Source organism: Terrabacter sp. P2_E3, assembly GCF_056403915.1.
Genome location: NZ_JBFUEN010000001.1, coordinates 227,007 through 282,777, shown reverse-complemented (window position 1 = coordinate 282,777; position 55,771 = coordinate 227,007). Strand labels below are relative to the sequence as shown.

Annotated in this window: 57 protein-coding genes and 1 tRNA gene (2 of these 58 only partly in view); 26 read left to right on the top strand and 32 right to left on the bottom strand. The window is 71.4% G+C overall.

Features of this window, described 5'->3' with window-relative positions; genetic code table 11:
- Positions 1–471, top strand: partial view of a type I methionyl aminopeptidase gene (map, locus tag AC1DW8_RS01335; protein ID WP_478091318.1) — the 3' portion only. The gene continues 312 nt to the left of window position 1, outside the view; 471 of the gene's 783 nt are visible here — the last part of the coding sequence; its start codon lies beyond the left edge, outside the window; it ends in the stop codon at positions 469–471.
- Between the two features lie 73 nt (positions 472–544).
- Here the strand turns inward: map and AC1DW8_RS01330 are convergent, their stop codons facing one another.
- From AC1DW8_RS01330 to AC1DW8_RS01315, 4 genes are all read right to left on the bottom strand, one after another.
- On the bottom strand, positions 545–1,561 hold the full coding sequence (locus AC1DW8_RS01330; protein WP_478091313.1) for an alanine racemase: 1,017 nt from the start codon (positions 1,559–1,561) through the stop codon (positions 545–547).
- Between the two features lie 6 nt (positions 1,562–1,567).
- Positions 1,568–2,686, bottom strand: coding sequence for a lipid II:glycine glycyltransferase FemX (locus AC1DW8_RS01325; protein ID WP_056776803.1), 1,119 nt, complete (start codon positions 2,684–2,686; stop codon positions 1,568–1,570).
- Positions 2,687–2,805: 119 nt separating this feature from the next.
- Positions 2,806–5,499, bottom strand: a complete 2,694-nt coding sequence (locus tag AC1DW8_RS01320; RefSeq protein ID WP_478091308.1) for an MGH1-like glycoside hydrolase domain-containing protein — start codon at positions 5,497–5,499, stop codon at positions 2,806–2,808.
- Positions 5,500–5,544: 45 nt separating this feature from the next.
- Positions 5,545–6,060, bottom strand: coding sequence for a winged helix-turn-helix transcriptional regulator (locus AC1DW8_RS01315; RefSeq protein WP_478091306.1), 516 nt, complete (start codon positions 6,058–6,060; stop codon positions 5,545–5,547).
- Positions 6,061–6,117: 57 nt separating this feature from the next.
- Between AC1DW8_RS01315 and AC1DW8_RS01310 the strand changes: the two genes are divergently transcribed.
- The 8 genes from AC1DW8_RS01310 to AC1DW8_RS01275 all read left to right on the top strand — a co-directional run bounded on the left by AC1DW8_RS01310 (position 6,118) and on the right by AC1DW8_RS01275 (position 14,647).
- Positions 6,118–7,593 carry an MFS transporter gene (locus AC1DW8_RS01310; protein WP_478091304.1) on the top strand — a complete coding sequence of 492 codons (1,476 nt, stop codon included), beginning with the start codon at positions 6,118–6,120 and terminating at the stop codon, positions 7,591–7,593.
- A 42-nt stretch (positions 7,594–7,635) separates the two neighbouring features.
- On the top strand, positions 7,636–8,808 hold the full coding sequence (locus tag AC1DW8_RS01305; RefSeq protein ID WP_478091302.1) for a DNA polymerase III subunit beta family protein: 1,173 nt from the start codon (positions 7,636–7,638) through the stop codon (positions 8,806–8,808).
- Positions 8,805–9,125 carry a hypothetical protein gene (locus AC1DW8_RS01300; protein WP_056776814.1) on the top strand — a complete coding sequence of 107 codons (321 nt, stop codon included), beginning with the start codon at positions 8,805–8,807 and terminating at the stop codon, positions 9,123–9,125. The genes AC1DW8_RS01305 and AC1DW8_RS01300 overlap by 4 nt, the downstream gene beginning before the upstream one ends.
- A 29-nt stretch (positions 9,126–9,154) precedes the next feature.
- A complete protein-coding gene (locus AC1DW8_RS01295; RefSeq protein WP_478091300.1) occupies positions 9,155–10,753 on the top strand; it encodes an ABC-F family ATP-binding cassette domain-containing protein in 1,599 nt (532 codons plus the stop codon).
- A 45-nt stretch (positions 10,754–10,798) separates the two neighbouring features.
- Complete coding sequence (locus AC1DW8_RS01290) at positions 10,799–11,512, top strand: hypothetical protein (protein ID WP_082619836.1); 714 nt, start codon at positions 10,799–10,801, stop codon at positions 11,510–11,512.
- 89 nt (positions 11,513–11,601) lie between these two features.
- The gene (locus AC1DW8_RS01285) at positions 11,602–11,814 is read left to right on the top strand and encodes a hypothetical protein (protein WP_056776819.1); all 213 of its coding nucleotides are present in this window, start codon (positions 11,602–11,604) and stop codon (positions 11,812–11,814) included.
- A gap of 40 nt (positions 11,815–11,854) precedes the next feature.
- Complete coding sequence (locus AC1DW8_RS01280) at positions 11,855–12,628, top strand: enoyl-CoA hydratase/isomerase family protein (protein ID WP_056776821.1); 774 nt, start codon at positions 11,855–11,857, stop codon at positions 12,626–12,628.
- 96 nt (positions 12,629–12,724) lie between these two features.
- Positions 12,725–14,647: an ABC transporter ATP-binding protein gene (locus AC1DW8_RS01275; RefSeq protein WP_056777755.1), complete on the top strand. Its 1,923-nt coding sequence runs from the start codon at positions 12,725–12,727 to the stop codon at positions 14,645–14,647.
- A 13-nt stretch (positions 14,648–14,660) separates the two neighbouring features.
- Here the strand turns inward: AC1DW8_RS01275 and AC1DW8_RS01270 are convergent, their stop codons facing one another.
- The 5 genes from AC1DW8_RS01270 to AC1DW8_RS01250 form a co-directional block, all read right to left on the bottom strand.
- A complete protein-coding gene (locus tag AC1DW8_RS01270; RefSeq protein WP_478091296.1) occupies positions 14,661–15,230 on the bottom strand; it encodes a hypothetical protein in 570 nt (189 codons plus the stop codon).
- Positions 15,231–15,249: 19 nt separating this feature from the next.
- Positions 15,250–15,615 carry a VOC family protein gene (locus AC1DW8_RS01265; RefSeq protein WP_056776826.1) on the bottom strand — a complete coding sequence of 122 codons (366 nt, stop codon included), beginning with the start codon at positions 15,613–15,615 and terminating at the stop codon, positions 15,250–15,252.
- A gap of 82 nt (positions 15,616–15,697) precedes the next feature.
- A complete protein-coding gene (locus AC1DW8_RS01260; protein ID WP_478091290.1) occupies positions 15,698–16,498 on the bottom strand; it encodes an SURF1 family cytochrome oxidase biogenesis protein in 801 nt (266 codons plus the stop codon).
- 155 nt (positions 16,499–16,653) lie between these two features.
- Complete coding sequence (locus AC1DW8_RS01255; RefSeq protein WP_478091287.1) at positions 16,654–17,991, bottom strand: MFS transporter; 1,338 nt, start codon at positions 17,989–17,991, stop codon at positions 16,654–16,656.
- Entirely contained in the window at positions 17,988–18,662 is a 675-nt protein-coding gene (locus tag AC1DW8_RS01250; RefSeq protein WP_478091283.1) for a winged helix-turn-helix domain-containing protein, read from the bottom strand. Before AC1DW8_RS01250 ends, AC1DW8_RS01255 begins: the two co-directional genes overlap by 4 nt.
- 226 nt (positions 18,663–18,888) lie before the next feature.
- On the opposite strand from AC1DW8_RS01250, the gene AC1DW8_RS01245 reads away from it, so the two are divergent.
- The 4 genes from AC1DW8_RS01245 (at position 18,889) to AC1DW8_RS01230 (ending at position 22,263) form a co-directional block, all read left to right on the top strand.
- The gene (locus tag AC1DW8_RS01245; protein WP_056827010.1) at positions 18,889–19,443 is read left to right on the top strand and encodes a hypothetical protein; all 555 of its coding nucleotides are present in this window, start codon (positions 18,889–18,891) and stop codon (positions 19,441–19,443) included.
- Positions 19,444–19,644: 201 nt separating this feature from the next.
- The gene (locus AC1DW8_RS01240; protein ID WP_478091279.1) at positions 19,645–20,001 is read left to right on the top strand and encodes a nuclear transport factor 2 family protein; all 357 of its coding nucleotides are present in this window, start codon (positions 19,645–19,647) and stop codon (positions 19,999–20,001) included.
- Between the two features lie 232 nt (positions 20,002–20,233).
- Complete coding sequence (moaA, locus tag AC1DW8_RS01235; protein WP_056827012.1) at positions 20,234–21,256, top strand: GTP 3',8-cyclase MoaA; 1,023 nt, start codon at positions 20,234–20,236, stop codon at positions 21,254–21,256.
- Between the two features lie 92 nt (positions 21,257–21,348).
- Positions 21,349–22,263 carry a class I SAM-dependent methyltransferase gene (locus AC1DW8_RS01230; protein ID WP_082619839.1) on the top strand — a complete coding sequence of 305 codons (915 nt, stop codon included), beginning with the start codon at positions 21,349–21,351 and terminating at the stop codon, positions 22,261–22,263.
- A 3-nt stretch (positions 22,264–22,266) separates the two neighbouring features.
- Here AC1DW8_RS01230 and AC1DW8_RS01225 read toward each other — a convergent pair whose 3' ends face one another.
- From AC1DW8_RS01225 to AC1DW8_RS01190, 8 genes are all read right to left on the bottom strand, one after another.
- Positions 22,267–22,698: a VOC family protein gene (locus AC1DW8_RS01225; protein ID WP_478091277.1), complete on the bottom strand. Its 432-nt coding sequence runs from the start codon at positions 22,696–22,698 to the stop codon at positions 22,267–22,269.
- Positions 22,698–22,913: a hypothetical protein gene (locus AC1DW8_RS01220; protein WP_478091275.1), complete on the bottom strand. Its 216-nt coding sequence runs from the start codon at positions 22,911–22,913 to the stop codon at positions 22,698–22,700. Before AC1DW8_RS01220 ends, AC1DW8_RS01225 begins: the two co-directional genes overlap by 1 nt.
- Positions 22,910–24,100 (bottom strand): SGNH/GDSL hydrolase family protein, encoded by a 1,191-nt coding sequence (locus tag AC1DW8_RS01215; protein WP_478091273.1) that lies wholly within the window; start codon positions 24,098–24,100, stop codon positions 22,910–22,912. Before AC1DW8_RS01215 ends, AC1DW8_RS01220 begins: the two co-directional genes overlap by 4 nt.
- Positions 24,097–25,311, bottom strand: coding sequence for an MBOAT family O-acyltransferase (locus AC1DW8_RS01210; protein ID WP_478091271.1), 1,215 nt, complete (start codon positions 25,309–25,311; stop codon positions 24,097–24,099). Before AC1DW8_RS01210 ends, AC1DW8_RS01215 begins: the two co-directional genes overlap by 4 nt.
- Entirely contained in the window at positions 25,304–26,962 is a 1,659-nt protein-coding gene (locus AC1DW8_RS01205; protein ID WP_478091269.1) for an HAD-IIIC family phosphatase, read from the bottom strand. The genes AC1DW8_RS01210 and AC1DW8_RS01205 overlap by 8 nt, the downstream gene beginning before the upstream one ends.
- Positions 26,963–26,987: 25 nt before the next feature.
- Positions 26,988–27,224, bottom strand: coding sequence for an acyl carrier protein (locus tag AC1DW8_RS01200; protein ID WP_056776862.1), 237 nt, complete (start codon positions 27,222–27,224; stop codon positions 26,988–26,990).
- 231 nt (positions 27,225–27,455) lie between these two features.
- Positions 27,456–27,704 carry a hypothetical protein gene (locus tag AC1DW8_RS01195; RefSeq protein ID WP_056827018.1) on the bottom strand — a complete coding sequence of 83 codons (249 nt, stop codon included), beginning with the start codon at positions 27,702–27,704 and terminating at the stop codon, positions 27,456–27,458.
- Positions 27,701–27,991 carry a DUF3099 domain-containing protein gene (locus tag AC1DW8_RS01190; RefSeq protein ID WP_020144158.1) on the bottom strand — a complete coding sequence of 97 codons (291 nt, stop codon included), beginning with the start codon at positions 27,989–27,991 and terminating at the stop codon, positions 27,701–27,703. The genes AC1DW8_RS01195 and AC1DW8_RS01190 overlap by 4 nt, the downstream gene beginning before the upstream one ends.
- Positions 27,992–28,110: 119 nt before the next feature.
- On the opposite strand from AC1DW8_RS01190, the gene fabG reads away from it, so the two are divergent.
- The 3 genes from fabG (at position 28,111) to AC1DW8_RS01175 (ending at position 31,974) form a co-directional block, all read left to right on the top strand.
- The gene (gene fabG / locus AC1DW8_RS01185; RefSeq protein ID WP_056776869.1) at positions 28,111–28,830 is read left to right on the top strand and encodes a beta-ketoacyl-ACP reductase; all 720 of its coding nucleotides are present in this window, start codon (positions 28,111–28,113) and stop codon (positions 28,828–28,830) included.
- An 81-nt stretch (positions 28,831–28,911) separates the two neighbouring features.
- Entirely contained in the window at positions 28,912–29,673 is a 762-nt protein-coding gene (gene fabI, locus AC1DW8_RS01180) for an enoyl-ACP reductase FabI (protein WP_056827019.1), read from the top strand.
- Between the two features lie 39 nt (positions 29,674–29,712).
- Positions 29,713–31,974 carry a tetratricopeptide repeat protein gene (locus tag AC1DW8_RS01175; protein WP_478091265.1) on the top strand — a complete coding sequence of 754 codons (2,262 nt, stop codon included), beginning with the start codon at positions 29,713–29,715 and terminating at the stop codon, positions 31,972–31,974.
- Positions 31,975–32,192: 218 nt separating this feature from the next.
- Here the strand turns inward: AC1DW8_RS01175 and cphA are convergent, their stop codons facing one another.
- The 6 genes from cphA to glgC all read right to left on the bottom strand — a co-directional run bounded on the left by cphA (position 32,193) and on the right by glgC (position 40,357).
- The gene (cphA, locus tag AC1DW8_RS01170; RefSeq protein ID WP_478091263.1) at positions 32,193–35,084 is read right to left on the bottom strand and encodes a cyanophycin synthetase; all 2,892 of its coding nucleotides are present in this window, start codon (positions 35,082–35,084) and stop codon (positions 32,193–32,195) included.
- Positions 35,085–35,173: 89 nt separating this feature from the next.
- Positions 35,174–36,094, bottom strand: a complete 921-nt coding sequence (locus AC1DW8_RS01165) for a cyanophycinase (RefSeq protein ID WP_056776878.1) — start codon at positions 36,092–36,094, stop codon at positions 35,174–35,176.
- A 9-nt stretch (positions 36,095–36,103) separates the two neighbouring features.
- Positions 36,104–37,351: a phosphoserine phosphatase SerB gene (serB, locus tag AC1DW8_RS01160; RefSeq protein ID WP_369793512.1), complete on the bottom strand. Its 1,248-nt coding sequence runs from the start codon at positions 37,349–37,351 to the stop codon at positions 36,104–36,106.
- 110 nt (positions 37,352–37,461) lie between these two features.
- On the bottom strand, positions 37,462–38,193 hold the full coding sequence (locus AC1DW8_RS01155) for a ZIP family metal transporter (protein ID WP_056827021.1): 732 nt from the start codon (positions 38,191–38,193) through the stop codon (positions 37,462–37,464).
- A gap of 1 nt (position 38,194) precedes the next feature.
- A complete protein-coding gene (locus AC1DW8_RS01150) occupies positions 38,195–39,052 on the bottom strand; it encodes an LLM class F420-dependent oxidoreductase (protein WP_478091256.1) in 858 nt (285 codons plus the stop codon).
- 45 nt (positions 39,053–39,097) lie between these two features.
- Positions 39,098–40,357, bottom strand: coding sequence for a glucose-1-phosphate adenylyltransferase (gene glgC / locus AC1DW8_RS01145; RefSeq protein WP_056777761.1), 1,260 nt, complete (start codon positions 40,355–40,357; stop codon positions 39,098–39,100).
- Between the two features lie 102 nt (positions 40,358–40,459).
- Here glgC and glgA point away from each other — a divergent pair, with 102 nt between their 5' ends.
- The 3 genes from glgA to AC1DW8_RS01130 all read left to right on the top strand — a co-directional run bounded on the left by glgA (position 40,460) and on the right by AC1DW8_RS01130 (position 44,136).
- Positions 40,460–41,662: a glycogen synthase gene (gene glgA, locus AC1DW8_RS01140; protein WP_478091253.1), complete on the top strand. Its 1,203-nt coding sequence runs from the start codon at positions 40,460–40,462 to the stop codon at positions 41,660–41,662.
- A 62-nt stretch (positions 41,663–41,724) separates the two neighbouring features.
- Complete coding sequence (locus tag AC1DW8_RS01135) at positions 41,725–42,300, top strand: 1-acyl-sn-glycerol-3-phosphate acyltransferase (RefSeq protein WP_478091249.1); 576 nt, start codon at positions 41,725–41,727, stop codon at positions 42,298–42,300.
- A 114-nt stretch (positions 42,301–42,414) separates the two neighbouring features.
- A complete protein-coding gene (locus AC1DW8_RS01130) occupies positions 42,415–44,136 on the top strand; it encodes an alpha/beta hydrolase (RefSeq protein ID WP_478091244.1) in 1,722 nt (573 codons plus the stop codon).
- Positions 44,137–44,156: 20 nt separating this feature from the next.
- Here AC1DW8_RS01130 and AC1DW8_RS01125 read toward each other — a convergent pair whose 3' ends face one another.
- A complete protein-coding gene (locus tag AC1DW8_RS01125; protein ID WP_056776896.1) occupies positions 44,157–44,891 on the bottom strand; it encodes a PIG-L deacetylase family protein in 735 nt (244 codons plus the stop codon).
- A gap of 55 nt (positions 44,892–44,946) precedes the next feature.
- Between AC1DW8_RS01125 and AC1DW8_RS01120 the strand changes: the two genes are divergently transcribed.
- The gene (locus tag AC1DW8_RS01120; RefSeq protein ID WP_478091241.1) at positions 44,947–45,363 is read left to right on the top strand and encodes a pilus assembly protein CpaE; all 417 of its coding nucleotides are present in this window, start codon (positions 44,947–44,949) and stop codon (positions 45,361–45,363) included.
- A gap of 24 nt (positions 45,364–45,387) precedes the next feature.
- On the opposite strand, the gene AC1DW8_RS01115 is transcribed toward AC1DW8_RS01120, so the two are convergent.
- The gene (locus AC1DW8_RS01115) at positions 45,388–46,152 is read right to left on the bottom strand and encodes a hypothetical protein (protein WP_478091238.1); all 765 of its coding nucleotides are present in this window, start codon (positions 46,150–46,152) and stop codon (positions 45,388–45,390) included.
- Between the two features lie 60 nt (positions 46,153–46,212).
- On the opposite strand from AC1DW8_RS01115, the gene AC1DW8_RS01110 reads away from it, so the two are divergent.
- The 5 genes from AC1DW8_RS01110 to AC1DW8_RS01090 all read left to right on the top strand — a co-directional run bounded on the left by AC1DW8_RS01110 (position 46,213) and on the right by AC1DW8_RS01090 (position 50,611).
- Positions 46,213–46,998 (top strand): ABC transporter ATP-binding protein, encoded by a 786-nt coding sequence (locus tag AC1DW8_RS01110; protein ID WP_056776906.1) that lies wholly within the window; start codon positions 46,213–46,215, stop codon positions 46,996–46,998.
- Between the two features lie 151 nt (positions 46,999–47,149).
- Entirely contained in the window at positions 47,150–47,578 is a 429-nt protein-coding gene (locus tag AC1DW8_RS01105) for an NfeD family protein (protein ID WP_056776910.1), read from the top strand.
- 123 nt (positions 47,579–47,701) lie between these two features.
- On the top strand, positions 47,702–48,871 hold the full coding sequence (locus AC1DW8_RS01100) for an SPFH domain-containing protein (protein WP_478091235.1): 1,170 nt from the start codon (positions 47,702–47,704) through the stop codon (positions 48,869–48,871).
- 58 nt (positions 48,872–48,929) lie between these two features.
- Complete coding sequence (locus AC1DW8_RS01095) at positions 48,930–49,700, top strand: sulfite exporter TauE/SafE family protein (protein WP_478091233.1); 771 nt, start codon at positions 48,930–48,932, stop codon at positions 49,698–49,700.
- 92 nt (positions 49,701–49,792) lie between these two features.
- Positions 49,793–50,611 carry a TrmH family RNA methyltransferase gene (locus AC1DW8_RS01090; protein WP_056827026.1) on the top strand — a complete coding sequence of 273 codons (819 nt, stop codon included), beginning with the start codon at positions 49,793–49,795 and terminating at the stop codon, positions 50,609–50,611.
- 27 nt (positions 50,612–50,638) lie between these two features.
- On the opposite strand, the gene AC1DW8_RS01085 is transcribed toward AC1DW8_RS01090, so the two are convergent.
- The 7 genes from AC1DW8_RS01085 to AC1DW8_RS01055 all read right to left on the bottom strand — a co-directional run bounded on the left by AC1DW8_RS01085 (position 50,639) and on the right by AC1DW8_RS01055 (position 55,444).
- Positions 50,639–51,016 (bottom strand): DUF3037 domain-containing protein, encoded by a 378-nt coding sequence (locus AC1DW8_RS01085; RefSeq protein WP_478091231.1) that lies wholly within the window; start codon positions 51,014–51,016, stop codon positions 50,639–50,641.
- Positions 51,013–51,783, bottom strand: a complete 771-nt coding sequence (locus AC1DW8_RS01080; protein WP_056776920.1) for a HipA family kinase — start codon at positions 51,781–51,783, stop codon at positions 51,013–51,015. The genes AC1DW8_RS01085 and AC1DW8_RS01080 overlap by 4 nt, the downstream gene beginning before the upstream one ends.
- Before the next feature lie 4 nt (positions 51,784–51,787).
- Positions 51,788–53,056 (bottom strand): MFS transporter, encoded by a 1,269-nt coding sequence (locus AC1DW8_RS01075; protein WP_478091229.1) that lies wholly within the window; start codon positions 53,054–53,056, stop codon positions 51,788–51,790.
- Between the two features lie 47 nt (positions 53,057–53,103).
- Positions 53,104–53,925: an ABC transporter permease gene (locus AC1DW8_RS01070; protein ID WP_056776926.1), complete on the bottom strand. Its 822-nt coding sequence runs from the start codon at positions 53,923–53,925 to the stop codon at positions 53,104–53,106.
- Complete coding sequence (locus AC1DW8_RS01065; protein ID WP_056776929.1) at positions 53,885–54,694, bottom strand: ABC transporter ATP-binding protein; 810 nt, start codon at positions 54,692–54,694, stop codon at positions 53,885–53,887. Before AC1DW8_RS01065 ends, AC1DW8_RS01070 begins: the two co-directional genes overlap by 41 nt.
- The gene (locus AC1DW8_RS01060) at positions 54,691–55,236 is read right to left on the bottom strand and encodes a MarR family winged helix-turn-helix transcriptional regulator (RefSeq protein WP_056776932.1); all 546 of its coding nucleotides are present in this window, start codon (positions 55,234–55,236) and stop codon (positions 54,691–54,693) included. The genes AC1DW8_RS01065 and AC1DW8_RS01060 overlap by 4 nt, the downstream gene beginning before the upstream one ends.
- A gap of 121 nt (positions 55,237–55,357) precedes the next feature.
- A tRNA-Leu gene (locus AC1DW8_RS01055) sits at positions 55,358–55,444 on the bottom strand.
- 121 nt (positions 55,445–55,565) lie between these two features.
- Here AC1DW8_RS01055 and AC1DW8_RS01050 point away from each other — a divergent pair.
- Positions 55,566–55,771, top strand: partial view of a M20/M25/M40 family metallo-hydrolase gene (locus AC1DW8_RS01050; RefSeq protein WP_478091226.1) — the start only. It continues 1,153 nt past the right edge of the window; only the first 206 of its 1,359 coding nucleotides appear in the window; the start codon lies at positions 55,566–55,568; its stop codon lies beyond the right edge, outside the window.

Sequence of the window (55,771 nt, the reverse complement as noted above, 5' to 3'; positions counted from 1 at the left end):
CTGGGCGGGGTCGTCGCCGACTCCGCGATCAGCTTCGTCGTGGGCGGGTCCCGGCCTCCGGAGAGCGTCGCGATGATCGGGGCCACCGAGCGTGCGCTCGCCGCCGGCATCGCCGCGGCCGGGCCGGGCGCCCGCGTCGGGGACCTCTCGTATGCCATCGGCTCGGTCCTCTCCGACGCGGGCTACCCGATCAACACGCAGTTCGGCGGCCACGGCGTCGGGTCGACGATGCACCAGGACCCGCACGTGTCGAACACCGGCCGCCCGGGCCGCGGCTACACGCTGCGCCCCGGACTCCTGCTCGCCCTCGAGCCCTGGGTCATGGCCGGCACCGCCGAGCTCGTGACCGATGCCGACGGGTGGACGCTCCGGAGCGCCACCGGCAGCCACACGGCCCACAGCGAGCACACGATCGCCATCACGGACGACGGCGCCGAGGTCCTCACGATCCCGACGACGGCGCGGCCCTAGTTCCGACCCGCATGGACGCGTCGGCGTCCGCGGGACGTCCGCGAGACGTCCCTCCTGCCGTCGCTGTGCTGTGTCAGGAGACGACGACGGCGTCCGGGTTCGTCGTCGTCAGGCGCATCCGGACCGGGACGACGTCGCCGATCCGTGGGGGAGCGACGCCGGCCGGCAGCACGAGCAGGCTGCACTGCATGTGCGGCGGCTCGGCGAAGCGCGGCATGACGCCCGACACCGTGAAGGGCGACCGCACCCGGTGCGCTGCCTCGAGCACACCCTCGGTGACGGCGATGGCACGCGACCGTGCCGTGGCGGCCGACGACGGGCTCTCCATGGCGACGCCGTGCGACGTGCCGCCGCTGACGACGACGAGGTGGCCCGCGGCGACCGCTCGCTGTCGGTAACCGACTCGCGTGCCCTTGGTGACGGGGCGCACGTCGAGCACGTGCGCGCGGACCTCGTAGGAGCCGTTGTCGGCGTACCAGAGGTCGGTGCCGATGCGCGGCCGGAACTCGTGCTCGGGGAAACGCGCTGCGAGAGCGGCGAGCTCGGCTGGCGAGACGTGCGACACGAACCACGTGCGCACGCCGGGGACCGCGGCGATGAAGCGCGAGATCTCCTCGACGTGGCCGGTCCCGAGCGGCAGGTGCAGCGTGACCCCGACCGCGTCGGCGGCGCCGGCCAGACCGGCCACGTCGGCGACGGGCGTGCCGTAGCGGTTCATCGACGTCAGGCCCTCGACGACGACCCGTGCGTCCGAAAGCACCTCGCGAAGGCTCCCGAGGTCGGACTCGGTCGTCACGGTGTGCACGACGCGGCGGTTCGCGAGGTCGGGCAGGTCGGCGTGGACGGCTGCACGGTAGGGCTCCATGACGAGCACGTCACCGCCGAACGCGCCCAGCGCAGAAGGCAGCTCGGCGTAGGTGCCGATCGCGATCATCGGCACCCCGAGGCGGGCGGCCTCGGCGCAGAGGAGGTCACGACCGAAGCCGTAGCCGTTGCCCTTGACGACGGGGACGATGCCGGGGTGCTCGGCGACGAAACGGTCGTGGCCGGCACGCCAGCGCTCACCGTCGACGTGGAGGACGAAGGACACGGCCGATCACCGCCGCTTCATGTAGAGGTCGAAAGCCTTGTAGAGCAAGCGGTTCAGCGGCAGGTCCCACTCGCCGGCCAGCCGCACGGCCTCGCCACCGGTGCCGACCTTGAAGCGGATGAGCCCGATGTGCGCGTTGGCCTCGTCGACGGTGTTGGTGATGCCGCGCAGGTCGTACACGCCGGCGCCGGCTGCGATCGAGTCCTGCATCATCCGCCACTGGATGGCCGTCGAGCCCTGCAGCTCTCGCTTGGCCGAGGTCGACGCGCCGTAGGAGTACCAGGCGTGCTCGCCGACCCGGATGAAGATCGTCGCCGCGAGGACGTCGCCCTCGTGCTCGGCGAGGTAGACGCGGATCCGCTCGGGGTCCTCGGCCGACAGTGCGGCGTACATCTGCTCGAAGTAGGCGAGACCACGCGGCGTGAAGCGGTCGCGCTCGGCCGTCTCGACGTAGGTGCGGTGGAAGGCCGGCAGGTCGGAGGCGTCCCCGACCCGGACCGTGACGCCGTTCTTCGCGGTCTTCTTGATGTTGCGGCGCCACAGCTGGTTCATGCCGGCGAGCACGTCGGCCTCGGTGCGGCCCGCGAGCGGCACCTGGAAGACGTACTCCGGCTGACCGGCGGCGAAGCCGTCGTCGGGGCTGAGGTGGCGGAAGCCCAGCCGTTGCAGCTCGGCGACGACCGCTGTGCCCACCGGCTCGACGACGTCGGGCGTCGCGTCGTCGTAGCGGCGGATGTCCGGGTCGCCGATGGCCGCCTTGATCGTGGCCGTGCGCCAGCGGTGCGTCGCCACGGGCGGCCCGAGCCTCAGCGCGAAGGCACCCTTGGCCTTGAGGTGGTCGCGGAGCGCGCGGAGCAGCTCGACGAGACGCGGTGAGGCCCAGTCGATGCACGGACCCTCGGGCACGTAGGCCAGCGACTGCTTCAGGCGTGGGAGCGAGCGGTGCAGCACGAGCGCGGCGCCGACCATCTCCTCGCCCTCGAACCAGCCGACCGACTCGGCGCGCCACTCCTTCTTGACGTCGGCCCAGGCCGGCGTCTGGAGGAAGCTCGCCGAGGGCTGGGACCGCAGCCAGGCGAGGTGCTCGGCTGCGGAGATGTCACGAACGGAGATGGGCGCGTTCACGCTGGCTCACGCTACCCGAGCGCGGCGGGTCACCCGACACGCCTCGCCCGCCGGACGGCATACGCCCTCTGCGACCCGCCGGGCACGCCCGGACCGACCGAGGACGTATGCCGTATCGCTCAGGCCCAGCCCATGGTGCGCGGGTCGGGGGGCAGCCGCGGGTTGAGCAGGTGCGCGACGAGGGCGGTCCACCCGGTCTGGTGCGTCGCGCCGAGGCCCTCGCCGGTGTCGCCGTCGAAGTACTCCGAGAACGTCGGGTGCGCGGACCATAGCGGGTCCGGCGAGGACTCGATGCGCTTGCCGTCGGAGGGGCGGCGGCCGTCGACGGGGCGGAAGAGCGCCGTCAGGCCAACGTCGATGACGTCGGCCGCCTCGTCGAGCGTGCGCCAGTCGCCCGAGCCGGTCGGGATCTCGATCCGGAAGTCGTCGCCGAAGTAGCGGCCGTAGGTGCGCAGCTTGTCCGCGAGCAGGACGTTCGTGGGGAACCAGACCGGCCCGCGCCAGTTGGAGTTGCCGCCGAACATGCCGGTGCGCGACTCGCCCGGCTCGTACTCGATCGAGACGGTCTCGCTGCCGAGCGTCGCCGTCACGGCCTGGCGCGTCGCGGCGGACAGCGACCGGATCCCGTAGGGGGACAAGAACTCCTCCGAGTCGAACATCCGCTCGAGGATGCGGCGCAGGCGCTTCGGCGGCACGAGCGTGAGCAGCATCTTGCCGTCCTCGCGGGCGAGCATCGGCTTGACGAGCTCGGGCCGGCGCTGCTGGAGCCACTGGAAGCGGCTCGTCACGTCGGGGCACTCGTCGACGACCCACGAGGGGATCTCCGTCGCACCGAGGATCGGCAGCAGGCCGACCATCGAGCGCACCCGCATGTGCGGCGCGCGCCCGTCGGGCTGCACGAGGACGTCGTAGTAGAAGCCGTCCTCCTCGTGCCACAGCGACTTGTCGCTGGACCCGAAGTGCCGCATCGCCTGGGCGATCGAGAGGAAGTGCTCGAGGAACTTCGTCGCGACGTCGTCCCACGCCTTGTCGGTGCGCGCGAGCTCGAGGGCGATCTTGAGCATCTGCTGGCAGTAGAAGGCCATCCAGCTCGTCGCGTCGGACTGCTCGAGGCGGAAGCCCGGCGGCAGGGGAGCGGAGCGGTTGAACAGGCCGATGTTGTCCATCCCGAGGAAGCCGCCCTCGAAGAGGTTGGAACCGTTGGCGTCCTTGCGGTTGACCCACCACGCGAAGTTGAGCAGCAGCTTGGTGAAGACGCGGACGAGGAACTCGCGGTCCCGATAGCCGTCGATGCGGTAGACGTGCCAGGCCGCCCACGCGTGGACCGGCGGGTTGACGTCGCCGAACTCCCACTCGTACGCCGGGAGCTGGCCGTTCGGGTGCATGGCCCACTCGCGGCACATGAGGAGCAATTGCTCCTTGGCGAACTCCGGGTCGACGTGGGCGAGCGGGATCGTGTGGAACGCGAGGTCCCACGCCGCGAACCACGGGTACTCCCACTCGTCGGGCATCGAGATGATGTCGGCGAGGGCGAGGTGCTTCCAGTGCTCGTTGCGGCCCTTCCTGCGCGACTCGGCCACCGCCGGGCCGACGGGGTCGCCGTCGACCCACTGGCGCACGTCGTAGCGGTAGAGCTGCTTGCCCCAGAGGAGGCCGGCGTACGCCCGGCGCGCGACGTGGCGGTCGGCCTCGTCGAGAGAGGCGTCGATGACGTGCCCGTAGAACTCGTCGGCCTCGGCCGACCGGGAGCCGAGCACCTCCTCGAACGGCTCGCCGAACCACTCGATCCCGGGGTCGCCGGTCGCGAGGCGCAGGTCGACCGTGACGGTCTCACCCGGCTCGACGGCGTCGAACCGGTACCAGAACGAGCACTTGCTGCCGTAGCCGCCGGGGTTGACGGCCTGGGTGCGGCCGTGGACGACCCGCTCGTTGATCGAGTCCTTCGGGTAGAGCGACTGGTTCGCGAGCGCCCGGTCGCCGAAGACGTGCCGGGCGTTCGTCTCGTTGTCGCAGAAGAGCGTCGTGGGGGAGCCGGACGCGGCAAGGACGTAGCGGCCGAGGAAGCCGTGCGTCACCTCGGCGGCGCGGTAGCCACGCGTCGGGCGTCCGTTGCGGCGGATCTCGCGCAGCTCGGTGACGCGGTCGTCGAGGCCCCAGGACCAGGTGTTGCGCAGCCAGATCGTCGGCAGCACGTGGAGCGGCGCGGCAGCCGGCCCGTGGTTGGTCGCCGAGATCCGGATGCACATGTCGTCGGGCCCGGCCTTGGCATACGTCATCGTGACGTCGAAGAATTCGTGGTCGTCGAGGATGCCCGTGTCGCCGAGCTCGAACTCCCTTTCGTCGCGGGTGCGCTCGCGGTTCTCGCGCCGCAGCTGCTCGTAGGGGAACTCGGCCTGCGGGTAGCGGTAGAGCCACTGCATCCACGAGTGCGTCGGGGTGCCGTCGAGGGCCCACCAGTACTCCTTGGCGTCCTCGCCGTGGTTGCCCTCCTCGTTCGTCAGGCCGAAGAGGCGCTCCTTGAGGATCGGGTCCTTGCCGTTCCACAGGGCGACGGAGAAGTTGAGGAAGCCGAAGCGGTCGCTGATGCCTCCGAGCCCGTCCTCGCCCCAGCGGTAGGCGCGCGACACGGCCTGGTCGAAGGGGAACTCCGACCACGCCTTGCCCTCGGCCGAGTAGTCCTCGCGGACCGTGCCCCACTGCCGGCCGGAGAGGTAGGGGCCCCAGAGGCGCCACGGGGCGTCGTGGCCGGGGGAGTCGATGAGCCGCGCGTGCTCCGCACTGAGCGGTTCACCCGGGGGCAGGGGGCTGTTCATGGGGAACATCGTGCTGCATCGATGTGTCTCCCGCGTTACGCCCCCTCACTCGCGCAGCGGCGCCAGCAGGCGGTGGGGCTCCCGGAGCCTCGCGGACAGCGGGTTGGCGGGCGGGTCCGTGCCGGCTCCCGGTCCGGGCCGGGTCTCGAGCTCGGCCGCGGGTGGTGTCGCTCCGCACACGGGGCAGCGCCCGGACACGTCGACGTCGGCGTCGCAGGGCACGTGGCGGAAGAGCCGTCGCGGCCCCCGCGTGGACGTCGTGGCGTCCCCCCAGCGCATGAGGGCGTGGACGGCCGGCCAGAGTGCCTCGCCGGAGGGGGTGAGGACGTATGCGTCATGTCCGCCGTGCATCCGGCGCTCGAGGACGCCGGCCTCGACGAGCGATCCGAGCCGTTGGCTGAGGACCGCCTTGGAGATGTCGAGGCGGCGCCGGAAGTCGCTGAAACGGGTGACGCCGAGGAAGGCGTCGCGCACGAGCAGCAGCGACCACCGCTCGCCGACGACCTCGAGTGCCTTGGCGAGCGAGCAGTCCTGTCCGCTGTAGTCCGTCCCGAGTGCCATGGAATGAAGGTACGCCTTGGTCTGTTCAACAGACCAATCGAGACTACGGAGGACGTCATGAGCCGCACCCGGCAGGCAGCACCCGATACGACGACGCGCGGGGCGACCGCGCCCCGAACCGGAGAGCAGGCCCGGCGGGCGCTCGCCGTGGCCGCGGTGGGCACCGTCCTGGCCCTCGTCGCGTTCACGGCCCCTCTGGCCACGGTCGGCTCGGTCACCGCGGCGCTCGGGTCGGACGTCGCCGGACGCACGTGGATCCTCAGCTCGATGGGCATCGGGCTCGGGGCGGCACTGCTGACGGCAGGGACCCTGGCCGACGACCGCGGTCGGCGTGGCGTCCTCGTGGGCGGCCTGGTCGTCCTTGCCGGATCGAGCCTCGCCGCCGCCCTCGCCGGAGGCACGCTCGTGTTCGTCCTCGCCCGGGTCGGCCAGGGCGTCGGCGCCGCGGCGGTCATCGCGGCGAGCCTGGGCCTCGTCGCCCACTGGTTCGAGCCCGGGCCGGCCCGGGCGGCCGCGAGCGGGGTGTGGGGTGCGAGTGTCGGAGGCGGCATCGCCCTCGGCCCGCTCGTCGCGAGCGCCTTCGACCGCTGGGCGTCGTGGCGCGACACGTACGTCGTCCTCGCCGTGGCGGCGCTCGGCCTGGCCGCAGTCGCACGACGCCGGCTGGACGAGACCCGGTCGCACGAACGTCGACCGCTCGATGCGTGGGGCGCGACGCTGCTCGCCGTTGCGACCACGGGCTTCCTCGCGGCGCTCGTCGAAGGGCGCAGCGGGTGGGGCCGGCCGGAGGTCCTCGTCCTGCTCGGTCTCGGCGCGGCCTCGGCTGCCGCGTTCGTGGTGGCCGAGCGGCGCACGTCCTGCCCGATGGTCGACCCGTCCCTCTTCCGTGACGGCCGGTTCGTCGCCGCGAGTGCGGCTGCGCTCGCGACCGGTGCCGGCGCGATCGGCCTGCTGTCGTTCCTCCCCGGTTTCCTCGCGCTGGCTCTCGGTCTGCCCCCGACGACCTCCGCCGTCCTCTTCCTCGCCTGGTCCGGGACGAGCGTCGTGTTCGCCCTCGTGGCCCGGCGGCTGCCGGCCGGGTGGTCCGGCAGGGCGCAGCTGGCGGGTGGGCTGGTCGTCGTGGCCGCAGGTCAGCTCGCGCTGTCGGGGATCACGCCCGGGTCCTCCTGGGCCCGGTTCCTGCCCGGGCTGCTCGTCGCCGGGGTGGGTAGTGGGGTCCTCAACGCCGCTCTCGGGCGTGAGGCCGTCGCGAGCGTGCCGCCGGGGCGGGGCGGGATGGGTAGCGGCGCGAACAACACGGCCCGCTACCTCGGCTCGTCCATCGGGGTCACGGTGGTCGCCGTCGTCGTCGCGGCGCACGCGGGGACCGGCTCGGGGGCGTCCGGGCTCGTGGCCGGTTGGAACGTCGCGGCCTGGGTGACCGCCGGCATCTCGCTCGCCGGGGCCATCGTCGTGGGGGCCACGACGGTGACGGATGGACGACGGGCGGACGCGGACGCGGACGCGGACGCCGTCGCCGACTCGACCCACTGACCGCTTGACCTTCGACCCGGTCGAGGGCCCAGTCTTCTCGTCATGCCCGCCGAGCCCGAGCCCGCTGCCGTCGACGACCGCCTCCTGACGATCGGGGAGGTCGCCCGTCGGAGTGGCCTCACCGCCAGCGCGCTGCGCTTCTACGACCGAGAGGGCGTCCTCGTCCCGGCCGACGTGGACGCCCTGACGGGCTACCGGAGGTATGCCGTCGCGCAGGTGCGCGCCGCCCGTCTCCTCGCGTCGCTGCGCCGGGTCGGTATGCCGCTCGCCGAGGTCGCGCTCGTGCTCGACGAGGACGCGCGGGGTGCGTCCGGAGCTGCCGCGGACGTCGTCACCGCCCACGAGCAGCGCCTCGTCGACGGGTTGGCGGATGCCCGGCGCGAGATCGTGCGCACCCTGGCCCTCCTCGCCGAGCGCGACCACGCGGGCTCGGAGGCCCGTCGGGTCACGGTCCGTGCCGGTGATCTCGCCGCGGCCCTGGGCGCGGTCCGGTTCGCCGTGGCGCCGGGGGAGCCGGTGGCGGGCGCCCCCGACGGGGTGGACCTGCGCGTCCTGACGGGGATCCTCGTCGAGGTGTGCGGCGCCGAGGTGCGGTGCGTCGCCACCGACCGCTACCGCCTCGCCGTCGGGTGGGCTCCCGTCGTCCTCCCACCGACGGCCTCGCCGGACCACCCGGTGTCCGCCGTCGTCCCGCTCGGCTGGGCCGACCGGGTCGCCGAGAGGTGCGGCCGCATCGACGCGGACGCCGTGGTCGAGCTCGACGTGCGCCCGGGGCAGGTGGGTGCGCTCGTCGACGGTGAGCTGGCCGCGACCCCGGTGGTCGCCGGCTCGTTCCCCGACTACCGCAGCATCGTGGCCACCGACGCGGGTCGGGATGCCGTCGACGCCGACGGCCTGCAGGCTCGCTTGCCGGTGGAGGCGCAGACGGTCGGCCTCGTCGTGCGTGACGGCTCGGTCCACGTGGCCGAGCCGCGTGGCGTCGGTGCCGGTGACGCAGCCGTCTTCGTCGACCCCGAGTTCCTCCACGAGGCGCTCGCCGTCGCGGGCGCCCGGCCGACGCTCGTGCTCGACGGTCCGCACCGCCCCCTGGCGATCCGCGGTGACGGGGCGGGCCTCTCCGTCCTCATGCCCGTCGCGCCTCTGGTTCGAGGTGATGGCGTCACCGACGTGCCTGACGCGATCACCTCGAACGGAGAGGGTGCCGACCCGGCATGAGCGTCCTCGTCCACCTGTGCCGCGGCTGCGGCCACCAGCAGGCGTGGCACGAGCCCGGGAACGGCGGCTACACGCCGTGCCGGTGCTGCCGGACCGGTTCGGCCGACCCCCACCCGACCCCGACGCTGCTGCCGACCGTGACCTCGCCCGGCGGCATACGCGAGCAGCTCTGGGAGCCCGGCACCCAGCGGAACGTCGGCACGATGCACGCCTCCCGCACGTGCGGGTGCGCGGCCTGCCACGAGGTCGCCGCACGGATAACGCGTCGAGAGCACCCCTTCGCGGCTCCTAGACTGGAGGGGTTGTCCGGCCGCTGACGTAGTGCGGCACCGATAGGAGGAATGCCGTGATCGTCGCCACCGGGATCGAGCTGCGCGCTGGGGCGCGCCTGCTCGTCGAGGACGCCAGCTTCAGGATCGACGCGGGCGACCGCATCGGCCTCGTCGGACGCAACGGTGCCGGCAAGACCACCCTGACCAAGGTGCTCGCCGGGGAGGGCCAGCCGGCCGCGGGCACGGTGACCCGCACGGGCGCCGTCGGCTACCTGCCGCAGGACCCCCGCACCGGCGACCTCGACATGCTCGCCCGCGACCGCATCCTCTCCGCCCGCGGCCTGGACGCCATCGTGCGCCAGCGGGCCGAGGCCGAGGCGCGGATGGGCAGTGACGACGAGAAGGTTCGCGACAAGGCGATGCGGGCCTACACCCGGCTCGAGGTGGAGTTCGAGGCCCAGGGCGGGTATGCCGCCGAGTCCGAGGCCGCGTCCATCGCCAGCGCCCTCAACCTCGAGGAGCGGATCCTCGGCCAACCGCTCGGAACCCTCTCGGGTGGCCAGCGTCGCCGCGTCGAGCTGTCGCGGATCCTCTTCTCCGGCAACGAGACCCTGCTCCTCGACGAGCCGACCAACCACCTCGACGCCGACTCGATCATCTGGCTGAGGGAGTATCTCCGCGCCTACAAGGGCGGGCTCATCATCATCAGCCACGACGCCGAGATGCTCGACGCCGTCGTCAACAAGGTCTACCACCTCGACGCGAACCGCTCGGCCCTCGACGTCTACAACGTCAGCTGGAAGACCTACCTCCAGGCACGCGAGACGGATGAGAAGCGCCGCCGCCGCGAGCTGCAGAACGCCCAGAAGAAGGCCGGCGCGCTCATGGCGCAGGCCGACAAGATGCGCGCCAAGGCCACCAAGGCGACGGCGGCCCAGAACATGGCCAAGCGCGCCGAACGACTCCTCGCCGGCGTCGAGGGCGAGCGGGTCCAGGACAAGGTGGCCAAGCTCCGCTTCCCCAAGCCGGCCGCCTGCGGCAAGACCCCCCTGCGCGCGTCGGGGCTCTCCCGCTCGTACGGCTCGCTCGAGGTCTTCACCGACGTCGACCTCGCCATCGACCGCGGCAGCAAGGTCGTGGTGCTCGGCCTCAACGGTGCCGGCAAGACGACGCTGCTGCGGATGCTCGCCGGCGTCGACACCCCCGACACCGGCGAAGTCGAGCCCGGTCACGGGCTGCGCCTCGGCTACTACGCCCAGGAGCACGAGAACCTCGACGTCGGTCGCACGGTCCTCGAGAACATGAAGTCGGCGGCGCCCGAGCTCGGCGAGACCGAGGTGCGCAAGGTGCTCGGCTCCTTCCTCTTCTCGGGCGACGACGTCCACAAGCCCGCGGGCGTGCTCTCGGGCGGCGAGAAGACGCGCCTGTCGCTCGCCCTGCTCGTCGTCTCGGCGGCCAACGTGCTGCTCCTCGACGAGCCCACGAACAACCTCGACCCTGCCTCGCGGGCCGAGATCCTCGGGGCCCTGTCGACCTTCGAGGGTGCCGTCGTGCTCGTCACCCACGACGAAGGGGCCGTCGAGGCACTCGAGCCCGAGCGCATCCTGCTGCTGCCCGACGGCGTCGAGGACCTCTGGGGACCGGACTACCTCGACCTCATCTCGCTCGCCTGAGCCTGTCGGCACCCGTCGCGGGGCGCCACTGGCTACGTTGGCGCCATGACACCGAGCGCGGGGCGACGACGGCGGCGTGAGCCACGCTCGAGCGCCGGCGAGAACCGCCTGTGGCCGGCGCTCGCGGTCGTCGTGGCAGCGCTGGCGTACGCCGTGCTGCCGGAGAGCCTTCTCGTCGGCCCCCGGCTGGCCATCCCCGCCCTCGAGCTCGTGCTGCTCGGCGCGCTCGTCGTGACGAACCCTCGCCGCCTGGTCCGTCAGACGCGCTGGTCCCGCGGCGTCTCCATCGCCCTCGCGTGCGTGGTCATCGCGACGAACCTCTTCGCGCTCGGCATGCTCGTGCGGAGCCTCACCTCGTCCGAGCCGGGCGGCCTGCCCTTGCTGCTGGCCGGCATGCAGGTGTGGCTGACCAACGTCATCGGCTTCGGCCTGCTCTTCTGGGAGATCGACCGTGGGGGACCGGTCGCGCGACACACGGTCGTGCGCGACCGGCTCCCGCCGGCCGACTGGCGCTTCTCGCAGGACGAGAACCAGGACGCGATCACCGAGGTCGCCGCGACCTCGAGCGCCCGGAGCAACTGGCGGCCGGAGCTCGTCGACTACCTCTACGTGTCCCTGACGAACTCGAGCGCGTTCAGCCCCACCGACACGATGCCGCTGTCGGCCCGGGCCAAGTCCCTCATGGGTCTCGAGGCGACGGCCGCGCTGCTCACGTCCTTGCTCGTCGTGGCTCGAGCGGTGGGTGCCCTGGGGCAGTGAGCCCGCCTCCGGCATACATAAGCAAATAGTTGGGCTCACATAATGGACGGTTATTGTATCTGGGTGGGTCGATCGGGACACTGTGTGCCATGCCCAGCGACCACCACCTCACCTGCCCGTACTGCTCGGGCGAGGACCTGACGCCGTTCCCGGACCCCACCTCCGCGTGGTCGTGCCTGGACTGTGCGCGCGTCTTCCGGGTCGAGCTGGTCCAGCCTGCGTCCGTGACTGGATGGGGTGTCCTGCGCGTCGTCCCGCCGGCGACGGTCGGTCGCGGGGTCGTTCCGGCGGTCGCGGCCTGAGCCCGACGACCTCGCCGTGACCCACGGGTAGCCTGCGTCCATGACGCATCCGCACCTCGTCGTCGAGACCGACGGACCTGTCCGCACCCTCACGCTCGACCACCCGGAGAAGCGCAACGCGCAGACCCCGTCACTGTGGGCGGCGCTCGCCGACGAGGCGCGGTCGGTCCCCGAGGACGTACGCGTCGTCGTCCTCCGCGGGGCCGGTGACGCCTTCTCCGCCGGCATCGACACCGCCATGTTCACCCCGGAGGGGGTGCCCGGGGAGGAGAGCGTCGCCCAGCTCGCCGCGGGAGGCCCGGAGGCCGTCCAGCGCGGGATCGCGGCCTACCAGGAGGGCTTCACCGCGTGGGCGGAGTGCCCGGCCGTCGTCGTGGCGCAGGTGCACGGCTACGCGATCGGCGCCGGCTTCCAGCTCGCGCTCGCGGCCGACCTGCGCGTCGCGGCGCTCGACGCGTGGTTCGCCATGCGCGAGACGAGCCTCGGTCTCGTGCCAGACCTCGGGGGCACCGGCCCGCTCGTCCACCTCGTCGGCTACGCCCGGGCCCTCGAGATCTGTGCGACGGGGCGCAAGGTCTCGGCGCCCGAGGCGCACGGCATCGGACTCGTCGGCACGCTCGCACCGGCGGCCGACCTCGAGGAGGTGACCGGCTCCCTCGTCGAGGCGCTGCTCGCAGCGCCGGCACCCGCGCTGCGAGCGCTCAAGCCGCTGCTGCGGGGCGCGATGGACGGAGACCGCGACGGGCAGCTCGCCCGCGAGCGGGAGGCCCAGACGGGGCTGCTCCAGGCGATGCTCGGCGGTTTCGGCGCCTGAGTCGCGCCCCGGCCCCGGCTGATCCCGGCCCCGGGGGAATCGCTGTCGGTCCCTCGGGGTTGGATCAAGGGACTGAAGGAGGTCTGTGCCGTGGGCATGCAGCCGTGGATGGCGATGCGATCGATGTCGCGCGACTCGTCGGTGGCCGAACGGACCCTGTCGCCGGGCACCCGTCGCCGGGTCCTGACGTACGCCGCGCCGTACCGCCGCGCGATCATCGCGTTCCTCGCGGTCGTCGTCGTCGACTCGGTGCTCGTCGTCACGGTGCCGCTGCTGATCAAGAGCCTCGTCGACGACGGAGTCATCCCCAAGGACTCGTCCGTCGTCGTCCGGCTCTCGCTCGTCGTCGCGGTGATCGCCATCGCCGACGCCGTCCTGACGGTCATCTCGCGGTGGTACTCCTCCCGCATCGGTGAGGGTCTGATCAACGACCTGCGCACCCAGGTCTTCGCACACGTGCTGCGCCAGCCGATCGCCTTCTTCACCCGCGCGCAGACCGGCTCGCTGGTCTCCCGGCTCAACAACGACGTCGTCGGCGCCCAGCAGGCGTTCACGTCCGTGCTGTCCAACGTCGTCTCCAACATCGTGTCGGTGGTGCTCGTCATCGCGGCGATGCTCGCCCTGTCGTGGCAGCTGACGCTGGGCTCGCTGCTGCTCGTGCCGCTCTTCCTCATCCCGGCCAAGCTCATGGGCCAGCGGCTCGCGAGCCTCGCGCACCGCCAGATGACGCTCAACGCCGACATGGGCACGCGGATGACCGAGCGCTTCAACGTCGCCGGTGCGCTGCTCGTCAAGCTCTTCGGCAATCCCGCCCGTGAGGGGGCCGAGTACGCCGAGCGCGCCGGCCGGGTCCGCGACATCGGCATCCAGATCGCGCTCAACCGCACGATCTTCATGGCCGCCCTCACCCTCGTCGCGGCGCTGGCCACCGCGATGATCTACGGCTTCGGTGGCGTCATGGCCGTCAACGGCACGCTCTCCGTCGGCACGCTGCTGGCCCTGGCCGCGCTGCTCGCCCGCCTCTACGGCCCGCTGACGTCGCTGTCCAACGTCCGGGTCGACATCATGACGGCGCTCATCTCCTTCGAGCGCGTCTTCGAGGTGCTCGACCTCGAGCCGCTCGTCAAGGAGCGGCCCGGTGCCGTCGACCTGCCCAGCGGACCCCTCGGGGTCGAGCTCGACCACGTCGCGTTCCGCTACCCGTCCGCCGACGAGGTGTCGCTCGCCTCCCTCGAGTCCGTGGCGTCGGGTGACCGCCGCGGCAGCGGCGTCGTGCTCCACGACGTCACCGTCTCGGCTCCCTCCGGCCACCTCGTCGCGCTCGTCGGACCCTCGGGTGCCGGCAAGACGACCCTGACGTCGCTCGTGTCCCGGCTCTACGACCCGAGCGAGGGCGTCGTGCGCATCGGTGGCCTCGACCTGCGTGACGTCGCGATGACCTCGCTGCGCGACCGCGTCGGGGTCGTGACCCAGGAGGCCCACCTCTTCCACGACACGATCCGGGCCAACCTGCTCTACGCCCGGCCCGACGCCACCGACGACGAGATCCATGCGGCCCTCCGGGCCGCCCAGATCAGCGACCTCGTCGCGGAGCTCCCGGAGGGTCTCGACACCGTCGTCGGCGACCGCGGTCACCGGCTCAGCGGCGGCGAGAAACAGCGGCTCGCCATCGCGCGCCTGCTGCTCAAGGCGCCCGACGTCGTCGTGCTCGACGAGGCGACGGCCCACCTCGACTCCGAGTCGGAGGTCGCGGTGCAGCGGGCGCTCGATGCGGCCCTCGAGGGGCGCACCTCGATCGTCATCGCCCACCGGCTCTCGACGATCCGCCAGGCCGACCTCATCGTCGTGCTCGACCACGGCCGCGTCGTCGAGACCGGCCGGCACTCCGAGCTGCTCGCGGCGGGTGGCCTGTACGCCGACCTCCACGCGACGCAGTTCGACGACCAGACCGTCGAGCGGCCCGGGCGAGCCGAACGAGAGCTCACGGCGCTGGAGCGCGACGCGCTCGACCACGTCTGACACTGCCGTCGGGTCAGGCGCGGTGGCGCACCAGCCGTTCCTCGAGTCCGACGGCGAGGCCGGCCACGGTGACGAGGTCCACGAGGCCGCCGAGGCTTCGGGCCAGCCGCCGGTGACGCACCGGGCCGAGGCGGAGCCGCAGGTGGACCCGGGTGCGGTCGCCGCCGGCCCGCTGCAGCCGGAGGCACCACGTCAGGTCGGTGCGGCCTCGGGTGGAGGCGAAGAGCAGGTGTGAGGCCGGTTCGAGCTCGACGACCGTGAAGGTCGCGTCGGCACCGCCCCAGTCGGGGATGACGTCGCCGACCGCGAGCGCCTGGAGGGCTGGGTCGAGGTGACGGACGGCCCGGCGCGACCGCGGGACGGCTCGCTCGACGGTCCGCGGGAGGTACCAGCCGGCCCGCCGCTTGCCGAGCTGGAGGAGCCACGGCCAGACCCGCTCGGGCGAGCCCGACACGGTGAAGGCCCGGTCCATGACGACGTCGGCGGGCACGAGGGCGTCGCCGGGCAGCTGGGCCCGCCGCTCGGCGACGGTCGCTCGGGCGAGCAGCCGGAGGGGGTCAGGCGCGGAGTCGCCGGTGGTCATCGTCGTGCCGCGGGCCCGCTCATCGCGAGAGCTGCTGGAGCGCCCACGTGTTGCCGTCCGGGTCGCTGAGGTGTGCGTACTTGACGCCACCCATGTCCTGGACCTCTGAGACGTCGACCCCGTTGCCGGTCAGCATCTCCCGCGCCTCGTCGATGTCATCGACGACGAGGTGCAGGTTCTGCACGCGCGGCGCGTCGGGCGCGCTCATCCCGACGCCGATGACGATCGAGCAGCTCGACCCCGGCGGCGTCAGCTGCACGACGCGCATGCCGTTGCCCGGCTCGACGTCGTGGTCGAGGACGAAGCCCATGCCCTCGGTGTAGAACGCCAAACTGGCGTCGACGTCCGTGGTCGGAAGCGGGACGAGTTCCAGGCGCATGTCCATGCGGGCTCCTCTGAAGGTGTGACGGCGTGCTCGGACGTCGACCTTCTCATCCGGGAGGCTCTGCGCGGGGGAGGGCTCGTCCTCAGGCGTCCTCCTCGTCCCAGATGCGCACCTTCTTCGGCTTGACCGGAGCCGCGTCGGGTCCGGCCGTCCCGGCGCGCCGGGTCGCAGCCTCCCGCCGGATGGTGAAGAAGATGAAGACGACCCCGCCGGGCATGAAGAGCCACCACTGGTAGGCATACGCCTGGTGGGGACCCAGGTCCTCCTCGGGGCGAGGCAGGAGACGCAGCGGGTGCTCGCCCGCGCCTGCGGTCGGCACCTGCGCGCCGAGGACGACGTACGCGTCCACCGGGCTCAGCGACGGCACCTGCGTCCGCGCGTCGGCGATGTTGATGCTCGCCATCTGGGGCCGAGGCAGGTCGCGGCCGAGGCTCACCTCGCCGGTGCGCAGCCACCCGGTGATCTGCACCGGGCCGGAGGGCGGCGGGTCGACGGGCGGACTGGTCTCGGCGTCGTCCGCGTTGGGCACCCAGCCCCGGTCGACCAGGAGCGTCAGGTCGCCCGTCTGCATCGGCGTCAGCACCTCGAAACCCACCGTCGCGTCGAGCGTCCGGTTGCGGACGAGCAGGTCGGGGCCGGCGGCATACGTGCCCGTCAGCGCGACCCGGGTCCACTGCCGCTCCGCCGGGATCGGCGTCTCGACCATGGGGGGAGCGAAGGCGACCGGTGCAGCGCCGTAGTTGCGGGCGATCGCGTCGACCTTGGTCCGCTGCTCGACATGGCGGTGCCACTGCCACAGGCCGAGGTAGAAGCAGGCGACCCCGAAGAGGACCGCGACGAGGGTCCAGAGCAGCCAGCGCCGCGTCAGCCAGAGTCGAAGCACGAATCGACGGTACCCGGCCCGGGGGCGGACCCGAGTACCGGCCCGTCCCTGACCTGCGGTGACGTCACGCGGCCGCTCCCGGTCCGCAGAGCGTCCCCAGGAGGGCCAACGGCCACGGCGACGGTGTCACGCGTCCGGTCGCCGGAGCCTGGCGCTCAGCGCGAGGGTTCTGGCTGCCGGCCGGTAGCCCAGCTGGTCTCGTCGACGACCTCCTGGTCCGGCAGCGGCGTGGTGACGGTAGGCGGGTCCGCCAGTACCGTGCCCGCGACGACGTCCGGGTCCGCGGGCGCCTCGGAACCCGCAGTCATGGTCAGCCGGCCCCGCAACGTGAGTGCGAGGTACCCGGCGGCGACGAACGTGCCAAGGGTCATCAGCGCGAAGATGGTGCGGTAGTCCAGCAGCGTCACGAGCAGGGCACCGGTGGCGATCGAGAGGGCCTGTGGGGTGGTGGTCAGCACCTCCACCGACGTGCTGACCCGCCCCATCAGCCGGCCCGGGGTGCGCTTCTGGAGCAGGGTGTTGAACGCGACGATGACCAGCGGGAGACCGGCACCGAGGACGGCGACGGTGACCAGGAGCTCCCAGGTCTGTTGCGCCGCCACGACCCCGGCGAGGCCCAGGGAGGTGACCAGCAGACCGACGATCACGGTGGCCGGCTCGCCGAACCGCCGGACGATCCTGCTGGCCACGAGTCCGGAGGCGACCGCGCCGGCCCCTTGCACGGTGAGCAGCGGGCCCACGAAGGTGACCGGCTTGTCGAAGGCCTCGACGACGGCGTACACCGCGGACTCGGCGAACCCGATCACCAGCAGCGCCAGGGCCAGCGCGAGCGTGGTGTGCAGGAGCACCGGGGTCCGGCGGATGAAGGTCGCCCCCTCGACGACCTCGGCGCGCCAGTGCTGCGGCTGCCCTGCCGGCTCGGGCCGGTCGCCCGCCCGGAGCCCGGCGATGGCCACGGCCGCGCACAGGAAGGTGGCCGCGTCGACCATCGCCACCGCGCCGCCCCCGACGAACGCGAAGGTGGCGGCTCCCAGCAGCGGACCGACCAGACGCAGCGCCTCGCGGGTCACGCTCAGCGAGGCGTTCGCCTCCACCAGCACGTCCTCGGCGAGCATCTCCTTGAGCAGGCCGTTGAGTGCGGCGGGCACCACGACGAAGGAGGTGCCGTAGCAGAAGGCGACGGCGTACACGATCCAGACGTCGCCGGCGTCGTGCACCAGGAGCAGGGGCAGCATCATCGCGGCCGACGCGACGTTGGCGACCACCAGGAACGTGCGCCGGGCGACCCGGTCCACGATGTACCCGAACAGCGGTGCCAGCAGGGCGGGGGCCGTCATCCACAGGAAGGTCAGCCCAGCTGCTCCGTTCGAGCCGGTGAGGGTCTTCACCCACATGCTCAGCACGATCAGCATCAGCGAGTCGCCGAACATGCTGGCGGTCAGACCGGCGAAGAGCCGGCCGAACCCGGGTGTGCGGAAGGTGGTCCGGATCATCGCGTGGTCTCCTCGCTCGAGTGGGTGTGTGCGGTGGTGCGGGACGGCTCGGGCGGCGTGGCGCCGTCGGCCGGGACCGGCCGGAGACGGTGCGGGCCGCTCGGCACCAGCCAGCCGACCAGGGACACCAACCGGGCGTCGTCGGGTCGGTGCTCGGGATGGCCGGACCGGTCGAGGTGACGCTGCAGCAGGTGGGTGAGCTCCCGCTTGAGCCCCTGCGCCTCCTCGGCCGTCAGCCAGAGCTGGGACTGCACCAGACCGGTGGCCTCGCGCCAGGGCGCCGGCTCGCTGTCTCGGGCCGCGCGGGCCGCCCGGAAGCGCTGCAGCTCCCGCTCGAGGACCATGTCGGTGAGGGCGTCCGCGGCCATCCGGTCCGTGGGGTCGGGGTCCGTCACGCCCTCCACGTCGTCGCCCCACTCGAGCCCGTCGCTGACCGCCTGCCAAGGCCGGTTGCGGCCGCTGCCGCCGCGGGCCTCGCGGACGAAGCCGTGCTCGGCGAGCTTGCGCAGGTGCCAGGAGCAGTTGGACGGAGACTCGGAGAGCAGCGCCGCCGCCTGGCTGGCGGTGAGCGGCCCCTCGGTGACCAAGGCGCCCAGCAGGGCCATCCGGAGGGGGTGGGCGAGCGCTTTCAGGGCGTCGGCATCGGTGACGCGGCGGCGGGTCGGTGGCATGTGATGAAACTACTCTTTCGAAAGGGATCTTTCAATACGTTCCTTTCGATGAGTTTCTCGGCGTGTTCACGTCTGAGCGCCCGCTCCTGGTCAGAGAGGGCGGCGGATGACCTCGACCCGGCCGAGACCGAGCTCGGACGCGCAGCTCACCGATGCCGCGCCGTGGATCGAGGCCCGTCGTCAGAGGCGCGCGGGTAGGCTGGCACGACGAGCTGAAGGAGCGGTCATGAACCTTCAAGGCAGGCTGCGGCGCTTGATTCCGCACCAGTCCGACGACAGCGGATCAGAGGCCGAGGTGGCCCTGGACATGGCCAAGTACAAGTACTTGCTCCGAGTCTCAACGCCGCAGGTGTTCGACCTCGTCCACGCCGAGGTGTTCGCTCAGCTCCCCGTCGCCACGCGTGAAGCGGTGTACCGGCGCCTGTGTCGTGACGTGCCCGAAGAGCACAGGCCGACGAGCGCTGACCCGGAAGAGCTGGCCCGCGCCGCCGCCCGCGCGCAGGACGACGACCCGGTGTACCTGCTGCGAGTTCTCCGACGGCCGGGCGGAGCGCCTGGAAGCGCGCCCGAGCCCGCGGGCAAGCATCGTGCGGACACCACCACGTATGGTGCTTCCGTGCTCGAAGCCGCGGCGCGAACGGCCGCTGCGTCCCCGGCCGCTGCGGAGGCGCTGCTCGGGTTCGACACGTCGCTGGAGGCCGCGCAGATCAACCCGACACACTCCGTCCCTCGGCTGACGGGCGGGGACCACAGCGCGCCACGTGCGGACTGGCAGCCGTAGCACCAGCCGGTGCTGTTCAGCGGACGACCGACGTGACACGAGCACCTCGCCGCCTCTCGTCCCTCGCGATCGCACGCGCGACGATCGGTACGTGGTCAGGCACCCCCAGATGGCCTCGGGCGCAGCGGACTGTGGCGGAGCAGCAGTAGCCGGAGCACACTGAGTGGGCCCTTCCATCATTTCCCGAAGCAGGGAGCCCGGATGTCGACCGACGACACGAGCCAGACGATGTCCGCCTACTTCACAGCCCTCGGTACGGGCCGCTTCCAGCAGTTCTTCACCGACGACGTCACGTGGACCACGATTCAGAGCGGCGCGGTAGTCCGCGGTGCTGGGGCCGTGGAAGAGGCCATCAACGGGTTGCACGCTCGCATGCCGGATCTGAGCACACGTCGACTGGTGTCCGCCCAGGGCGTCGCCTACCTCGAAGGAACGTGCGCCGGCACCGGCGGCGGGGAACGCATTCCCTTCTGCGTCGCCTACGACCTGTCGGCAGATCGGATCGACGCGATGCGCGCCTATGGCAACATCGCCTCCCTCATGCCCCCGTCGCCGTAGCAGAGCTCCACCAGGAATCAGGGACGCTGGGCAATGACGGCAGCGGCGCCGTTGGTCTCGGGCTGACGCACCGTGCAGTCCGCAACGAGTCCGCAGGAGCTCCGACAGCGGCCCGGCGCCGTCGTCCTGACCAACGAGCCAGACGTCACATCAGCGCAGTTCAGTGGCTTGGGGCAACATCGGCATCACCAGCAGACCGGGTCCCAGCAATACCCGGCCTAGAGTGGAGCACATGACCCGCCTTCCCGACCCGAGCGTCCGACCGGCAGGGCTGGCCGACCAGTTCGGGCGCCGGGCCCGCGACCTGCGCGTGTCGGTCACCGACCGCTGCAACCTGCGCTGCACCTACTGCATGCCCGCCGAGGGCCTGCCGTGGATGCCCAAGACCGAGATGCTGACGGACGAGGAGATGCTGCGGGTCATCGGCGTCTTCGTGCGCGACGGCATCACGCAGGTCCGCCTCACCGGAGGCGAGCCGCTCCTGCGCCGATCGCTCGTCGAGCTCGTCGCCGGCATCGCGGCCCTCGAGCCGCGTCCCAAGATCGCGATGACGACGAACGGCGTCGGCCTCGAGCGCGTCGCCATCGGGCTCAAGGAGGCCGGCCTCGACCGGGTCAACGTCAGCCTCGACACCATCGACTCGGAGACCTTCACGCAGCTGACCCGTCGCGACCGCCTCGCCGACGTCGAGGCGGGCCTCAAGGCCGCGTCGGACGCCGGCCTGACGCCGGTCAAGGTCAACGCAGTCGCGATGCGCGGCATCAACGACGAGTCGGTCGCCGACGTGCTCGCGTGGTGCCTCGAGCGCGGCTACGAGCTGCGCTTCATCGAGCAGATGCCGCTCGACGCCCAGCACGCCTGGGACCGGACGCAGATGATCTCCGCCGACGAGATCCGCGAGCGCCTGTCGCAGCGCTGGGAGCTGACGCCCCTGCCGGCCGCCGACCGGGGGAGTGCCCCCGCCGAGCGGTTCCTCGTCGACGGCGGCCCCGAGACCGTCGGGATCATCGCCAGCGTCAGTGCGCCGTTCTGCGCGGCCTGCGACCGCACGCGGCTCACCGCCGACGGACAGGTGCGCAACTGCCTCTTCTCGACGACCGAGACCGACCTGCGTGGGCCCCTGCGCGAGGGCGCGACCGACGACGAGCTGCTCGGCCTGATCCGGGGCGAGATGTGGCGCAAGCGCCGCGGCCACGGGATCGGCGACCCGGACTTCGTCCAGCCCGACCGACCCATGTCCGCCATCGGCGGCTGACGGGACCTGCTCCAGTCCCCCTCACGGGCGTGGCACGTGGAGCGGTCGCGTCGGCCCCGATTTCGCGCCGGACGACGCTAGCGTGACCGTCCATGAGTGACTCACAACAGTTGGTCGGCAAACTCGTCGACAGCGTCATCGACCAGTTCCCCGTCCACCGGGGCTTCCTGGAGCAGGCGGTCGAAGGAGCCACCGAGGACGAGCGCGACCGCCTCGGCAGCTACCTGCGCTTCTGCCTGTCCAAGGGTTTGTCGCTCGAGTACCTCGCCGAGAGCTACCTGACGATCCTCGGGGACACCCTTGACGAGCAGGAGTACTTCCGACGGCACGGGCACTACCGACACTCGACGTTCGCCGACGTGGCCGAGTCGGTCTACCACGACCGTGACTACATGGACCGCTACATGTACGGCTTGGCCATCACCACGTTCCTCTGGCCCAACCACGTCGAGATGTCGCGCTTCCTGCGGCGGTCGCTGCCCCGCGACCGTGGCGGCCGCTACCTGGAGGTGGGTCCGGGCCACGGGTTCCTGCTCATGGCGGCGATCGAGACCGGGTCCTTCGACGACTTCCTGGGTGTCGACCTGTCGCCCGCCAGCGTCGAGCAGACCAGGACGATCGTCGAACACTTCCACCCCGACGCCCCGGTGCGCGTCGAGCTGCGCGACTTCCTCACCGCCGACGACCTCGCGCCGTCGTCCTTCGACGCAGTCGTCATGGGTGAGGTGCTCGAGCACGTCGAGCAGCCCGAGGTGTTCCTCCGGCGGATCGCGGACCTTGCGAAACCGGGAGCGTTCATCTTCGTCACGACGTGCGTCAACGCGCCGGCGGTCGACCACATCTACCTGTGGCGCACGACGGACGAGCTCGAGTCGATGATCTCCGACAGCGGGCTCTCGATCGTCGAGCCGCTGCGGCTGCCCTACGAGGGCAAGACCCTCGATCAGTCCCGCGACGAGCAGCTGCCGATCAACGTGGCGTACGTCCTGGCCAAGGCGGGCGCCTGACCGTCACCGCTTGGCGCCCATGAGCTCGACGACGAGACCGGTCCGGCGCTGGACGAAGGCGATGGTGGCATCGAACGTCACGGCATACGTCGGCGGGACGAGCAGCAGCGCGTCGTGGTCGAGCTCGCGGGCGAGTGAGGCGTCGAGGTCCTCGACCCAGAAGCACAGGTGGTCGAGACCCCCACCGCGCTGGAGCCGTGAGGTGACCGGCGAGTCCGCACCCTCGAGCGGGGCCACGAGCTCGATGTCGACCCCCTCGGGAAGCCGGATCAGTGCGCAGATGACGCCGAGGGTCGGGTCGTCCGTCGGGCCGACGACGAGCCGGCCCCCGGCCTCCTCGAAGCGTCTGATCGCACCCGTCATCGCGGCGACGACATAGCCGACGTGGTGCAGTCGCGGCGTCGGGTCGAGGCCCTGTGAGACGTCGCGCTCCATCAGTAGCCACCGTAGACGAAGCGGATCGCGTTGCTCGAGGCCCACGCCACGACGACGAGCACGGCCGCGATGCCGAGTCCGATCGCCAGCTCGACGGCCAGTCGGCTCGCGAGCCGGGTAGCGCGGCCGCTACCCCCGGTGGGTACGGCGGTCTCGGAGCCACCGTCGTCCACCGGGTCAGCCCCCGGCGCCTCGGGGGTCGGGGTGTCGCTCATGGTGCCTCACAGTCTGCCTGCCGGCCCGTGGAGCGCAGCAGCGCGCACAGGTCGGTGCTGAGGACGGCAGCCTCGTTGCGGCCGTCATAGACGTGGACGATGTCGCGGTACTTCGTCGGCGGCACCCGGTCCTGGAGTCCCTGCGGGTCGAAGCGAACGCTGCTCGTGGTCTGCCCGGCCGTCGCCGCGGCGAGCTGGGCACGGAGCTGGTCGACGTAGCCACGGGCGTCGGGCTGTGCGTAGACCGTCGGGTTGATGCCGTGGACGTAGAAGTACGTCGGGACGCCGGCTGTGCGCACCATCTCGAACATCTGCTGGAGGGCGGCGGTGTTGAGTGACGACCGCGACACCACTTCGCGCTCGATGGTGTTGAGCTGGATGCTCGCGAGATCCTTCGTCGGTCGGCTGGAGGCGAAGCGCGAGGCCCAGAAGTCCACGGGCCGGCGCTCCGCGAGTGCGGCGAGCCCAGTGGCGCGTGACTTCGGTGTCTGGACGACGTCGAGGAACGAGAGCGTGGAGGTCTGCTCCGTCAGGTCGAGGCCCCACTCGAAGCGGTCGCCGACCAATGGCGGGCTGGCGGCGGACAGGACGCGCCAGCCGACGTCACCGGGGCTGAGGAAGGACGCTGCGAGAACCCATCGCGACGGGGGCCAGAGGCTGCCCCGGGCGAGTGCGCCGTCGAGGTAGTCCCACTGCTGCGGCGCGAGATCGTTGAGCACCCAGACGGGGTTGAGGCTGATGACCACGAGGTCGGGCTTGCTCGCGAGAGCCGACGACAGCGCGCTGACCTCATCGACGAGCCTGATCGCGTCGAGGTAGTAGAGGTCGGTCGAGACGACCTTGCCATCGACGCGCCCTAGGCATTCGCTGACCAGTCCCGGAATGAAGGCGCGGGTCTTGGGCCCTACCGCCTGGGTCTCCGACCCGCCGATCCAGGCCACCTTGAAGTTCTTGCCCTTCGGCGTCGGATCGAAGCCGCGGGGGTCACCGAACGCCAGGGACACGTTGCGCACCTGCCGGGTCGCGAGGGCCTGGTCGTCCCGCTGTCCGGGGCGCGGCTCCACGACGATGCCGGCTACGACGAGGGCGGCGACGGCGAACGTCGTGATGCGCACGATCGACCAGCGGGTCACGTCGAAGCCCACCCGGTCGTGCAGGAACGCGAGCAGACGGTCGGCGAGGATCACAGCAACCTCCCGTAGAAGTCGCCCAGCGACCCGAGCTCGACCATGAGCAGGGGCAGGCTGAGCAGGTAGAAGACGAAGAGCAGGACGTTGGCACCCGCCCGGCGTGCCAGGCCGCGGTGGTCGGGCACTGGGTGGCGGGCCACCCACCAACGATGACCGATGAGCCCCGCGGAGTGGTAGAGGCCGAAGATGACGAGGGGGATGGTGAGGTCGTGCCACAGGGCGATGACCATCATCGTCGCGACGATGGCGACGTACTGGGTCCGCGCGCGCATTCCCCCGAGCGGCACGAAGACGTTGCGTTGGGCGAACCTCGTCACGCTCATGTGCCAGGCATTCCAGAACGCCTGGGGGTTCGTCTTGAGGTAGGGGTTGTTGAAGTTGGGGGCGAGCCGGAAGCCGAAGATGCGTGCCGACCCGATGGCCATGTCGGAGAAGCCGGAGAAGTTGAAGTAGAAGTAGAAGGCGAACATCACGAGCTCGAGCCAGTAGTCGAGTGGCGAGCCGCTGCGCGTGGAGAGGGAGAAGACGTCCTGGCTGCCGCGCAGGAGGTAGGCGAGGACGAAGACCTTGAGCGCGCCGAGACCGATGGTGAGGATCCCGCTCAGGGTGTCGTTCGGGTCCCACCGGGCCCGCTCGTCGAGGCGCCGGTCGATCTCGGTGTACTCGATGACGGGACCGATGATGAGCACGGTGGGGAAGAAGCCGTACGCGAGCTGGTGGAGCGGCCGCAGTGGCGGCACGATCTCGAGGCGTACCTTGACGATCTGGTCGATGGCCCGGAACGTGGCGAAGCTGAGCCCGATGGGCAGGATGAGGTCGCGGACCCGATCGACGGCTCCGACCCATGGGCTGAGCCCGTTGACGAGCCCGTTCATACCGACATTGAACTCGACCACCGCCCATTCGGGGCGCAACTTCCACACGACGAGCGGGGCCAGGGTCAGCAGGACGAGCGTGGTCGTGAGGACCCAGCTCGACGGGCGGTCGCGCCATCGGGTCGCGGCGAGCTGCAGGACGTAGACGCCGAGCCAGAAGAAGACGTAGAAGGCGAGCAGCCGCGGCGCGATGAGGTAGAGGAGGTAGGCGCCCGCCAGGCCGAGCAGGAGACGGCGTGCCCATGCCCACGGCAGCAGGAAGTAGAGCGGGACCGCCACCACCATGAGGACCAGCAGGTCCGAGAAGTAGGCGAAGGGATCCCCGTCAAGCATCTCGCAGCACCACAACGTGCTCGGGCGCCACTGACAACGGCAGCGATACCTCGTAGAGTCCCTCGCCGGTAGCCGTGAAGCCGCGGTCGGGGTAGAAGGCGGCGACCTGGCCGTTCTTTGAAGTCGGACGGTAGGACCCGCGCAGCATCGACGCCCCCGCCGTCACGGCGTCGTCCCCGATGCACTGGAGGATGGCGTCCTCCACGCCCCGACGCAGGACGCGACAACTCATGAGCAGCGTCTCGATCTCCCAGGCGTCGATGCCGCAATCAACCACGGCGACGGCGACGAGGCCGTAGCCGCCGAAGCGGTCGGTCACTTCGGCGGCATACACCCGGTGGGCCTGCGAGGTCACGAGCGCGGCTACCGCGGCTGCGTCGCGGCGCACGGTCGTGAGGTTGAACTGGTTCGTCTTGTTGATGAGCTGGGTGACGCGACCGACGTGCGCGGGCCCCGGCTCGAAGACGTGGACGCTGATCCCGAGAGAGGCGAGGAAGTCGGCGTGCGACGGCGCGCCCGCGGCCGCGGCACGCCGATCGCTCTCGCCCTTCATCATCTGGGTGCGAACGCGGTCCTCGCCGGAGACGCGTGCGAAGCGGAAAGCGGTGAGTCGTCGGGTGATTTCGGCGACCTCCTCCGGCTCGTCGCTGACCTTGACGAGGTCGACATGCGGCAAGCGCTGGCGTACCTCGTCGAGCTCGACGTCGTTGTCGTCGATGAAGACGAAACTGTCGACGCCGAGGCCTAGCTCGTCGGCGATGGCGCTGAGGTTGTCGGCCTTGCTGTTCCAGTCAACCCGCTGTGCCGCGAAGTGCTCCGAGCTGAGAGCCATGTCGCCGCCACGGCGGGCGAAGATCTCCTCGATGTCCGCGGCGTTGTTCTTGCTGACCAGGGCGATGAGCGCGCCGTGGGCGGCCTGGTAGACCAGGCCTTGCTGGAACGCGCGGTAGCCGCTGCCCGGGAAGCTGTCGCCGATGACGACGCCGTCGGGTCCGTCCTCGCCGACGATGCCCAGCCACAGCGTGTTGTCGGCGTCGACGGCCAGCACCTTCGGGGTCGGGCGACCGAGCGAGCCCAGGGCCTCGCCGAGGAGAGTGCCGAGCGCCTGCGCGAACGGGCGCGTGAGCGGCTGGTGGTACATCAGGTCGTTGCGGGAGTCGTAGGCGCGCTCGGTCCCGTGCAGCTGAAGCAGGGCGGCGAGGTCGACGAGGGTGACAGGCGCCTGACCGATGCCCTCCACGAACGCCTGGACGAGCTGGCCGTGCAGGACGGCGAGCCGCACGCTGCTCCGGGCGTCGAGCGGGTCCAGCCACACGAACGTCGGCGTCGGCGGTGTGCACGCCACGACCGGTATGCCGTGTGTGGCGGCCGCCTGCCCGACGAGCAGTCCCAGCTGGCGGACGTCTTCGCGCAGCCCCGCGGGGTCGGACTCGCGCACGACCCAGTCGACGAGCGCCGGTCCGAAGACGTCCTCGATGCGCCAGCACACGACGAGCTGGTCGGGCGGCTGCTCGAAGCTGGACTCGACGTCGAGGAGCGACTGGTGCACCTGGTTGAAGTCGGCCAGGCACACCTCGGACCCTGCTGGTGCGGCGGCGAGCAGCGGCGCGACCAGCAGGTGCGGGGTGAAGCTCGCGATGATGCCGATCATGGTGGGCTCGCCCGTCGCTGGTGACTCAGATGTCCTCGACGCCCTTGCTGCGCAGGACGTTCCGCGCGAGGCCGATGGAGCGCATCTTCATGATCTCGGAGGTCTTGAGCCGGACGTCAAAGGCGTCCTCGAGAAGGACGACCATCTCCATCGCGGCGAGAGAGTCCCACGTGGGTGTGTTGGACGGACTCGTTTCGTCGCTGAGCTGAGACGCGGGGAGGTTCAGCCCCTTGGAGAAGACGTCCAGCAGTCGATCCGACATGTGCGAGCTCCTCGGTCGGGCAGCGTTTCGGCGCAACTTACCATCGGGGGATCGCGGAGGCCGGATAGACGGTTCGTGTGTTGCCCTGCCTCGACGCGGGCCCGCGTGGTGGGCGGCGACGCCCCCGACGGAGGGTTGGAGCCCCTCGGAGACCGGGACCGGTGGGACGTCTGGTCCTGCAGGGCAGCCTGAAACCCCCGCACTGACCCGCTCCAGGGAAGGATGTGGCACTCAACCGTCGGCGTCGGTGAGGGCCTCGACAGGGACGACCTCGATGAGGAAGCCCCGCAGCGCCACGAAGTCAGCGAGCGACTTCTCGTGGTCGTCGCACGCCAGCCACACCTTGCGTCGGTCCGCGGCGTGCAGCTTCGGGTTGTTCCAGATGACCGCGTGAACGCCCGTCGCGCGGCAGCCCTTGGCGCTGCAGACGTGCTCGACGTCAGGGCCGCCCGTGGGCGACAGGGAGAGCGGACCGCTCACTGCTCGAGGCGCTGCGTGTCGTCGCGGGGCACGACCGACTGGATGCTGCCCGGCTGGCGCGGGCTCACGGCATTCGCGAGCACGACGGCGACGTAGGGGATGAAGACCGCGGCCAGGACGGCGGTCCAGCGCAGCCAGCCCGAGGTGACGAAGACCAGGCCGAAGCACACGATGCGGATGCCCATCATCGTGAGGTAGCGGCGGACGCGCTGGTCCTGGTCGTCCGTCGTGGAGGTCGACGCCGAGGTGACGGAGTAGACGACCGGTTCGTTCTTGGCTCTTGGCACCCTTCAACCATAAGCCCGTCCCACGCCCGCGGCACCGTGCTGTCTACCGTTCGGTAGTCCGTTAGGTTTCGGGGCAAGGCAGCGACCCGGCAGAGGCCGGACGGACGGAGGAACGCACAGTGTCAACGACCGAGGCGCGCAACGTGCTCGTGACCGGAGGCAACCGCGGCATCGGCCTGGCGATCGCCAGGGCCTTCGCCGACGCCGGCGACAACGTCGTCATCACCCACCGCTCCGGTGAGCCGCCCGAGGGCCTGCAGGGCGTCATCTGCGAGGTCACCGACTCGGCTTCCGTCGACGCGGCCTTCACCGCCGCCGAGGAGATCTTCGGTGGCCCCGTCGAGGTCCTCGTCGCGAACGCCGGCATCACCCGAGACACCCTGCTCATGCGGATGAGCGACGACGAGTTCGACTCCGTCATCGACACGAACCTCGCGGGAGCCTTCCGGTGCGCGCGTCGCGCCGCCACCGGCATGATCCGCAAGCGCCGTGGCCGCATCGTCCTCATCAGCAGCGTCGTCGGCCTCTACGGGTCGCCCGGCCAGACCAACTACGCGGCGTCGAAGGCCGGCCTCGTCGGGCTCGCCCGCTCGATCTCGCGCGAGCTCGGCGGCCGCGGCATCACCGCCAACGTCGTCGCGCCCGGCTTCATCGACACCGAGATGACGGCCGTGCTGCCCGACGAGCAGAAGAAGTCCTACCTCGCCACCATCCCCGCGGGCCGGTTCGCCACCCCCGAGGAGGTCGCGTCCGTCGTGCGCTTCGTCGCGAGCGACGACGCCGGCTACATCACCGGCGCGGTGATCCCCGTCGACGGCGGGCTCGGCATGGGGCACTGAGCCCACCCCACGGCATACCTTGGTATGCCGTCACGAGCGTTGTGCAGCAAGCGTGCCCACCCACACGAGAAAGTCGCAGGCATGGGAATCCTCGAAGGCAAGAAGCTCCTCATCACCGGTGTCCTCATGGACAGCTCGATCGCGTTCCACGTCGCGAAGATCGCCCAGCAGGAGGGTGCGACGGTCATCCTCACCTCGTTCGGCCGCACGATGAAGATCACCCAGACCATCGCCAAGCGGCTGCCCGAGACGCCCGTCGTCATCGAGCTCGACGTCGCCGACCAGGAGCACCTGGACACCCTCGCCGACCGCCTGCGCGAGCACGTGGACGGCCTCGACGGAGTGCTGCACTCGATCGGCTTCGCGCCGCAGGGCGCCTTCAACTTCCTCGAGGGCACGTGGGAGGACGTCTCGACGGCCCTCCAGATCTCGGCGTACAGCCTCAAGTCGCTCGCGGTCGCGACCCTGCCGCTCATGACCGAGGGCGGCAGCGTCGTCGGGCTCACCTTCGACGCGAAGTTCGCGTGGCCGGTCTACGACTGGATGGGTGTGGCCAAGGCCGCCTTCGAGTCGACGAACCGCTACCTCGCCCGCGACCTCGGCCCCAAGGCCGTTCGCTGCAACCTCGTCGCCGCCGGGCCGATCCGCACGACGGCGGCCAAGTCCATCCCGGGCTTCGAGCAGTTCGAGAAGGTCTGGGACGACCGCGCACCGCTCGGCTGGGACGTCAACGACCCGGAGCCCGCGGCGAAGGCCTGTGCGGCGCTGCTCTCCGACTGGTTCCCTGCCACGACCGGTGAGATCGTCCACGTCGACGGCGGCGTCCACGCGATGGGGCAGTGAGCGCGCAGGTCCACTGATCCTCTCGCTAGAGTCCTGCCCATGCCTCACGCCGGGACCGAGTCCAGCCCCCTGACGACGACCGACCCCGTGGCCGCGTCGGTGCCTGCCGAACAGGTGCGGGTCGACGAGGTCAGGGTGCTCGACGGGCCCAACCTCTACTTCGCCCGCCCGGCGATCAAGGTCATCCTGCACGTGCCCGGCTTCCTCGAGCTCAAGCGCACCGACGCCGAGGCCCTGGCCCGCCGACTGGGCATGCGCTCGGCCCGCCCGGGCAAGCGGGGCACGGCCCTGCGCCAGCGCTTCGTCATGCGGGTGATCCGCACCGTGACGCGTCGTGTCGGCACCGAGATCGGCGCCGGGCGCCTGGGCGTACGCGTGCGGGCGGGTCAGACCGTCGAGGACGTCGTGCTCGCCTTCCCGTGGGTGCATCGCACCCGCGGCCGCGTCGCGGGGGAGCAGTTCGGTGCCGTCATGGCCGGCCTGCTCGACCGCTCCCGGAGCGCCGACGAGGTCATCGAGGCGGCCGCGGCCGTCATCCTGGCCGCGCCCGACGGTCCGGGCCCCAGCGTGCTGACGCCGACGGTGCCGGTCGCGTCCGTCACCGGCACCAACGGCAAGACGACGACGACCCGCCTCATGGCGCACATGTGCATGAGCGCCGGTCTCAAGACCGCCTGGAGCTCGACCGACGGCGTCGTCGTCATGGGCGAGACGAAGGAGGAGGGCGACTTCTCCGGCCCGGCGGGTGCGCGCGGTGTGCTCGAGACGCCCGGCCTCGAGATCGGGATCCTCGAGACCGCCCGTGGCGGCATGCTCCTCAAGGGCATGGGGGTCACCGCCAACGACGTCAGCGTCGTCACCAACGTCAGCGCCGACCACCTCGGCCTGCAGGGCATCGACACCCTCGACCAGCTGGCCGAGGTCAAGGCCATCGTCACGACCGTCACGAAGCCACAGGGCTGGGTCGTGCTCAACGGCGACGACCCCCGCGTGTGGGCCATGCGCTTCGGCATCAAGGCCAAGCCGTGGGCCTTCAGCCTGGACCCCGCCTCGCCCGCGCTCTGGGAGTCGATCAACTCCGGTGGCCGCGGCATCACCGTCCTCGACGGCGAGATCGTCGTCCTGTCGCCCAACGGTGACCCGGACCGCCTCGTCAAGATCGTCGACGTCCCCATGACGCTGAGCGGACTGTCCCGCAACAACATCGCCAACGCGCTGGCCGGTGCCGCGGCCGCGCTGGGGCTCGGTGTCCCGCGCTCGGCCGTCGTCGAGGGTCTGCGGACCTTCGCGCCGGATCCCGAGCACAACTGGGGCCGGCTCAACACGTACTCGCTGCCGCTGCCGAGCGGCGGCAAGGCGACGGTCATCATGGACATGGCCCACAACGAGGCCGGCCTCGAGGCCCTGCTCGACGTCGCCCGTGGCCTCGCCGCGCCGGGCGGAGCCGTGCGCCTCGGCCTCGGGTGCGCGGGCGACCGCGCCGACGAGGCGATCGTCGCGATGGGCGAGATCGCCGGCCGAGGCGCCGAGGAGGTCGTCCTCAAGGTCGCGCGCCACTACTTGCGCGGGCGCGAGCCCGAGGACCTGCTCGGTCTCTTCCGCGACGGCCTGGCCAAGGTCGGCGTGCTCGACGTGCCCGGCTACGACACGGAGCTCGAGTCCTTCGAGGCCCTCGTGCCGCACGCGCTCGACGGCGACGTCATCGCGCTCATGTGCCACGCCGAGCGCACCGAGGTCAACGGCTGGATCCGCGAGCACGGCGGCAAGGTCGACGACGCCCGCGCGATCCGCCGCAAGGTCGTCGCCGCGCGCGGCGAGCACGAGCTCGAGGCGGAGATCGCGGCCCTGTGGGAGGACGACGACGAGCCGGCGCGGCTCGCTGCCGCCCAGGAGCTCGTCGACGGCCACCCGGGCGACCCGCGCCTCGTCTTCGAGCTCGCCGGCGTCAAGGACGCGATGGGCGACGAGCAGGGCGCCATCGGTCTCTACGAGGAGGCGCTGGCCGGTGGCCTGCGCGAGCCGCACCGGCACCGGGCGCAGCTCCAGCTCGCCTCGAGCCTGCGCGTCGTGGGCCGGACCGCCGAGGCGCAGGGCCTCGTTGCCGACGTCCTCGAGGCGCGACCGCACAACACGGCGGCGCTCATGCTCAAGGCGCTCGTCCAGGCCGATCTCGGCCAGGAGCGGCAGGCCCTCGCCGACCTCATCCGGTCGACGCTCGAGGCGACGACCGACGTCGACACCCAGGCCTACCGCCGGGCTCTGCGGGCGTACGCCGACGAGCTGGCTCCCGTCACCGAATAGTCAGCACGGCTGCAGACGCGCCACGGCGCACTTCTGCCGGTGATGCGCCCGGGCGCCGTCGGCAACCCCGCCACGGCGCAGTTGTGCCCGGTTCCGCGCCTGAGCCAGGTCGGCAACCGCGCCATGGCGCACTCGTGTCGGTCCTCGAACGCCCACGCGGCCGGGAAGTGCGCCGTGGCGCACTTCCCGGCCGTATCGCGTGCGCGCCTCGACTCGTGTCAGATGGCGGTGTCGTCGGCGTGGTCGGGCTGCGACTCCGACGGGAGGGCGCCGAGCGCCTCCTCCTCGGCCTCGTCGCCCTCGGCCTCGGCGGTCTCGGTGAGAGTGCTCGGGTCGAGGTCGGGGTCGCTCGTGGCCGCCGCGGCCGTGCCGATGCGGGCACCCGCCTGGGCGTGCTTGGTGCGCTCCTCGAGCTCGGCGACGACGAGCGCGTGCTGGTCGACGCACATGACGACGAGGTCGCCCGGGTTGGTGCGGGCGAGCACGTGGCGGGTGGCGTCGAGCTCGTCGAGGACGATCTCGACCTGACGGCAGCGGGCGCTCTCCTTCATCGCGGCACGCGCGCCCTCGGCCACGAGCTCGGCCGTCTCGCCGGGCTTGCGGCCGCGCAGGCGTTCGTCCTCGCGGATGACGATGACGTCGAAGTGCTGGGCCGCGACCGCTCCGAGCTCGCGCATGTCGTCGTCGCGTCGGTCGCCCGCAGCGCCGATCATGCCGATGCGCGAGGTCTTGCCGAGGTCGGCCTGGCGCTGCTTCTGGTCGGCGTAGCGGTCGACGAAGGCGCCGAGCTCCTTCATGCCGGCCGCGTTGTGGCAGTAGTCGACGAACACGTCGGCGTTGTTGACCTGGACGAGGTTGAGGCGACCGGGGGAGAGGTAGTACGTCGTCGCGAAGGTCCGCAGGCCCTGTCGGATGTCGTGGAGCGGGGCTCCTGCGGCGAAGGCGGCGCCCGCGGCGGCGAGCGAGTTGGCGACGTTGAAGCGTGCCGCACCACCGAACGTCGACGGGAGCAGGTGGGTCCAGGCGAGCTGCATGCTGCGCCGGCCGTGCTTGATGACGATCATCTCGCCACGCTCGCTCGGCTCGAGCACGACGGCACGGCCGCCGCGGCGGCAGTAGTCGTCGACGAACTCGCGCGTCTCGCTGCCGGGCTCGGCCATCGAGAACCAGACGATGCCGCCCGAGCAGCGTCGGCGCATGTTGCGCACGTTCGGGTCGTCCGCGTTGAGCACCGCGAAGCCGTCGCGCGGCACGGCCTCGACGATGACGGCCTTGACGTCGGCGAGCTGGCGCAGGGTGTCGATCCCCTTGAGTCCCAAGTGATCCGGGGCGACGTTGGTGACGACCGCGATGTCGTTGCGGTCGTAGCCGAGGCCCTCGCGGAGGATGCCGCCCCGGGCGACCTCCATGACGGCGAAGTCGACGCGGGGGTTCTGGAGCACCATCCGGGCCGAGCGCGGACCCGAGGCATCGGCCTTGATCACGAGCCGCTCGTCGATGACGACGCCGTCGGTCGAGGTCATCCCGACCTTGCGTCCGAGACCCTTGAAGATGTGGGCGATCATGCGCGACGTCGTCGTCTTGCCGTTCGTGCCGGTGACGGCGACGATCGGCACGCGTGACTGCGCGCCCGGTGGGAAGAGCAGGTCGACGACCGGCTTGGCGATGAACTGCGGCTCGCCGACGGTGGGGTGCGTGTGCATGCGGAAGCCGGGAGCCGCGTTGACCTCGCAGATCGCGCCACCCGTCTCACGCACGGGATAGGTGATGTCCGGGCAGATGAAGTCGATGCCGGCGACGTCGAGCCCGACCATGCGGGCCGCCTCCTCGGCGATCTCGACGTTGTCCGGGTGGGCGTCGAAGGTGCGGTCGATCGAGATGCCACCGGTCGACATGTTGCCGGTCAGGGCCAGCTTGACCATCTCGCCCTCGTCCGGCACCGACTCGGTCGTGTGGCCCTGGCCCGCGAGGATCTCGAGCGCGTTGGCGTCGACCTTGATCTTCGTCAGCACCTTCTCGTGCCCGACGCCACGACGCGGGTCGGCGTTGGTGATCTCGACGAGCTCGGCGACGGTGTGGGTGCCGTCGCCGATGACGTGCGCGGGGACGCGCTCGGCGATCGCCTGCATCCGTCCACCGACGATGAGGCAGCGGTAGTCGCGACCGGTGACGAAGGACTCGACGATGATCGTGCCGCGACGCGACTCGGCCTTGGCGATGTCGTACGCCTTCTCGACGTCCTCGTCGCTCATGAGGTTGAGGCACACGCCGCGGCCGTGGTTGCCGTCGAGCGGCTTGACAACGACCGGGAAGCCGATGCGGCGCGCTGCCTCGACGGCTCCCCGCACGGTGCGAACGGCCTCCTGCTTGGGCACGGGCAGGCCGGCGGACCCGAGGAGCTTGGTCGTGAGGTCCTTGTCGCTCGCGATGTCGACGGCGAGCGCGCCCGTCTTGGAGGTCATCGTGGCCCGGATGCGCTGGGCGTGCACGCCCTGGCCGAGCTGGACGAGCGAGGCGGAGTTGAGGCGGATGTACGGGATGTCGCGCGAGGCCGCCTCCTCGAGGATGGCGGCCGTCGAGGGACCGAAGGCGACCCGCTCGGCCTGGCGCAGGAAGGCGTTGAACTCCGTCTCGAAGTCGAAGCCGTCCTCGGGCTGGACGAGGTGGTTGATGAGGCGCACCGCGAGCTTGCCCGCGGCGACCCCGACGGTCTCGTCGGTGTAGCTGTAGACGACGTTGTACTGGCCGGGCTTGCCCTTGACCGCACGCGTCTTGCCGCGGCGCGAGTCGTGGCCGGCCAGGGTCTGCAGCTGCAGCGCGACGTGCTCGGCGACGTGGCCGAGCCACGTGCCCTCGCGCAGCCGCTCGATGAACCCGCCGCGTCGGCCGAGCGAGCAGGTGTGGCGCTCGAGCCCGGGGACGAGCTCGACGAGCTGGTCGGTGAAGCCGGGAAGCGAGACCGTGGGGTACTCCTCGAGGCTGCCGAGGTCGACGACGAGGTGGACGGCCTGCTGGTAGGACCAGATGTTGGGGCCGCGGTAGATCCGGGTCTCGAGGATCTTCAGGTCCGGTCGGGCCGGGCCTGTGGGGGTGGGTACCTCGACGGCCATGGATCTCCTCCTACGGGGTCGTGCGGGACGTGCCGTGCGGCATACCCGTCGACCGTTGGTGCGGTGCGGTGCGGCTGGACGGACGGGACTCAGTGAGCGGCGCTGCTCGTCGACGAGCGCGCCGCGCGGACCTTGGCCGGGACGACCGCACCCTCGATGTCGGGGTGACGCTCGACGAACGCGGTCAGCTCGACGTGGTCCAGGTCGAACGTACTGCCCGTGGGCAGCGAGTGCACGACCGCGCCCGAAACGAGCAGGGGCGCACCGCGACGCGCGTCGGGGGCGTCGGTGATGGCGTTGCGGGCGTTGACGACGAAGATCGAGCCGGCCCCGATGACCGACATGACCGTGCCGCCACGGATCTCGGCCGCCGTGTTCTCGTCGATCCCCATGCCGAGCAGGTTCGGCGAGGCGGCGACCATCGACATGAGCCGGCCGTAGCGGCCGCGCTGGTCGAAGTGCTGGTCGATGATGACGTCCTCGACGAGCCCGAGGCCGGCCGAGATCTGGCTCGCTCGCTGCTTGGGCGTCAGCCCCTCCTCGCCGAGCGAGATCATGTATCGGCTCATGATCGAGGCGCCGGCCGACGTGCCGGCCACGACGGCGCCGCGCTCGTAGGCCCGCACGACGGCGTCGCCCACGGGCGTGCCGACGATGTTCTGCGCCAGCTTGACCTGGCTGCCACCGGTGATGAACACGCCGGTCGCGGTGTCGAGCGCCTCGACCATCGCCGGGTCGTTGGCGTCGCGGCGGGTCTCGGGGTGGACGACGGAGTAGTCGCCGCCCCGCAGCCGGGTGAAGACGTCGCGGTACGCCTCGGAGACCTCGTCGGCGTACGACGACGCCGTGGGGATGAGGACGATGTGCGACCGCCGGCCGCCCGCGAGCTTCACGAACCGCTTGAGCACGACCGACCGCCCGATCCGGTCCTCGGCACCGCCGATGATGAGCAGCGTGCGGCGGACGCCGTTCGCGTTCGGGGTTACGGACGAAGGGGCCACGGACTGCATCGCGCCAGCCTAGTGACCGGCGTGCGGGACCGGCGGAGCCTGGGTCGGCGTGCCGTCGTCGAGATCGGCCTCCTCGATCTCCTCGCGGGAGATGCCGAGCAGGTAGAGCACCGAGTCGAGGTAGGGCACGTTGACCGCGGTCTGGGCCTGCTCCTGGACGATCGGCTTGGCGTTGAAGGCGACGCCGAGGCCGGCGACGTCGAGCATGTCGAGGTCGTTGGCGCCGTCGCCGATGGCCACGGTACGGCTCAGCGGAAGGCCCTCCTGCTCGGCGAACTCGCGCAGGGCGCGCGCCTTGCCCGCCCGGTCGACGACCTCGCCGACGACACGTCCGGTGAGGCGGCCGTCCTCGATCTCGAGCCGGTTGGCGCGGGCGTGGTCGATGCCGAGGTCGTCCGCGAGCTCGCCGACGATCTCGATGAACCCACCGCTGACGAGTCCCACGGTGAAGCCGAGCCGCTTGAGCGTGCGCACGAGCGTCCGGGCGCCGGGGGTCAGCTGGACCGACTCGCGCACCTCGTCGAGGACCGACTCGGGCAGGCCCGCGAGGGTCGCCACCCGGGCACGCAGGGACTCCTCGAAGTCGAGCTCTCCCGCCATCGCGCGCGCCGTCACCTCGGCCACCTCCGCCTCCCGGCCGCTGTGGGCGGCGAGCAGCTCGATGACCTCCTGCTGGATGAGCGTCGAGTCGACGTCGAGGACGACGAGTCGCCGACCGCGCCGGGCGAGCCCGCCGGGTGCGACGGCGATGTCGATGCCTTCCGACGTCGCCACGAGGGCGAGCTCGGTGCGCAGGGACGGCAGGTCGGCGCCGGAGATGTCGAACTCGACCGTCGTGATGGGGTAGCGCGAGAGCCGGCGGATGCGGTCGATGTTGGCGCCGTGGTCGGCGATCCGGGTCGTGACGAGCGAGACGGCGTCGGCGCTGAGCGGGGCGCCGAGGACGACGACGGCCGCCCGTCCCTGCCGCGAGCGCGCGTTGACGCCGGTGCCCTCGACGACCGTGAGGGCGAGGCCGAGGCGGTGGGCGGCGACGGCGGCGGCGTCGCGCAGCTGGTCGACATGGGCGCCGGGTCTCAGCAGGACGGTCAGGGTGAGGTGACCGTGCACGACGACCTGCTGGATGTCGAGGACCTCTGCGTCCACTCCCGACAGCGCCCCGAGGAGCGTCCCCGTCACACCTGGTCGGTCGTCGCCCGTCACGGTGACGCTCAGGGTCTGGATGTCCGTTCCGTCCGTGCTGTTCACTTCGGTCACCCGCGTCAGGGTAGTGAGCGCGCGTGCGCTCCCGCGTCACCTTCCGGCATTCGGCCGGTGACGTCCGTCATGCCGGAGGGCGTATGCCGTCCGCCGGCGTCGTGCGGGAGTCAGCCGAGGGCGCTGAGCAGGAACGCGAGCGCGAAGCCGAGCATCGTCACGAGACCCACCAAGCGTCCGGCGTGCTCGGTGGCCTCCGGCATCATCGTGTCGGCGAGCATCGTGATGATGGCGCCGGCCGCGAAGGTCTGGATCCCGGCCACCACGGCGGGGGAGGCGCCTTCGAGCAGGACGTAGCCGAGACCGGCGGCCAGGCCCGAGACGAGCATGACGACGAGCCACAGCAGCAGGATCTGGCGCGCGGAGCGTCCCGCCCGTTTGAGGCCGGCACTCGCCGACATGGACTCGGGCACGTTGGAGAGGAAGACCGCCGCGACCATGGCGATCCCGACCTCACCGCCGCCGAGGACGCTGACGCCGATCGCGGCCGACTCGGGTATGCCGTCGAGCAGGGCCCCGAGGACGAGCGCCATCGCGCCCGCACCCTGCTGCGGGCCCCCGGTCGGGCTCTTGCGCCGGTGGCCACCTCGACGGTCGATGAACCAGTCGCCGACGAAGAACACGACCGAGCCGCTGACGAGCCCGACGACGACGGGCGCCGCGCCGGCGGAGTGGAACGCCTCCTCGGTCAGCTCGAAGGCGACCGCGCTGATGAGCACGCCGGCGCCGAAGGCCATGACGAGGCCGATGACGCGGTACGAGGCTCTGGCATAGAGCCCGAGGAGCGCGCCGACGAGCAGGGCGGCGCCACCGACGAGTCCCCAGAAGGTCGCGGTCAGCACGTCACGACGCGCTGACCCCGTTGACCTCGTCGCGCCACTGGAGCAGGTCGCGCACGCGGGCGAGGTCGGGGTCGGCCGCGGCGACGCTCGCCGTGAACAGCCGGGTCCCGACGTCGTGGAGCTGCTGGGCGTTGCTCGCGTAGTCGCCCGACTGGTCGGGGTTGCGGCCCGGCACGAAGGCGACACCGGCCGACCGTTCGATGTCGAGGGGGTCCCGGCCTCGGCGGGCGCACCACTCGTCGAGGACGCGGTGCTTGTGCGCGATCTCCTCGGGGCCGCCGAAGCCGTGCCAGATGTCCGCGTGCTCGGCGACGATCCGGAGCGTCTTCTTCTCGCCGCCGCCGCCGATGAGGATGGGGATGTCGCGCGTCGGGGCGGGGTTGAGCCGGCTCCACCGGTCGCGGATGACCGGCAGGTCGCGCGCCAGGTCGTCGAGACGCCCGCCCGCGGTGCCGAACTCGTAGCCGTACTCGTCGTAGTCGAGCTGCGCCCACCCCGAGCCGATCCCGAGGATGAGGCGCCCCTCGCTCGCGTGGTCGACGGTGCGCGCCATGTCGGCGAGCAGGCTGGGGTTGCGGTAGCTGTTGCACGTCACGAGGGCGCCGATCTCGACGGACTCGGTCGACTCGGCCCACGCGCCGAGCATCGTCCAGCACTCGAAGTGCTGGCCGCCCCGGTCGCCGCTGAGCGGGAAGAAGTGGTCCCAGTTGAGCAGGACGTCGACACCCATCTCCTCGAGCGTCGACGCCGTGCGTCGGATCTGGGCCCACGTCGCGTGCTGCGGCGGGATCTGGATGCCGACCCGCGCCGGCCGTGAGTCCGTCGCGCTGACCGGGGGATTCGTGGCGGTGGACGTCATGGGAAGACCCTCGCAGATGTCATCGGGCGGGGCTCATCGGGGTGCTCATCGGGTGACGATCTGGCCCTTGCCCACGACGACGATGCCGGTCTCGGTGACGTGGAGGCCGCGTGCCCGGTCGTGCTCGTGGTCGATGCCGATCTGGCACCCCTCCGGGATGACGACGTTCTTGTCGATGATGGCCCGGCGGATCTGCGCGTGCCGGTGCACCTCGACGCCGTCGAGCAGGACCGACCCCTGGATGCTCGCGTAGGAGTGCACCTTGACGAGGGGGGAGAGCACCGAGGCGTAGATGTGCGCACCCGACACGACGACGCCCGGGGAGACCGCCGAGTTGAGCGCCTCGCCGATGCGGTCGCCGCTGCCGTGGACGAACTTCGCCGGCGGGTAGGGGCTGTGGCTCGTGTAGATCGGCCAGTCGTAGTTGTAGAGGTTGAAGACCGGGTGGATCGAGATGAGGTCCATGTGGGCGTCGTAGTAGGACTCGATGGTCCCCACGTCGCGCCAGTAGCCGCGGTCGCGGTCGGTGGCGCCGGGCACCTCGTTGTCCTTGAAGTCGTAGACGCCGGCCTCTCCGCGGCCGACGAAGTAGGGCACGATGTCGCCGCCCATGTCGTTGCTGCTCGACTCGTTGTCGTGGTCGGCGATGACAGCCGCCTCGAGGGCTGCGGCGGTGAAGACGTAGTTGCCCATCGACGCCAGGACCTCGTCGGGGTTGTCCGGCAGGCCCTTGGGGTCGTTCGGCTTCTCGAGGAAGGCGGCGATCTTGGACGGGTCGGCGTCGTCGACCTCGATGACGCCGAACTGGTTGGCGAGAGAGATCGGCTGGCGGATGGCCGCGACGGTGCAGGCCGCACCCGTCTCGATGTGCTGCTCGACCATCGCGCTGAAGTCCATGCGGTAGACGTGGTCGGCGCCCACGACGACGACGATGTCGGGCCGCTCGTCGTGCATGAGGTTGAGGCTCTGGTAGATCGCGTCGGCGCTGCCGAGGTACCAGTTCTTGTCGACGCGCTGCTGCGCCGGGACGGTCGTGACGTAGTTGCCGAGGAGCGTCGACATGCGCCATGTCTTCGTCACGTGCGCGTCGAGGCTGTGCGACTTGTACTGCGTCAGCACGACGACCTGGAGGTAGCCGGAGTTGACGACGTTGGACAGGGCCAGGTCGATGAGACGGTAGATGCCGGCGAACGGCACGGCGGGTTTGGCCCGGTCGGCGGTCAACGGCATCAACCGCTTGCCCTCACCGCCAGCGAGCACGATCGCGAGGACTTTCGGACCAGCAGCTGGGCTTCGTCGGGCCATGAGCGCCACCCTAGGGCAGGCGTCCGGTCGCCGACAGGTTCAGCACGCAAGATCGGCCGAGCTTTCCGCTCCGCGGGATGGCTGCAGCACTAGGGTCGGAACGTGCGCGTCGACATCCTCAGCAAGGAGTACCCGCCGGCCATCTACGGAGGCGCGGGTGTTCACGTGGCAGAGCTCGTCCGGGCGCTCCGCGACCGCGGCGACATCGACGTCCGGGTGCGCTGCTTCGGCGCCGCGCGTGACGAGGCCGGGACGACGGCATACGCCGATCTCCCCGAGCTCGCGGCCGGCAACGCCGCGATGCAGACACTCGGCGTCGACGTCAGCATGGCCGGCGACTGCGTCGGAGCCGACCTCGTCCACTCGCACACCTGGTACGCCAACATGGCCGGCCACCTCGCGTCGCTCCTGGGGGGCATGCCACACGTCGTGACCGCACACTCGCTCGAGCCGATGCGCCCGTGGAAGGCGGAGCAGCTGGGCGGCGGCTACCGCGTGTCCTCGTGGGCCGAGCGCACCGCGTACGAGTCGGCTGCCGCCGTCGTCGCGGTCAGCGCGGGCATGCGCGAGGACATCCTCAAGAGCTACCCCTCGCTCGATCCAGCGCGGGTTCACGTGGTGCACAACGGGATCGACTCGCAGCTGTGGTCGGCCGACCGTTCCCCGGAGGCCACCGAGATCGTCCGGCGTCACGGCGTCGACCCCGACCAGCGGTCGGTCGTCTTCGTCGGCCGCATCACCCGCCAGAAGGGCCTGCCCTACCTGCTGAGGGCCTGCGCGCTGCTGCCCCGCGACGTCCAGATCGTCCTCTGCGCGGGTGCGCCCGACACCCCAGAGATCCTCGCCGAGGTCGAGGGACTCATGAACGAGCTGCGCTCGCAGCGTGAGGGCGTCGTCTGGATCCCCGACATGCTGCCGCGCAACGAGGTCGTCGCCCTGCTGAGCCACGGCACCGTCTTCGCCTGCCCGTCCGTCTACGAGCCGCTCGGCATCGTCAACCTCGAGGCGATGGCGTGCGAGCTCGCCGTCGTCGCCACCGCCACCGGCGGCATCCCCGAGGTCGTCGTCGACGGCGAGACCGGGTGGCTCGTGCCGATCGAGCAGGTGCAGGACGGCACCGGGACGCCGGTCGACCCCGACCGGTTCGTCGCCGACCTCGCCGCCGCGCTGACCGACGCTGTCTCCGACGTCGACCGGGCCCACGCGTTCGGTCGAGCCGGCCGGCAGCGGGCGGTCGACTCGTTCTCGTGGGCCTCCATCGGCGACCGCACGCTCGAGGTCTACCGCTCGGTCCTGGACATCTGACGCACGGCGCCTCGCGTAGGTTGGTGGAGGCGGACCACCGCCACAGCCCGAGAGGAAACGCCATGAGGAGTCGACTGGCCGGCCTGGTGCTGCGCCTCATCGGGTGGACCGCGGTGGGCGACGTGCCTCGCACCGGCATCGTCGTCGGTGCACCGCACACGTCCAACTGGGACTTCGTGATGATGCTCCTGGTCATGTGGCGGGGCGGCGTCACACCGCGCGTCCTCATCAAGAAGGAGCTCTTCCGTGGCCCGCTCGGGTGGCTCCTGCTGCGGCTCGGTGGCATCCCGATCGACCGCGACAACCCCGGCGAGGTCGTGCGGGGACTCGTGCGGGAGGCCCGGAGCGGGGAGCCGTTCCTGCTGATCCTGGCTGCGGAAGGCACCCGTTCGAAGGGCGGCTACTGGAAGTCCGGCTTCTGGCGGATCGGGCGGTCGACCCGTCTCCCCATCGCCCTCGCCTTCATCGACGGACCCTCTCGCACAGCTGGATTCGGCCCCACCATGACCGCCACGCCCGACGTGGTTGCCGACATGGACACGGTGCGGGCGTTCTACCGCGACAAGCGTGGGATCCACCCCGAGCGGCGCACGGAGCCTCGACTCCGCGAGGAGTCGCAACCCGACGTCCGGCGCTGATCCCGGGAGTTCGGGGTCCGGTCGCGCGTACGGCGTTTCGCGTGCTCGTGACCGCCACGTGTGGGAGCGTTCCACGTGAGTGCACCCCCGTCCCGCTGACCGGAACGAGCTGAGATGGCAACTGACGTGGCTGGCAACGATGCGCTGACCGCCGGCGACCACGGGTCGGTCGACGAGGCGGACGGGCTGGAGCGGCGCTCCGGACGCCTCCGGGGGTTGCTCCACTTCACCGTCCCGGGGTGCTGGGGCGCGGTCCTCTTCGCGGCCCTGTCGTTCACCCCGTCGCTGCTCCCGCGTGGCGGGTTCATCCAGGGCCTCGTCTGCGGGATCACCGCATCCATCGGCTACGGGCTCGGAGTCCTGGGCGCATGGCTGTGGCGCGCCTTCGCGGACCGTGAGCCACGAGAGCCCAAGCCCTCGTCGTGGCGGGCCCTGTTCATCGGCGGCGGAGTGCTGCTCGTCGTCTTCTTCGGTCTCGGCCAGTACTGGCAGCACGAGATCCGGAGCCTCATGGGAGTGACGGAGTACAACATCGCCCTCGTCGTCCTCTCGCCCGTGGTCGCCGTGTTCTTCTTCGCGGTATTCCTGCTCATCGGCCGTGGCATCCGACGCGTCTACCACTGGGTCGCGGACCTGCTGAGCCGCAGGTTCGGGCGGCGGGCCGCGGGCGCGACGGGCTGGATCCTCGTCACGACGATGACCTACCTCGTCATCAGCGGCGTCCTCATCGACGGTCTCGTGGGTGCCATGGACGAGGCCTTCTCTGTGGGCAACACCGTCACGCAGGAGGGGGTCGTCAAGCCCGCGACCGGCCTCCGGTCTGGCGGGCCGGGCTCGATGGTCCCCTGGGAGTCGCTCGGTCGCGAGGGCCGCACGTTTGTGGCAGGCGGTCCGACCGCGAGCGACATCGAGGGGGTCGTCCACCACCCCGCAGAGGAACCGATCCGAACCTACGCCGGCCTCGACTCGGCCGACGACGCCGAACAGCGGGCTGCCCTGGCCGTCGACGACCTCGAGCGGGCCGGAGGGTTCAAGCGGACGAACCTCCTCGTCGTGACGACGACCGGCAGCGGCTGGGTCGACCCGGCCCTCGTCGCCCCGTTCGAGTACCTGACCGGCGGCGACGCAGCCACTTTGGGGATGCAGTACTCGTACCTGCCGTCGTGGCTCTCGTTCCTCGTCGACCAGTCCAAGGCCCGCGAGGCGGGACGGGCACTCTTCGACGCCGTCTACGACCGCTGGTCCCGGCTGCCGCAGGACTCCCGGCCCAAGCTGTACGTGTCGGGCGAGAGCCTCGGGACGTTCGGCGGTGAGACCGCCTTCAGCGGCGAGTACGACCTGCGCAACCGGACCGCCGGCACGGTCTTCGCGGGGCCGCCGAACTTCAACACCCTGTTCCGTGAGTTCAGCGACCACCGCGACGTCGGCAGTCCCGAGATCCAACCCGTCTACAAGAACGGGCGGACCGTGCGCTTCGCGACCGACCCGGCGGCCTCGATCCCGCCCGAGGGCCAGCCGTGGGACGGCACCCGCGTCCTCTACCTCATGCACCCGTCCGACCCGATCGTGTGGTGGACTCCCCACCTCGTGTTCAACGAGCCCGACTGGATCGGTGAGGCGGCCGGCAAGGACGTGCTGCAGGGGATGTTCTGGATGCCGTTCGTGACCTTCTGGCAGGTGACGGCCGACCTCCCGTTCTCGACCGGCGTCCCCGCAGGACACGGGCACAAGTACACGACGGAGTACGTCGACGCCTGGAACGCCGTGATGCGTCCCGAGGGCGTCACCGCCGACGACCTGGCAGCCATCCGGACGGCGGTGGGAGCGCTGGGCTAGAGCCTCGGGCCCGACGCAGGTCAGCCGCCGACGAGACGGCCCGTCACGGCATACGGCACCCCGACGACCTCCGAGGGGCCGCCGAGGATCATGCCGAGTAGCTCGGCCGGCTTCGGATAGTCCGATCCGAGCGCCGCGAGGTAGGCGTCGTGCGCCGACAGCGACGCCACCGCGGCGTCGAAGTGCTCCGAGACGTCGACGAAGTGCGTCGGCTCGGGGTCGGCCACGATGAGCAGCCGGGCGACCTGCCACGGCTCGTGCCCCTCGTCCACGAGGTCGGGGAAGATCCAGCGGTTGCCCGCGTCTGCCTTGGCGTCGACGACGGCGAGACCCACCGCCCGGTGGTCGGCCTGGTTGGCGAAGCCGCCCGGGAAACGGTCGGCGTACGTCGACGTGATGACGAGGTCGGGCCTGCGGATCCGCATCTCGCGGGCGATGGCGCGCCGCAGCGGGAGGCCGTACTCGACGACCCCGTCGGTGAAGCCGTCGAGGAACTCCACGACGTCGACGCCGACCTGGGCCGCCCCGTCCCGCTCCTCCTGCTCGCGCAACGGGGCCGCCTGCTCGGGCGGCAGGGTGTCGATCCCCGCCTCGCCGCGGGTGGCCAGCAGGTAGGTCACGGTCTTGCCGGCCCGCACCCACCGGTCGACGGCGGCGGCCGTGCCGTACTCGAGGTCGTCGGGATGCGCCACGACGCAGAGAACGGTCTCGAAGGTGCTCTCGTCGAGTGGCTGCAGGTCTGGGTGCTCCGTCATGGACCAAATCTAGGGTTGCTTGGCGAAGTCCCGGGGGGATGTGACGATGGGGAACATGCTGACCCTCGAGCTCGCCCGCCGGCTCTCCGACGCGGGACTGACGTGGAAGCCCGTCTCGGGCGACCGCTTCGTCGTGGCCGTCAGCGGCATGGAGGACGACGTCTTCGTGATCAGCGAGATCACGGTCGACGTCCACCACTTCACGACGGGCGACGTCATCGGCTTCAACGGCACGACCGAGTGGGCCCTCGACAGCGTCGAGCAGGACAAGGCCGTGTGGCTCCCGAGGGAGGACCAGCTGCGTGACCTGCTCGGTGAGTCCTTCGTCTCGCTCGAACAGCTCGAGGGCGGGTATGCCGTGTCGGCCCGCGGGCGGGACGGCGCGGTCGGGCGCCATGCCGACATCGACGCCGAACGCGCCTACGCGCGAGCGGTGCTCGCGCAGCTCGGGACGTCCGCCCCCGAGGCGTAGCCGCGCGGCCGAACGCACCGGCACTCAGGCGGGGCGCCAGCCGGCGATGGACATGACGGCGACGTTGGTCGCGTCGGCCAGTGCTGCGTCGGCGTCCGCGGCGAGGTCGCGCAACAGCCGCGTCCGGTTCGCCGTGGTCACCGCGTCGAGACCGCTCGACCCGAGCGAGGTCCGGCCGGCGTTGCGGTGGGCGACGCGGGAGAGGTTGGCCGACAGGGCCATGATCCGCAGGGCGCGTCCGGACGTCGCCGGCGGGATGCCCCACAGCGTCGTGTCGAGGTCGGCCTGCGCCTCGGCGCGCGCTTCGTCACCCCAGGGGTGGCCCCCCACCTCGTCGAAGCGCTGCGTGTGGTCGCGGAGGCGGCCCATGAGGTCGCGCTCGATGTCCCGGAGGTCCAGCATCTCCATCCGGTGCCGGGGGAGCGGGTCCGCCTCGTAGGCCGTCCAGTCCGCACGGACGCCCACGTCGCCCTCGGGGCCGAACTCCGAGAGCGTCGGCACGAGGACCCCGCCGATGCCGGCGACGAAGACGCACTCCCCGGCGTCCGCAGCGTGCGCGGTCGCCGCGGACGAACCACGCGGCATACGGCTCAGGTCGCCGGGACGGGGGAGCGCCACGAACAGGGCGCGCTCGCCGAGGTCCCGCCAGACGTCGAGCCGGGCCAGGTCACCGGCGACGTGGTCGAGGTCCGGGAAGGCCCGGGCCAACGCCTCCGTCGTCGCGAGGTCGCCACGCCACGAGGCCGTCACCCACAGCGCGAGGCGCACGGACGCGGGCAGCTCGGACACCCCGTCATCGTAGGGTGCGCCGCCGCGGCGGCTGTGGAGGCCTTGTCATAGGGTCGAGCCATGAGCGACGTCCTCGCCTTCGCCGGAGTCACCGTTCGTCGCGGTGCCTCGACGCTCCTCGACGACGTCACGTGGGAGGTGGAGGAGGGCGAGCGCTGGGTCGTGCTGGGCGCCAACGGTGCCGGCAAGACGACGCTGCTCCAGATCGCCGCGGCGCGGCTGCACCCGACCGCGGGGGTCGCCGGCGTCCTCGGCGAGGTGCTCGGCGCCGTCGACGTCTTCGAGCTGCGGCCGCGCATCGGCCTCGCGAGCTCCTCGATGGCCGAGCGCATCCCCGGCGACGAGCTCGTCGGCAACGTCGTCGTGACGGCCTCCTACGGCATCATCGGCCGGTGGCGCGAGACGTACGACCACGTGGACTACGTGCGCGCCATGGAGCTGCTCAGGACGCTCGGCGCCGAGCACCTCGCCGACCGGGCCTACGGCACGCTGAGCGAGGGCGAGCGCAAGCGCGTCCAGATCGCCCGGGCGCTGATGACCGACCCCGAGCTGATGCTGCTCGACGAGCCGGCCGCCGGTCTCGACCTCGGCGGTCGCGAGGACCTCGTGCGCCGGCTCGCCGACCTGGCCGCCGACACGGAGGCGCCCGCGATGGTGCTCGTGACGCACCACGTCGAGGAGATCCCTCCGTCGTTCACCGACGTCCTCATGATCCGCGACGGCAAGGTCGTCGCCGCCGGCCCCATCCCGCTGACGCTGACGGCCGAGAACCTCAGCGCGACGTTCGGTCTGCCCCTCGTGCTCGAGCAGCACGGCGAGCGCTGGTCGGCGCGGGCCGAGTCCTGATCGCAACCGTCCCGACCCCTTGATCCGTAGGTCCCGAGAGGGAACTGAGGCAGAATCGAGAACGTCACAGGAGTGACGCACGGGACATCGGGGCCCGTCGCCGAGGTGGACGAAGGCAGGGTGGGGGCACGTGGTCGAGGGACAGGCTTGGATGGTCTGGGTGGCAGTGGCTCTCGTCCTCGTCGCCATCGAGGCGGTCACGGTCGACTTCACCTTCCTCATGCTCGCCGGTGGTGCCGTGGGCGCATCGATCGCCGCGGCCTTCGGGGCGCCCCCCGTGGTGCAGGCCATCGTCGCGGCCCTCGTTGCCGTGGCCCTCCTCGCGATCGTGCGTCCGTGGCTCAAGAACCGCCTCTCGGCCAGCACGCCGCAACAGCTCATGGGCGCCGCGGCCCACGTCGGCCGCTCGGCCGTCGCCATCGACCGTGTCAACCCGGCCGGAGGGCGGGTCAAGCTCTCCGGCGAGACGTGGTCGGCGCGCACGCTCGGCGACGACATCGAGCCCGGCGAGGAGGTCGTCGTCGACTCCATCGACGGCGCCACCGCGATCGTGAGCCGCGCCCGCGTCGTGGGGAGCTGAGCCGGCCTCCGGCCCCGCGCCCGGCGACGCCACCGAACCAACGGGCGGATCGTCCGATCCGCCCGCACCAACCGCGCTTCCCCGGGGGAGCACGGACCGCACAGGGAGAAGGTCGAGAAGGTCGTGGACCCGGTACTCATCATTCCGATACTCATCGTCGTCGTCGCGTTCGTGGTCGTGCTGCGCACCGTGCGCATCGTGCCGCAGCAGACGGCACAGATCGTCGAGCGACTCGGCGGCTACAACAAGACGCTGACGGCAGGTATCCACTTCCTGATCCCGTTCGTCGACAAGGTCCGCGCCAACATCGACCTGCGTGAACAGGTCGTCACCTTCCCGCCGCAGCCCGTCATCACCAGTGACAACCTCGTCGTCAACATCGACACCGTCATCTACTACTCGGTCACCGACGCGAAGGCCGCCGTCTACGAGATCGCCAACTTCATCCAGGGCATCGAGCAGCTGACGGTCACCACGCTGCGCAACGTCATCGGCTCCCTCGACCTCGAGCAGGCCCTGACGAGCCGCGACCAGATCAACGGCCAGCTGCGCGGCGTCCTCGACGAGGCCACGGGCAACTGGGGCATCCGCGTCAACCGTGTCGAGCTCAAGGCCATCGACCCGCCGCACTCGGTGCAGGAGACGATGGAGAAGCAGATGCGCGCCGAGCGTGACCGTCGTGCCGCGATCCTCACCGCCGAGGGCTTCAAGCAGTCGGCCATCCTCACGGCCGAGGGTGAGAAGCAGAGCCAGATCCTGCGTGCCGAGGGCTCGGCACAGGCCCGCATCCTCGAGGCGCAGGGCCAGGCCCGCGCCATCCAGCAGGTGTTCGCAGCCATCCATCGCGGCAAGCCCACCCAGAAGCTGCTCGCCTACCAGTACCTCCAGGTGCTGCCGCAGCTCGCCCGCGGCGACTCCAACAAGATGTGGATCATCCCGTCCGAGCTGACCGACGCCCTCAAGGGCATCGGCAACGCGCTCGGCGGCAGCGAGCAGGGCCCGATGGGCGGCGACGACGAGGATCAGTGGGTCGACACGGGCGACGCCGACGACAACGCCTTTGCCGAGACGGTGCTCGAGGACCCGGCCAAGGCACTGGCCGAGGCCCGTGGCCAGGCCGCGCAGGCGAGCGCCGAGTCGACCGAGCACGCCGCTCCCATGGGTCGCCAGCTGCCACCGCTGCACTCGGGGGCCGACGTGCCCCCGCCGCCCGCTGCGGCGCCGCCGGTCACGCCCCCGGCGTCCGCGGACGACCTGCCCGACGCGCCACCGGAGCCCCCGACCGGACGCTGACCGACGCCCTGGCGACACCGCCCCGACGACACCCGGTCACCCTCTGTAAGGTGACCGGGTGTCGTTCTGGTCCGCCGTCGCCATCGCGCTGGCCGGGACCGGGGCCGGCGTCATCAACACCATCGTCGGGTCGGGCACGCTCATCACGTTCCCGACCCTGCTCTTCTTCGGGGTCAACCCGCTCGTCGCCAACGTCTCGAACAACATCGGCCTCGTCGCCGGGGGCGTGACCGGGGCGTGGGGCTACCGCAGGGAGCTGGACGGCCACGCGCGCACCCTTCGCCGGCTCATGCCGATGTCGTTCGTCGGCTCGGTCGTGGGGGCGGGGCTGCTGCTCGTCCTGCCCGCCGCGGCGTTCCGGGCGATCGTGCCGGTGCTCATCCTCATCGCGCTCGTGCTCGTGGTCGCGGGCCCGCGCATCCAGGCCCGGGTCCACCCGGAGGGGGTCGAAGGGTCGGTGCCGCGCTGGCACGCGCCGGCGATGGCAGCCGGGGTCTTCGCCGCGGGCGTCTACGGCGGCTACTTCGGCGCGGCCCAGGGCGTCCTGCTCATGGGCCTGCTCAGTGCGCTGAGCCTCGAGCCCCTGCAGCGGCTCAACGGCTACAAGAACGTGCTCTCCCTCGTCGTCAACGTCGTCGCGGCTGCGGTGTTCATCCTCTTCGCACGCGACCAGATCGACTGGCTCATCGTCCTCCTCATCGGCGTCGGCGCCTTCGTGGGCGGCATCGTCGGGGCACGGGTGGGCCGACGGATCCCGCCGAACGTCCTGCGGGGCCTCATCATCGCGATCGGCCTCGTCGCCGTGGTCAAGCTCGTCTGGTTCCCCTGACGCCTTTCGCAGCCTGACCCCGGCCCCGGCCCCGGCCCCGCCCCCGGGCCACGATGCCGGATGAAGGTGCGACCGGCACTAGCCTGTCGGGCGTGCCGATCGAGATCACCGACCCCACCGACCCGCGGCTGACCGACTACGTGTCGCTGACCGACGTCGTGCTGCGGAGGCGGCACGAGCCAGAGCGCGGCCTCTACATCGCGGAGAGCCAGAAGGTGATCCGCCGTGCGCTTCGAGCCGGGCACCGACCGCGGTCCTACCTCATGGCCAGGCGCTGGCTCGACGACCTGTCCGACATCGTCGGCGACGCGGAGGCCGACGGGGTGCCGGTCTACTTCGCGGAGCACGACGTCATCGAGCAGCTGACCGGCTTTCACCTCCACCGCGGCGCACTGGCTGCGATGCAGCGCCCCGCCCTGCCGACCGTCGAGTCGCTCATCGCCGACGCGCGCCGCGTCATCGTCCTCGAGGACGTCGTCGACCACACGAACGTCGGTGCGATCTTCCGGTCGGCTGCTGCGCTCGGGGTCGACGCCGTCCTCATCACGCCCCGGTGCGCCGACCCCCTCTACCGGCGCTCGATCCGCGTCTCCATGGGCACGGTCTTCCAGGTGCCGTGGACGCGGATCGACCCGTGGCCGCAGGGCATGGCCCTGCTCCACGACGCCGGTCTCACCGTCGCGGCCATGGCCCTGTCGGACGACTCGGTCTCGCTCGACGACCTCGAGAGCGGCCCACCCGAGCGGCTCGCGCTCGTCGTCGGCACGGAGGGCGACGGCCTGTCGCACCGGACCGTCGCCGACGCCGACCTCACCCTGCGCATCCCCATGGCCGGAGGCGTCGACTCGCTCAACGTCGCCGCGGCCAGCGCCGTCGCGATGTGGGCGCTGCGCCCGCGGCCCCAGGGCTGACCGGGCCGGTCGAGCCAGTCGGGTCCGTCAGGCCCGGACGAGCCGGTCGAGCAGGCGCTCGAGCTCGACGGCAGGGTCGTCGCACAGGCCCCCGTGGACCGGTCCGGGCTGCACGACGGTCGAGCGCGGTGCGATGATCCAGCCGAACCGCTGGCCCGGCTTGTCGAGGGTCGGCAGGCCGCGGCCCGTCTCGCCGCGGCACACCGCCCGGACGCGTTCGAGCATCGAGCGCACGCCCTCGAGGTCGCACGTCGGTGACAGCGCGTCCGCACGGCGCTCGTCGAGCTCCCAGGCGGCGTCGAGGAAGCCCGCGTCCTGCGAGTAGATCACGACACCGACGTTGATGAACTCCTCCCGGTCGACGCGGGGGACGAGCCGGAGCAGGACGTACTGGTACGCGTTCACGCGGCGACGCCCGTGGGCACCCAGGTGAGCGGCCCGTCGAGGCGGGCCCGCAGCATCCGGGCGTATGCCGTCCGCACCGCGGGTGCGTCGGCGAGTTCGGGCGTGGGCTCGATCCATTCCTCGGGCACCTCGGCGACGACGGCCTCGACGGCCTCGGGCGTGAGGCGCGCCGCGAGCTCGTCGTGGCGCGCGGCCACGTCGCCCGCGACGTCGCGCAGGACGTGGCGGCTCGCGTCGAACGGCTGGGCCGCGAAGCGCTCCGGGGCCGGTGCCTTGCTCGGCCACGAGTGGTGGAAGTAGAGGGCTGCTCCGTGGTCGATGGCCCACGTGCGTCCGTGCCAGACGAGCAGGTTGGGGTTGGACCACGTGCGGTCGACGTTGGCGGTCAGCGCGTCGAGCCAGATGATCCGCTCGGCGAGGTCGGCGTCGGGCGGCCTCGAGCCGTCGTAGCCGAGGGAACCCGGCAGGAAGTCGACGCCGAGGTTGGTCCCGACCGAGGCGGTGAGCAGGTCCTGCACCTCCTCGTCGGCCTCGTACTTCGCGATGCGCGGGTCGAGGCGCACCACGGCGAGGTCGGGCACCGGCACCTCGAGCAGCCGGGCGATCCCGGCGACGAGCACCTCGGCGACCAAGACCTTGAGCCCCTGACCGGCGCCGCGGAACTTCAGGACGTAGGTGCCGTCGTCGTCGGCCTCCACGATGCCGGGCAGCGACCCACCCTCCTTGAGCGGCGTCACGTAGCGGGTGGCGGTCAGCTCGGGAAGCACGCCGTCAGCCTAGTGGCCGCTCGTGGTCGAGCACCGTGGCCCGCGTCCAGAGCCGGCCGAGCAGCATCGCGCTCGCCCCGTAGAGGCAGGCGAAGGCCACGAGCGGCCACCAGGCGAGCCCGCTCTCGGGGAGGACGAGCGCGCCGACGGCCGCCGCCGCGACCATGCCGGCGTTGTAGACGACGTCGTAGGCGGAGAAGGCGCGGCCGAGCAGGTGGTCGTCGACGTGGGCCTGCAGGAGCGAGTCGACGGTGATCTTGACGCACTGGGAGGTGAAGGAGACGACGAAGCCGACGACGACGATGCTCCACGGCGTGAGGAACGGTCCCAGCACGGCGCACACGACCGCGCCCAGCGCGAGCATCCGGGCGGCATACGGCACGGCGGTCAGGCGTGGGGCCAGCCACGGGGTGACGAAGGCCGCGGAGGCGAATCCCAGTGCGGACGCGCCTGCGGCGATGCCGAAGCCCTGCGCGCCGTGGCCGGACTCGAACGGGCCGCGGAAGAGGAGCAGGGTCTGCAGCAGGAGGAAGCCGAACGGGAGCCGGGTGATGAACACGAGGGTGAGCAGGAGGCGTGCGCGGCGCGGCAGGGTGTGCACGGCCTCGACGAGGCCCGTCACGACGGACCGGGTGATCTGCCCGACCGAGGGCGCGCCGCTCGTGTCGTCGGGGCCGATGAACGGCAGCCGGGTCGCCGCCCAGGCGGCCACGAGGACGCCAGCGGCGGCGAGGAGCACGTCGACGACGTCGCTGCCCCCGAGGGCCCTGATCCCGGTGCCGACCGCGCCGCCGAGGAGGTATGCCAGGGACCCGCACGTGGGAGCGACGGAGTTCGCGCTCACGAGGTCCTCCCGCGGCACCACGTGCGGCATGGCCGAGGAGAGCCCGGCGAGGATGAAGCGGTTGACCGAGAAGACGAGGAGCACGAGGCCGAAGAACGCCGGGCCGGTCTCGGCTCCGGTGACGAGGACGGAGACGCCGAGGATCGCCGTGGCCCGGATGACCTGGCTGACGACGATGACGCGCTTGCGCGGCCACCGGTCGAGGAGCACTCCGACGAACGGCCCCAGCGCCGAGTAGGGCAGCAGCACGATCGCGAAGGCGATGGCGATCCCGCGCGCGTCGGCGGCCTTCTCGGGGTTGAAGAGGATGTGGCTGGCCAGGGCGACCTGGAAGATGCCGTCGCTGAACGACGACGTGACCCGGCTGACGAAGAGCCGACGGAACCCGCGCCCCCGGAGCAGGGTGAACAGGGCGCGCAGGAAGGTCACGCGGCACAGCGTACGGTCACCCGTGCGGTGCCCGGCGACGGGAGCGGTCAGCGCGCGAGTCGCCCGATGAGGGCCGCGGCGCAGACGATGCCGGCGATCGCGCTGCCGGCGAGGACCCCGAAGTCGACCCAGTAGTTCGTCGGGGTGCCGAGCAGCAGGCCGCGCAGGGCCGACACCTCGTAGGTCAGCGGGTTGACGTGGCTGATGACCTGGAGCCAGCCCGGCATCATCTCGATCGGGTAGAGCGCGTTCGAGGCGAAGAAGAGCGGCATCGTGATCGCCTGGCCGATCCCCATGAGCCGGTCGCGCTTGAGGGCGACGCCGGCGATGCTGAGCGACAGGCACGAGAAGAACGCGGCGCCGAGCATCACGACGACGACCACGCCGAGCAGCCGCACGGGGTTCCACGTCATCGCCACGCCCATCAGCGCGGCCACGACGACGACGATGACGGCCTGGGCGACGGACCTGACCCCGGCGGCGAACGCCTTGCCGGCCACGAGCGCTGCTCGCGGCGTCGGCGTCACGAGGAGCTTGGTGAGCACACCGGCGTCGCGCTCCCAGATGATCTGGATGCCGTAGAAGATCGAGACGAAGAGGGCCGACTGGGCGATGACGCCCGGCGCGAGGAAGTCGAGGTAGTCGAGGCCCCCGGTGGGAATGGCCCGGATCTGGCTGAACGTCGTGCCGAAGATGACGAGCCAGAGGATCGGCTGGATCGCCCGGGTGATCAGCTCGCTGCGGTCGTGGCGCAGCTTCTGGAGCTCGACGAGGCAGAAGGTCGCGATGCGCGACACGAGGAGCCGCACCCCGGTGCGGCTGCGCCGGTCAGCCCAGACGGCGGGCGGTTCGACGAGTTGCTCGGACACCGCGCAGCCCTCCCTTCTCGCCCTCGACCTCGTCGAGCGCCTCGCCGGTGTGGTGACGGAAGACGTCCTCGAGGCTGGCACCCTCCCCAGCGGCGGCCTTGAGCTCGTCGGGGGAGCCGAGGGCGCGCAGGGCCCCGCGGTGCATGAGGGCGACGCGGTCGCACAGCGCGTCCGCCTCCTCCATGTAGTGGGTCGTGAGCAGCACGGTCATGCCGTGGTCTCGCTGCATCTGCGCCACCCGCAGCCAGACGCTGTCGCGGGCGACGGGGTCGAGGCCCACCGTCGGCTCGTCCAGGACGAGCAGTGCGGGGCGGTTGACCAGGGCCTGCGCGAGCTCCAGACGCCTCACCATGCCGCCGGAGTAGGTCGAGGCGAGGCGTGACTCGTCGCCGCGCAGGTCGACCATGTCGAGCACCTCGTCGACGCGAGTCCTGCGCTCGCGCCGGGGGACGTCGAAGAGACGGGCGAACCACTCGACGTTCTCGCGACCCGTGAGAGCGCCCTCGATCGACAGCTGCTGGGGCACGTAGCCGAGCAGCCGCCGCACGGCCATCGCCTCGGTGCGCACCGAGCGGCCGAAGATCTCGACCTGCCCGGCCTGCAGCGGCAGCAGGGTGTTGAGCAGCCGGATCGTCGTCGTCTTGCCGGCCCCGTTGGGCCCGAGCAGGCCGAAGCACTCACCCGGCTCGACGGCCAGGGTGAGGTCATCGACCGCGCGGTGCGTCCCGAAGCTGTAGCCCAGGCCCCGGATGTCGATGGCCGAGGTCATGGTCGGTCGCCGGCAGCCGACCCGTCCGGGAGGTCGAGCGCCGCGGCCACGGTGACGGCCGGCTCGGAGGTGTGCGGCGCCGCGACGTCGTGCGTCTCCGGCAGGTTCGCGGCGATGCGGGCGATGGTCGGCAGCGCCGCAGCCAGGCGGGCGCGGTCGGCGGCCGGGAGCTCCGCGAGCGCCACTGCGGTGGACTGCGCGCGACGGTCGCGCCACTGCTCCAGGCCCGCCCGGGCCGAGGGCGTGAGGTCGAGCCGCGCCACACGCCGGTCGCTCGAGTCGCGCTCACGCACGAGCACCCCGAGGGCGAGCAGCTGGCCGACGAGGGTCGAGACGGTGTTGGCGGCGAGACCGAGGACCCGGGCCGACTCGGCCACGGTGATCCCGGGGTTGCGCCGCACGACGCGGAGCAGCTCGAGCTGGGCCCCGGACAGGGCGAGCTCGGGCAGCGGAGCGCCGACGAGACGCCGCGACCGGCGTCGCAGCAGCCCGATGACGTCGTAGAGGTCGTCCGCCAGCCCAGCCACCTTCTCGTCGCTCACGATCGAAGATTACGTCTGTCGCAGAGGGGTGACCAGAGAAACCGGAGGTGGACCTCCGGACGCAGCCGCCCGGGTACGAGAAGACCCCCGGGTCCTGGCCTGCAGGAACCCGGGGGTCTCATGGTGTCGAGGGGGGGACTTGAACCCCCACGCCCGTTAAGGGCACTAGCACCTCAAGCTAGCGCGTCTGCCATTCCGCCACCCCGACAAGGTGTTGCAAGGGGCTCGTGGGAATCCCTTGCGGCGAGGCGAAACGTTACACGGGGCCCGACCAAAAGACCAAACGGGCGGCAGCTGGCGTCGGGAGGCGGCGGCATACGCTGATCGGCATGAGCCACGACGACGCCGACCGCACCGTGACGACCACGGCACAGACTGCCGTGACGCCCGAGGAGGAGGTCGCGCGGATCTGCGCCGAGCTCATCCGGATCGACTCCTCCAACTACGGTGACGGGTCGGGTCCGGGGGAGCGCAAGGCGGCCGAGTACGTCATGGAGCAGCTCGACGCGGTCGGCCTCGAGGGCACCCTGCTCGA

Coding starts and splice junctions, on each gene's coding strand:
- AC1DW8_RS01320 (WP_478091308.1), bottom strand. CDS start 5,499: ATGAACAGCCCCCTGCCCCCGGGTGAACCGCTCAGTGCGGAGCACGCG.
- AC1DW8_RS01315 (WP_478091306.1), bottom strand. CDS start 6,060: ATGGCACTCGGGACGGACTACAGCGGACAGGACTGCTCGCTCGCCAAG.
- AC1DW8_RS01310 (WP_478091304.1), top strand. CDS start 6,118: ATGAGCCGCACCCGGCAGGCAGCACCCGATACGACGACGCGCGGGGCG.
- AC1DW8_RS01305 (WP_478091302.1), top strand. CDS start 7,636: ATGCCCGCCGAGCCCGAGCCCGCTGCCGTCGACGACCGCCTCCTGACG.
- AC1DW8_RS01300 (WP_056776814.1), top strand. CDS start 8,805: ATGAGCGTCCTCGTCCACCTGTGCCGCGGCTGCGGCCACCAGCAGGCG.
- AC1DW8_RS01290 (WP_082619836.1), top strand. CDS start 10,799: ATGACACCGAGCGCGGGGCGACGACGGCGGCGTGAGCCACGCTCGAGC.
- AC1DW8_RS01285 (WP_056776819.1), top strand. CDS start 11,602: ATGCCCAGCGACCACCACCTCACCTGCCCGTACTGCTCGGGCGAGGAC.
- AC1DW8_RS01280 (WP_056776821.1), top strand. CDS start 11,855: ATGACGCATCCGCACCTCGTCGTCGAGACCGACGGACCTGTCCGCACC.
- AC1DW8_RS01275 (WP_056777755.1), top strand. CDS start 12,725: ATGCAGCCGTGGATGGCGATGCGATCGATGTCGCGCGACTCGTCGGTG.
- AC1DW8_RS01270 (WP_478091296.1), bottom strand. CDS start 15,230: ATGACCACCGGCGACTCCGCGCCTGACCCCCTCCGGCTGCTCGCCCGA.
- AC1DW8_RS01265 (WP_056776826.1), bottom strand. CDS start 15,615: ATGGACATGCGCCTGGAACTCGTCCCGCTTCCGACCACGGACGTCGAC.
- AC1DW8_RS01255 (WP_478091287.1), bottom strand. CDS start 17,991: ATGATCCGGACCACCTTCCGCACACCCGGGTTCGGCCGGCTCTTCGCC.
- AC1DW8_RS01250 (WP_478091283.1), bottom strand. CDS start 18,662: ATGCCACCGACCCGCCGCCGCGTCACCGATGCCGACGCCCTGAAAGCG.
- AC1DW8_RS01245 (WP_056827010.1), top strand. CDS start 18,889: ATGAACCTTCAAGGCAGGCTGCGGCGCTTGATTCCGCACCAGTCCGAC.
- AC1DW8_RS01240 (WP_478091279.1), top strand. CDS start 19,645: ATGTCGACCGACGACACGAGCCAGACGATGTCCGCCTACTTCACAGCC.
- moaA (WP_056827012.1), top strand. CDS start 20,234: ATGACCCGCCTTCCCGACCCGAGCGTCCGACCGGCAGGGCTGGCCGAC.
- AC1DW8_RS01230 (WP_082619839.1), top strand. CDS start 21,349: ATGAGTGACTCACAACAGTTGGTCGGCAAACTCGTCGACAGCGTCATC.
- AC1DW8_RS01225 (WP_478091277.1), bottom strand. CDS start 22,698: ATGGAGCGCGACGTCTCACAGGGCCTCGACCCGACGCCGCGACTGCAC.
- AC1DW8_RS01220 (WP_478091275.1), bottom strand. CDS start 22,913: ATGAGCGACACCCCGACCCCCGAGGCGCCGGGGGCTGACCCGGTGGAC.
- AC1DW8_RS01210 (WP_478091271.1), bottom strand. CDS start 25,311: ATGCTTGACGGGGATCCCTTCGCCTACTTCTCGGACCTGCTGGTCCTC.
- AC1DW8_RS01205 (WP_478091269.1), bottom strand. CDS start 26,962: ATGATCGGCATCATCGCGAGCTTCACCCCGCACCTGCTGGTCGCGCCG.
- AC1DW8_RS01200 (WP_056776862.1), bottom strand. CDS start 27,224: ATGTCGGATCGACTGCTGGACGTCTTCTCCAAGGGGCTGAACCTCCCC.
- fabI (WP_056827019.1), top strand. CDS start 28,912: ATGGGAATCCTCGAAGGCAAGAAGCTCCTCATCACCGGTGTCCTCATG.
- AC1DW8_RS01175 (WP_478091265.1), top strand. CDS start 29,713: ATGCCTCACGCCGGGACCGAGTCCAGCCCCCTGACGACGACCGACCCC.
- cphA (WP_478091263.1), bottom strand. CDS start 35,084: ATGGCCGTCGAGGTACCCACCCCCACAGGCCCGGCCCGACCGGACCTG.
- AC1DW8_RS01165 (WP_056776878.1), bottom strand. CDS start 36,094: ATGCAGTCCGTGGCCCCTTCGTCCGTAACCCCGAACGCGAACGGCGTC.
- AC1DW8_RS01150 (WP_478091256.1), bottom strand. CDS start 39,052: ATGACGTCCACCGCCACGAATCCCCCGGTCAGCGCGACGGACTCACGG.
- glgC (WP_056777761.1), bottom strand. CDS start 40,357: ATGGCCCGACGAAGCCCAGCTGCTGGTCCGAAAGTCCTCGCGATCGTG.
- AC1DW8_RS01135 (WP_478091249.1), top strand. CDS start 41,725: ATGAGGAGTCGACTGGCCGGCCTGGTGCTGCGCCTCATCGGGTGGACC.
- AC1DW8_RS01130 (WP_478091244.1), top strand. CDS start 42,415: ATGGCAACTGACGTGGCTGGCAACGATGCGCTGACCGCCGGCGACCAC.
- AC1DW8_RS01125 (WP_056776896.1), bottom strand. CDS start 44,891: ATGACGGAGCACCCAGACCTGCAGCCACTCGACGAGAGCACCTTCGAG.
- AC1DW8_RS01120 (WP_478091241.1), top strand. CDS start 44,947: ATGCTGACCCTCGAGCTCGCCCGCCGGCTCTCCGACGCGGGACTGACG.
- AC1DW8_RS01110 (WP_056776906.1), top strand. CDS start 46,213: ATGAGCGACGTCCTCGCCTTCGCCGGAGTCACCGTTCGTCGCGGTGCC.
- AC1DW8_RS01105 (WP_056776910.1), top strand. CDS start 47,150: ATGGTCTGGGTGGCAGTGGCTCTCGTCCTCGTCGCCATCGAGGCGGTC.
- AC1DW8_RS01065 (WP_056776929.1), bottom strand. CDS start 54,694: ATGACCTCGGCCATCGACATCCGGGGCCTGGGCTACAGCTTCGGGACG.